The sequence below is a fragment of the Brevibacillus brevis NBRC 100599 genome (assembly GCF_000010165.1).
Taxonomy (GTDB): domain Bacteria; phylum Bacillota; class Bacilli; order Brevibacillales; family Brevibacillaceae; genus Brevibacillus; species Brevibacillus brevis_D.
The window spans coordinates 5,750,613-5,808,283 of sequence record NC_012491.1; the positions used below are offsets into that span (position 1 = coordinate 5,750,613).

Here is a 57,671-nt window from a genome sequence, read left to right on the forward strand (position 1 = left end):
CTTCGGAAATTCGTGAAACGTATTTATCAAGATAGGGCTGGTTTTTGGAAGGCGCTTTCGGCGCTTCCTCTGCCGGGGTCTCATCCCCAGTTGCTTGCGTTGCTTTTGCCTTCGCTGCTGCTGCGGCGGCGGCTTTGGCTTTTGCGGCGGCCTTCGCCTTGGCATCGTCATCACCGGATTCATCCCCGCCTGCTTCACGAGTGGCTTTTGCCTTAGCAGCTGCTGCGGCGGCAGCCTTGGCTTTTGCGGCAGCGGCGGCCTTCGCCTTGGCATCCACATCTGGAGCGGAATCAGCTGTATCTGCTCCATTTTCCACGGCTTCTTTTGCTTCCTTCGCTGCTTTTGCCTTGGCTAGTGCTTCTGCGGCAGCCGCTTTCTTGGCTGCGGCTTTTTCTTCCGGCGTCATTTCCGACACTGGCTTTGCTGGCGATGGAGTAGCTTCCGCCTGTTCCTTCGCTGCTTTTGCCTTGGCTAGTGCTTCTGCGGCAGCCGCTTTCTTGGCTGCGGCTTTTTCTTCCGGCGTCATTTCCGACACTGGCTTTGCTGGCGGTGGAGTAGCTTCCACCTGTTCCTTCGCCGCTTTTGCCTTGGCAATGGCTTCAGCCGCTGCTGCTTTCTTAGCTGCGGCTTTTTCCTCAGGCGTCATTTCCGACACTGGTTTTGGTTTCTGTTCCGGAGCAGAGACTTCCTCTTGTGGCTCTTGCGATGCCTCCACTGGGCTCGCCTCTTGGGAAGCCTGCGCTTCCTGTTCTCTTAATTTTCGCAAAGCTTCCGCCTTGGCACGGGCTTCAGCGGCTGCCGCTGCCTTTTCCTCCGGCGTCGGCTTGCGTTTCTCGTCGCTCATAGATTGGTCACCTGCTTCCCAGTCTTCGCTTCGTAACGGATTTTTTCTTGGAGCTTATTGATTCCGTAGATCAAAGCGGCAGGGTTAGGCGGACAACCCGGAATATATACGTCGACAGGCACAATCTGGTCTACACCTTTTACAACGCTGTACGAGCGCACGTACGGACCTCCCGCTGTCGCACAGGAGCCCATGGCAATCACCCACTTTGGTTCAGGCATTTGATCATACAGCCTGCGTAGTAGTGGTGCCATCTTTTTCGTGACGGTTCCGGCTACGATCATGACATCAGATTGTCTTGGGGATGCTCGAAAAATAACGCCAAACCGGTCGAGGTCATAACGCGCCCCACCCGTTCCCATCATCTCGATTGCGCAACAGGCCAAGCCAAAAGTTAATGGCCACAACGAGTTACTGCGAACCCATCCCTTCACTGTTTCCAATGTCGTGAACATGACGTTGCGATTCAATTCCTCTTGCAATTCAGGCGCAATGCTTGTCAGATCTAGTTCCATTCCAGCACCTTCTTTCTCCACGCGTAAATCAATCCTACGACGAGCAAGGATATAAAGATGACCATCTCAACTAAGGCAAAGAGCCCCAGTTCTTTGTAAGCGACGGCCCACGGATACAGAAAGAGTGTTTCTACATCAAAGATGACAAACATGAGGGCAAAGATGTAATACTTCACGTTGAAACGCACCCAACTGTCACCAACAGGAATGTTACCGCTTTCATAAGTAGTTTGCTTCTCCCGTGTCGGTTTCTTTGGACGAAGTAATGGACCAACAAAACTGACTGTAGCCACGGGCAACAGCACACCAAGAATCAAAAAGATCGCGACAATCACATAATTGTTGGTATAGATGTCACTCACCCACGTTCCCTCCGCTCTTGAGAAAGGTATGAATCGTCTTGCGCTGTCCTCCAGAAGAAGTCGAGACTCCCTCAAAAGGGTACTGCTCGCAGCATCAAAGGTGTAGGTATGAACGCTGTCGCTAAATGATACTGCTAAGGGTTGTTCAATAGTCGTCTTTTGAACCAGTGTTGCTAGAAAAAAATACCTTTATCATTATAGCAAATTGCCAATAGGGTGTCTAACGAAAGCCTTCCTTTTGTGCCATATAAAGGGAAAAAACTCAGAGATTTCTCCCTGAGTTTTTCCAGCATAGTATGATGACCAAACGAATATGCTCGTCTGGCCCTGCTATTCTCTTAATTATTGAACATTGTTAGAAAATTGCTGTCCGAGGAAATCCTCGTAAATGCGCTCCCATACAATCGTAAAGTTCATCTTCTCGTCTTCTGGGATTTCCAGCATATTTTCAATCGCTTCTTCCATATATGGAGTCAGCTTGATCAGAACCTCTGCCAGCATTTGGTCATTGGTGTTCAGCAATTGCTTCATTTCTGCTTTGGACATGCTGAACGTATTTTCTTCTTGCTCGTGCAGCTTCATCACAAGGCGGCTAAACATCGGATGAACCAATGCTTCCAGTTTAATATGAGCCAATGCAAGAGATTCTGCTTCACTCAGCTTGAACAACTCAGATGCATCTGGGAATGGATAAACCGGTACATCCCAAGCATCTCCATTATCGATTACCAGACCCCACTTCACGAAAAGCTCAATCGCTTCGTCAAGAGATGTCGGATATGCATATTCGGAACGACTCATGAACGATTTGAATCTGTTCAAGAGGTTTACATAGCCTTTAAAATCCTCTTCAGACTTAAAGCCTTCTTGAACAGGTTTGGTGAATGTGCCTTTCAATGCATCGAACTCGTCCAGAGCTTTTCTCATCTCTTCTTTAGACTCATGCTTCGTTACCACATAGCACATTGCTTGGAAAAGAACATTCATTTCATGAGATAGCACGCTTGTCCAGCCATTAGCCGCAAAGCTGCTAGGAATCACTACGCCATCTTGATTGTGGCGGATATCGCGAACGGTTTGCATCAATTACACTCTCCTTTAATCCCAATAGCCAATGCCGCTTTTTCCCGCTGTTTATCATGATAACGTAGCTCGTCGGCAGGGCATTAGGTCTATTATACACAGAAACATTAGGCAATTACCAACTGGAAATATCATGCCCGATTTCCATGGCTCGTCATTCATTACCCTATAACCGAAAAATCCCCGCAGCCACATGGGCGCGGGGATATCAAGCTTACGCTTTACTTCGATACGTCGAGACGTGCCATCGCACGTTGCAGCGCGCGTTCTGCACGCTTGACGTCGAGCTCGGCATATTTCTCAGTCAAACGCTTTTCAGCACGCTCTCTCGCTGCCTTCGCGCGTTCAACATCGATGTCTCCCGGCAATTCAGCCGTTTCAGCAAGGATGGTCACTTTATCGCCGCGCACTTCCATGAAGCCGCCACTTACAGCCATCTTTACTTCTTTATCGCCTTCTGTCTTAATCCGAACTGGCGCTGTTTTCAGCGGGGTTACCAACGGCATGTGGTTCGGCATAATACCAATTTCCCCTTGCAAGCCGCGAGCAATCACCATTTCAGCCTGACCGCTGTAGACAACCCGTTCAGGAGTTACGACTTCAACTGTCATCTTACTCACTTACTCGTCTCCCCTTTCCAGGGTGTCTTACGCCATTTTCTTCGCTTTTTCTACCGCTTCTTCAATTGTACCTACGTACAGGAACGCGCCCTCTGGCAGGTGGTCATGCTTACCTTCGAGGATTTCCTTGAAGCTGCGAACAGTTTCCTTCAATGGCACGTATTGGCCTGGGTTACCAGTGAACTGCTCGGCAACGTGGAAGGACTGGGACAAGAAACGTTGAATGCGGCGTGCGCGTCCAACTACTTGCTTGTCGTCGTCGCTCAACTCGTCCATACCGAGAATCGCGATGATATCTTGCAGTTCTTTGTAACGTTGCAGGATTTTTTGAACGCTACGAGCCACATCATAGTGTTCTTGTCCTACAATATCAGGAGCCAGAGCACGGGAAGTGGATGCGAGTGGGTCTACCGCAGGGAAGATACCCAGCTCAGCGATGGAACGCTCCAAGTTCGTTGTAGCGTCCAAGTGAGCAAACGTAGTAGCAGGAGCCGGGTCAGTGTAGTCATCCGCTGGTACGTAGATCGCTTGAATGGACGTTACGGAACCTTTTTTCGTGGAAGTAATACGCTCTTGCAGCTGACCCATTTCGGTAGCCAATGTTGGTTGGTAACCTACCGCAGATGGCATACGGCCCAAGAGAGCAGAAACTTCGGAACCCGCTTGTGTAAAGCGGAAGATGTTATCAACAAAGAGAAGAACGTCGCGGCCTTCTTCATCACGGAAGTATTCCGCCATAGTCAGACCAGTCAACGCTACACGAAGACGTGCACCAGGCGGTTCGTTCATCTGACCGAATACCATCGCGGTTTTCGGCAGTACGCCTGCGTCTTTCATCTCGTGGTACAGGTCGTTACCTTCACGGGTACGCTCACCTACACCAGCGAATACGGAAATACCACCGTGCTCTTGCGCGATGTTGTTGATCAGCTCTTGAATAGTAACGGTTTTACCTACACCCGCACCACCAAATAGACCGATCTTACCACCCTTGATGTACGGAGCCAAGAGGTCAATAACTTTGATACCTGTTTCCAGGATCTCAACAGTCGTTGCTTGGTCTACGAACTCAGGAGCTTTACGGTGAATTGGGTCACGACGATCTACTTGACCGAGTTCTTGCAGGTCGATCGGCTCACCCAATACGTTAAATACGCGTCCGAGGGTGATTGCACCCACTGGAACGGAGATAGCTGCACCGGTATCAACTGCTTCCATACCACGAACCAAACCGTCAGTGGAAGACATTGCAACGGTACGAACCAAGTTATCGCCCAAATGAGTAGCAACCTCAACAGTCAAGTCGATGTCGCGCTCACCGGCACTTTGTGCTTTATGTTGAATCTTGATCGCATTGTAAATGGCAGGCAGGTGTCCGCGGTCGAACTCGACGTCAACAACCGGACCCATTACCTGAACCACACGTCCATTCGCCATCTTACTTCTTCCCTCCTGTAAAGCTAAATTGGGAGCTATTCGCTGCCACTAAGCCTGTGCGTTTGCACCTGCAACGATCTCGGAAATCTCTTGTGTAATGGCTGCCTGACGAGCACGGTTGTAGCTCAACGTTAAACGGTTGATCATATCCGTAGCATTGTCTGTCGCGTTGCCCATTGCAGTCATACGGGAACCTTCTTCAGAAGCTTTTGCTTCGAGAAGTGCACTGTAAACCAGTGTTTCCGCATATTTCGGCAACAGGTCCGCCAATACTTCTTCCGAGGACGGCTCATACTCGTAATTGATTGCGCGCGCATTGTTGCTCTCGGGAGCTTCCAATGGCAGCAATTGTTTTACGGTAGGTATTTGCGAAATTGCACTTTGGAACTTGTTGTAGCACAGGTACAGTTCGTCAATCTGCTCGTTCTCGAACATTTGGACTGCTGCACCGGCAATTTTCTTGATATCAGCAAAGGCTGGGCTGGTTGGCAGACCTGTCACTTCATCCAAAAGCGGGTAGTTCCGTTTGCTGAAGAAGTCACGACCTTTGCGGCCAATCACAAAAATACCGTATTCATCCTTGGACTTGTGCTTCTCGTTAATGGTATTTACCACTTTACGGAGAATGTTGGCATTGTAACCCCCAGCAAGTCCACGGTCGGAAGTGATGACAATATAACCAGTCTTTTTCACAGGACGATTTTGCAACATTGGATGTTTGGAACCAGAAGTCCCACTCGCGATACTTGCGATCACTTCTTGGATCTTGTCAGCATACGGGCGTGCCGCCTCAGCTTTATCCTGGTTACGGCGAAGCTTTGCAGCCGCCACCATTTTCATCGCTTTCGTGATTTGGCGCATATCTTTCTTGCTTTTGATACTGCGTCGAATCTCACGTATTCCTTTAGCCACTCGTTTTCACCACCTTGAGGACGCATGCACGGGCAAATCGCCCGGCATGCATCTGATGTCTATCAGGTTAACGATTAGCGAGTTACCGAAAAGCCTTTTTTGAACTCTTCGATCGCTGCGTTGAATTCTTTTTCATCTGGAAGGTCTTTCGTTGTGCGGATGTGCTCCAACAGTTGCGGTTTGTTGGAATCCAAGAAAGACAACATCTCTTTCTCAAAACGGCGCACTTCTGCTACTGGAATGTCATCCAGGAAACCTCTTGTAGCGCTATAGATAGAAGCAACTTGCTTCTCAACAGGCATTGGATCGAATTGACCTTGTTTCATGATTTCCATCAAGCGCTCACCACGGGTCAGACGAGCTTGGGTCGCTTTGTCCAGATCGGAACCGAACTGAGCAAACGCAGCCAACTCACGGTATTGAGCCAACTCGAGCTTGAGTGGACCTGCTACCTTTTTCATCGCCTTGATTTGCGCGGAACCACCTACACGGGATACGGAAAGACCGGTGTTAACCGCTGGACGTTGACCCGCGTTGAACAAGTCTGTCTCCAGGAAGATCTGACCGTCCGTGATGGAGATCACGTTCGTTGGAATGTATGCGGAAATGTCACCCGCTTGGGTTTCGATGAATGGCAGAGCCGTAATGGAACCAGCGCCCAGATCATCAGACAGTTTCGCAGCGCGCTCCAGCAAGCGGGAGTGCAAGTAGAATACGTCACCAGGATATGCTTCGCGACCTGGAGGACGGCGGAGCAAGAGGGACATTTCGCGGTATGCAGCAGCCTGTTTGGACAGGTCATCGTATACGCACAGAACGTGTCCGCCTTTGTACATGAAGTACTCAGCCATTGTTACACCTGTATATGGAGCCAGGTACAACATTGGAGCTGGGTCAGACGCAGTAGCAGAAACGATGATTGTGTATTCCAGAGCCCCTGCTTTACGCAGAGTTTCTACGATGTTTGCAACGGTAGATTGCTTTTGACCAATTGCAACGTAGATACAAATCATGTCTTTACCTTTTTGGTTGATGATCGTGTCGAGCGCCACTGCTGTTTTACCAGTTTGGCGGTCACCAATGATCAACTCACGCTGTCCACGACCAACTGGGATCATCGCGTCAATCGCTTTGATACCTGTTTGGAGTGGTTCGTGTACGGATTTACGTGCCATAACACCAGGAGCTGGGCTCTCGATTGGACGGAAACCGTTATTTGCAATAGGGCCTTGACCATCGATTGGTTGACCCAGTGGGTTTACAACGCGGCCGAGCAGCGCTTCCCCTACTGGAACTTCCATAACGCGGCCGGTACGTTTTACAGTATCGCCTTCCTTAATGTCGCGGAAAGGTCCCATAATAACGACACCCACGTTATCTTCTTCCAAGTTGAGTACCATACCCATTACGCCATTTTGGAACTCGAGAAGCTCCCCTTGCATGGCCTTTTCCAAACCGTGAACACGAGCAATACCGTCACCTACTTGGATGACTGTGCCTACATCCACAACTTCGATTTCAGATTTAAAATTAGCGATCCGCTCTTTAATGAGGGAGCTAATCTCTTCTGGTCTGATTGCACTCACTTAATTCACCCCATTCATCCAACTTCTAAAAGCCATCGAACTTTACGCTTTTTGCGCAAAGGTTTCCAACTTCGTTTTCAAGCTACCATCGTACAGACGGTCGCCAATTTTGATAATAACGCCACCGAGAATCGCTGGATCTACGACTGCTGTCATACGCAGCTTTTTATTCAGCGTTTGTCCGAACTTCTCAGCGAGCTCATTTTGCTCTTCAGTAGAAAGCGGTTTTGCACTTGTCACAATCGCATCTGCAAATCCACGAGCTTCGTTCGCCAATTGTACAAAAGAACGGTAGATATCAACCAGATCAACTTCGCGTCCGTTCTCAATCAGGACGTTCAGAAAATTAAAGGCTTCTTCCCCTACATGGCTTTTGAACAATTCGTCAGCGAGCGTAGCTTTCGCATCTGCTGCGATGTGAGGGTGCAGCATGATCTTTTTCAGATCTTCATTGCCTTCAACCGCTTCCACGATTGCACCCAGGTCTGCTTCTACCTGATCAATCTTGCTACGTTCACTCGCTACTTCAAAGAGCGCACGAGCATAACGTTTTCCTACTGCGCTACTCATAGGCGATCTCCCACTTGTGCGAGAAATTTATCAACAGTAGACTTTTGAGCTGCTTCGTCCAGTTCTTTCTCGATGATCTTGGAAGCCAAGAGCACGGACAGGCTGGTCATTTGCTCACGCAGTTCGAGTTTTGCTTTTTCCACTTCACGTGCCAGTTCAGCGCTTGCTTCCGCTTTCATACGCTCGGATGCAGCTTGTGCTTCTGTCACGATTTTGGTTGCTTCATCAGACGCTTGCTTTGCAGCGCGGTCAATGATTGCTTTTGATTCTGCACGCGCTTCATCCAGCACGCGACGTTGCTCAGCTAGAAGAGCTTCCGCTTCAGTGCGGTTCTTCTCAGCCGAGGAGATTTGACTTTCGATATGCTGACGACGTTTTTCCATGATCCCTACGATCGGGCCCATAGCCAATTTACGAACAAGCAGCAACAACAACAAGAACACAATTGCTTGGGTTAACAGCGTTCCCCATTCCAGGGATACCGCTCCAAAGTCGAGCATTCGTTTCACTCCTTCCTGCGAAAAGAAAGATGTATATCAAGGTTATTAATTGTCTTTGTCAAAAATATAGGCGGGTATCAAGTGCCCGCCTATTGTTACTAAATGCTCGCTGATTACAGGCGACCGAAGAGAATGAAACCGATCGCTACAGCGATGATCGGAACTGCCTCTACCAGACCAAGACCCAGGAACATGAGACCCATCAGGCTACCACGTGCTTCTGGTTGACGAGCTACACCTTCAATTGTACGAGAGATTACCAAAGAGTTACCAATCGCTGCGCCAAGAGCAGCCAGACCAAATACGATACCAATTGCAAGAGCCAAACCTTCCATTGTTTAAAAACCTCCTTAGTGTTTAAAAAGCGAAGATAAAATCGGGTAAGCGCAAAATTAGTGATCTTCATTCACTTGCTGTGACAGGTAAACCATCGCCAGCGTTGTGAAAATGAATGCCTGTACGGAACCGACGAACACCGAGTAGCCCAACCACAGGAACAGCGGAATGCTTCCGAAGATCCCTACACCCAGCAGGAAGGCAATCAAAACCTCACCCGCAAAGATGTTACCGAATAGACGCAAAGGCAGCGTCAACGGCTTGATGATGAACTCCTCCAGAATGTGAATCGGGTTCAGGAATGTATGTTTCAACCATCCCGTGAAGCTCTTCTTGATGCCCAGATAGTGAGCGTAGAGAAGAACGATGAACGCCAGAGCGAAAGTTACGCTAGGAGTCGCTGTTGGTGATTTCCACCACCCAATGACAACGCCATGCGAGGACGGATCGGTAGAGTTCAGCTCTTCTTCAAGCTTGGCCACCTTTTGTTGCTTCATTTGTTCATTCGTGGAAGCCGTCAACATGTCTTTAACCTTTTCACTTACTTGATGGTCAGGACCGTTGTGGTGAGCCGTGTTTACGTTAAATACGAGACCCAGTTGGTTTCCAAGGAAAATGTAAAGGAACAAAGTGAGTGCCAGCGAGACAAAGCCCGCAGCCTTCTTCGGTGTGATGTAGCTTTTTGTAATGCCGGTAACGAAGTCCACAATCCATTCCATCACGTTTTGCGCGCCGCTTGGAGTTGCGGAGGTCAGGTTGCGGGTCATCCCGATACACAGCAAAAGCACCACCAGAGAGGTAACCAAAATCATAAGAATAGTGGAGATGTCAAATACCATGCCCAACCATTCAAACCGCAGAGAATAATGCATGTATTTCACCCCTTTCTTCCGCGCGAATCTATTGCTTACGTACGTTGCAAAGAAAAAATATCTACTATCTATTTAAAGGAGCGATACACAAAAAGGAAACTGAGAATCTGAAAGAGGAATAAACCTATCAATACGCCAGCGATTCCAAACAAATGGGGAAAACGCATTGTCAAAAAGACTGCAAAGCCTGCCACAGCCAGTCGCTGCAGCATACCAGTCCCTTTTGGCCGGACGTTTGGATCAACAGCCATCTGACTAATGCGCCAGGTTTTGCTGAAGAGAACCGTGCCATTTACCAAGCTGCAAACCATCCCAAGCAGTAGACTTTGCAAAAAGAAACGATACGATGGCAACACCGCCCAGAGTATCGAGGCAATTGCCATACAGAAAAAGGCATAGCGAAAAGTGGATCGCATTGCCGAAGAAAACGTTTGCATGTTCCATCTCCTAGAGGTAACCGCGAACGATGCGGTAGACGCTATACACGCCTATTCCTAATCCCGCGAGCAGCCCAACCATCAAAAAAAGCGGATTGGTAGAGAAAAGACTATCCAAGTATTTTCCCAGAAGGACTCCCGAAATCACGCAAACGGCCATATCGACACCGATCAGGGTGACCAATGTGATCGCTCGCCACGGATTATCCAATTTCGACACAGAGTAACATTCTCCTTTCATACATAAGGAGAGGGCTGGTGTCAAGTGCCCCTTTGCCCTCATTCATATTAACGAAGAATTATTCCCTTTGTCAACGTTAGGCTCAGTCTGTACACAAAGCGTTCACAATTTGAAATTTAAATTTTCTCGACAATTGTAGAGACGCCTTGTCCACCGCCGATGCAAAGTGTTGCTAACCCATATTTTGCCCCTTCGCGTTTTTGCAATTCATGCACTAGCGTGACCAATATTCTCGCTCCACTCGCACCAATTGGATGTCCCAAGGCGATGGCTCCGCCGTTGACATTCAGCTTCTCGCGATCAAAGCCTAGTGCTTTGCCAACAGACAGCGATTGAACAGCAAAAGCTTCATTTGCTTCGATCAAGTCAATGTCAGCAATCGACAGACCCGCTTTTTCCAGTACGCGTTTGGTCGCAGGAACTGGACCGTACCCCATGATGCTCGGATCAACACCTGCACTCGCATTGGCTACGATACGGGCAAGAGGCTTCACACCCAGCTCTTCTGCCTTCTCGCGTGTCATAATCAAAAGAGCTGCTGCTCCATCGTTGATACCAGATGCATTCCCGGCTGTCACAGTTCCATCCTTTTTAAATGCAGGCTTTAGTTTGCCTAGGGCTTCGGCTGTCACGCCAGCACGCGGGAATTCGTCTATGGCAAACAGCACCGGGTCACCCTTGCGCTGCGGGATCGGAACCGGCACGATTTCTTCTTGAAAACGACCACTAGTGAGCGCTTGCTGAGCCTTTTCCTGGCTCCACGCTGAAAATTCATCCTGCTCTTCGCGTCCGATTTCGTATTTGGTGCAAAGGTTCTCTGCTGTAATGCCCATGTGGTAGTCGTTGAAAGCACACCACAGCCCGTCGCGAATCATGGAGTCTACCACTTTCTGATCTCCCATGCGGTAGCCTGAACGCGCACCTTCCATTAAGTATGGTGCTTGACTCATATTCTCCATCCCACCAGCCAAGACAACCTCTGCCTCACCAGCAAGGATGGACTGAACGGCCAGATGAACGGCTTTTAGACCTGAACCACAAACTTTGTTAATTGTCAGGGAGGGAACTTCATGAGCAAGGCCCGCGTGAATAGAAGCCTGACGCGCCGGGTTTTGACCCAAGCCTGCTGACAGTACGTTCCCCATAATCACTTCATCGACCGCATCCTTGGAAACACCTGCACGCTCTAGCGCTGCTTCCAGTACAATTCCGCCCAGCTTTGTCGCGCTGACACCTGCAAGCGTTCCTTGAAAGCTACCTATAGCAGTGCGCACAGCACTCGCAATGACGATTTCTCTTTGACTCATCTTCCACACACCCCTCAAATACACAGGATAGGCAACCTTCTTAAGATTCCATCTCTTCATGATAATTCCTGCTAGGAAATCGCTTTCTTTTCCAGTTTATTTAAAAAACGTCACGGCTCTTGATGAAACAGCACGAACGTAAATAACTTCGTAGGTGACAGGGATGCCCGTTTCTCTTTTATACGTCTGCTCATAGTAACGAATCATTTCTGCAAGGAGTTTTCTGCGTCCAAGACCGCTCCCTTGCTCCATACTTACGCTGGCGCCCACGGCTTTCACAGCATGCAGAAAATCCCGTACACCCGGGTAAGTTAGCCGTTCATATTTCCTACTGATCTCTATATCCGTAAACCCTGCTTGCTCCAATTGCTCATGCCAATCACGTGCAGAGAGAAACTCCAGGCCATGGCGTACTCCCTTTTCTCCCAAAATCGCATGAGCATTCGTAAACGAATCATGCAGCTCCCAAAAAGTATCAGGTCCAAATGTCGAAAAAACCAAAGGTGCTCCCGGCTTCAGGATTCTTGCCAATCCTCTTAGCGTATGCGCTGGCCTGGCAAACCACTGAAAACACGCTCCTGAAACGATCAAATCCTTTGACTTCGCCTGTTGTTCCCAAACCCATTCTTCGGCATCAGCTTGAGAAAATGAACAAATCAGGCCGTGCTGCTCCAGGTTGTTCTTCGCCTGCTCCAGCATACCTTGCGCAATCTCTACCGCCTCGTAGTGGGCAGCAGAAAAATAGCTGCGAATGACGCGGGTTAACCCCCCTGTTCCACAGCCAATCTCTAGGATGCTTCGCACATCATTCTCGTTCGTTATCTCTGTAACCATTTGACTCAAATGATCGGCCATCTTCTTTTGCACAAGTGCGTATTTTTCATATGAGACAGCCTTCTCACTAAATCGGCTGCTGATTGCCCTCTTCTGCAAGCTGCTCCACCATCCTCTTTAGCGAATCTCCTACAACCTCCGGAACAAATACATGCGGGGCATGACCACAGTCAGGAATTTGAACGAAATTGGCACCTGAAAGGCTACCCGCCAGTTCTTCTCCGGCTGCGAGCGAACAGATTGCATCCTCCGTGCCTTGAATGACGAGAGTCGGAGTAGTCAGCGAAGACAAGAACGGGCGGCAATCCTCTTCTTCTAAGTAGGTCAAGCCCGCAATCAACGCCGTCGTACTCCACTTCTGGCTGTCCAGTCTCACATACAGACCTGTTTGTTCACGCTCACCCGGTGTGAGCATCTGTTCGACAAATGCGTCCATCACCCGCTCGCGTGCTACAGAAAGCTGCCTTTTCATCCTCTGTAAAACAACAGGATGCCACCCAGCGCGAAGGTCATGCCGTTCGCAGATAAAGCGAGCTGTTGTGCCGATCAAAACAAGTCCTGAGACCGGGTACTGGGCAGCAAGGCGTATTCCGAGCATCCCTCCCATAGACCACCCCACTACAATCAGCTCCTGCGCTGCTAGAGAGCGGACTTCCTCTACTACTCTCTCGTAAAATTGCGAGGAATCAGTGACGTCCGAATAAGTAGGAATGATGTGCTGATAGGAAGGAAACTGTGAGCGAACTGCATCCCAGCTGCAATCTGGCATTCCCCACCCGGTTAGCCACAGCATCACTTTTCTCACGATATCGTTCCTCCTTTTTGAAGCTCGTCCCTGATTACGCTCACTTGCTCGCAAGCCCACTCCAGCTCTTCGCGCGTATGAGCAGCCATCACGGTAAAGCGGATACGTGCGGTTCCTGCTGGCACAGTAGGAGGTCGAATCGCCACTGCTGCAATCCCTCGCTGCCTAAGCCTTTTGCTGAACTGCAAAGTCCACTCATTCTCTCCTAACGTGAGCGGGATGATTGGCGTATCTTCTTCGTCTACAGTAAACCCGCGTGAGCGAAGCAACTGGCGAAACATGAGCGCATTCTGCCTCACTGCTTTTCTGCGCCAAGAGTCTGTTTGTACCAAAGACAACGCCGCCAGGTTCGAGCCAATCACAGCAGGAGGCAGAGCTGTGGAATAGACCAGCGAGCGCGCTTTTGTCATCAAATAACGAATGATGATCTCATCTGCGCATACGTATGCCCCATAAACACCAAATGCCTTGCTGAAGGTTCCCATCAACACATCGACTTTTCCGGCGATGCCGAGCTCGTGGCACAAGCCCTGCCCTTCTTCACCACGCACTCCCCCTGCATGGGCTTCGTCAACCATCAGCATGGTATCGTAACGATCACGCAGTTTTACCAATTCAAGTAGGGGAGCTTTATCACCGTCCATGGAGAATATGCTGTCCGTGACGATCCACTTCCGTCTTGCATCCTGGTGCTTTTTCAGTAAAAACTCCAGATGCTCCATGTCGTTATGTCTGTACCGAAAATGCTCCGCCCGACTGAGCACGATCCCATCTACAATGCTGGCGTGATTCAACCGATCACTAAAAACAGCGTCGCCTCTTCCAGCAAGCGCTGCAATTACCCCTGTATTTGCCTGATAGCCGTTTGCAAAAACAAGCGCCGCTTCTCTCTCTTTCCACGCCGCCAATCGTTGTTCCAGCTCGTCATATAACGCGTAGTTTCCATGGACGAGACGAGAGGCAGTTCCTCCTGCCCCCCACTCCTCTGCCGCCAATTTGCCAGCTTCCACGATTCGTTGATCGTGGGCCAAGCCCAAATAGTTGTTCGATGACAGATTTAATAATGGTTTCCCTTCGACTTGAATCCACGTGCCTGTACGATCACTGGCTGACTCTACGGTGTTCCACTCTCTTGCCAACGATTGTTTCCGCAATGAATCGTATTCTTCTTCCAGCCATGTGTAGCGTTTATTCATAACTGACCTACAGCGCACACAGCTCGATTTCAAACCCGAGGTCTTCAATCATCTGATGGTCTGTCGTGATTTCTTGCCCGGGTGTCGTCAAATAATCGCCCACAAACAACGAGTTAGCCGCATACAAGGAAAGAGGCTGCAAGGTGCGCAAATTCACTTCGCGACCACCCGCAACACGAATTTCTTTATCCGGGCAAATAAATCGGAACAAAGCGAGAACACGCAGAGCCTTCATTGCCGGGGTGCGTCCTTTATCCTCCAACGGGGTTCCTGGAATCGCATTTAAAAAATTGATAGGGATGGAATCTGCGTCGAGATTGCGCAGGGCAAATGCCATTTCGACGATCTCCTCATCGCTCTCCCCCATGCCAATGATCACGCCTGCGCAGGGCGACATCCCTGCTCTTTTCACGGTATCGACTGTCTGTATACGCTGGTCGTACGTGTGCGTTGTCGTAATCGCTTCGTAATGGTTGCGACTCGTGTTGAGATTATGGTTGTAACGGTGAACACCTGAATCTTTTAGACGCGTTGCTTGTTCGTCGCTTAGAATCCCTAAACACGCGCAAATTTTCAGCGGCATCGTCTCACGGATTTCTTTGACGGCCTCGATGACTTGGCCCAGCTCTTTTTCCGTGGGACCGCGTCCTGAGGCGACAATACAGTATGTACCTGCTTTTCGATTCATGGCTTCTCGGGCACCTGCGAGCAATGTCTCCTTGTCCAGCATCGTGTACTTGGATACGGGAGCATTCGAAACAATCGACTGTGAGCAGTAACCGCAATCCTCCGGACATAGGCCGCTCTTGGCGTTGATGATCATGTTCAGTTTGACCTTTTTTCCGAAAAAGTGCTTTCTGACGCGAAACGCTTCGTTCATGACCAGCAGCAGCTCATCATCCGGCGCTTGCAACACCTTCATTGCCTCTTCGTGCGTAAGCACTTCCTTGCTAATTGCTTTACGAGAGTATCCCTTCCAATCCAAACAGGTGCTTTGCTCCATTTTCTCGTCTCCCCCTCTTATTATTTATGGCTCCACTGACACAGCTGTCCGATGTCTACACATTCTTGGATCAGCTGCGTCAAGTGCTGGCGCTCTAACGGTTTGTTTATCCATGGAAGCACGCCCCATACGGGAACTCCCCCATAGCTCTCAATCATGCTCGCGTTTGTTTTGACACTCTCATCAATGACACCAGCTGAGTTGTTTTGATTCAGGATGACACCCACAACCTCGATCCCGAGTTCCCGTGCATACCAAACGGACAAGAGCGTATGGTTAATTGTGCCGAGCCCAGCCCGAGCCACGATGAGCATGGGCAGGTTCAGCCGAGCAGCAAGATCCGCTATCGTTTCGGTTGGAGTCAATGGAACAAGCAGACCACCCGCTCCTTCGACAAGGAGTGCCGGATAACGTTCCATCAAGGGTCGCCCGCAAGCGATTACTTCCTCCATAGTCAAGCTCTTCCCCTCTGCTTCCGCAGCCAGATAAGGGGTAAGCGGTGCTTCAAAACAAAGTGGGGCTATCTCCTCACACGCGTCAGGCACTCCGCTCCACGATCTCAAGTGCATAGCGTCACTGCCCTCATCATGTGCTCGTGCTCCTGACTGGACTGGCTTCCAAACTCCGATGTCCACTCCTGTCTCACGCAACACGGATGCGATTCCGGCAGTCACAATCGTTTTGCCTACCCCAGTATCTGTTCCTGTGATGAACAATCCGGAAAAGGGGCGATCAGCCATATCAATCACTCCTCTACTTCACCTGTCGTTACATCCTGAATCGATTCCGCCAAAATCCGAACCATGTCAGCCAATTCTTCCGTTGTAGATACAAGCGGTGGGATAAAAACGATGACGTTGCCCAACGGTCGTGTCAAAAGCCCTTTTTCTCTCGCTACCTGACAGACACGCACACCGATCCGCTCATTCCAGTGATAAGGCTCCTTGGTCTCTTTATCCCGAACCAGCTCGATTCCCGCCATCAAGCCTTTTTGCCGGATATCTCCTACATGAGGTAGGTCGTACAGCGGCCCTAGCAATTGCTCCAAAACGATTGCCTTTTGTGCTACTTGTTGAACAACTCCGCGCTCCTCCATCAGCCGCAGGTTGGCGAGAGCAACTGCACAGCCGAGTGGATTTCCTGTAAACGAATGTCCGTGGAAAAAGGTTTTCTGTTCCTCATAGTCAGCGAAAAAGGCATCATAAATCTGCTCGGTTACTAAGGTAGCCGCTACAGGCAAATACCCTCCTGTAAGCCCTTTTGCAACTGCCATGATGTCTGGCACGACCCCATCATGCTCACAAGCGAACATTTTGCCCGTACGTCCAAATCCTGTCGCTACTTCGTCTGCGATCAGCAATACATCATGGGCGCGCAACATCTCCGCGATTTTTTTCAAGCAACCATCCGGCATGATAATCATTCCGCTTGCTCCCTGCACGACAGGCTCTACGATCATCGCCGCAATCTCATGAGCTCTATCCCTAAGCAAACTTTCCAGGCTGCTCAATGTGGCCTGAACGGCTGCTTCTTCACCGCCTTGCCTGTACGGATAAGGGTATGGAATGACATGTGGAGAAAAGAGCAGCGGTTTATAGACCTGATGGTAGAGGGGAATAGCTCCCACACTTGTGGCTCCAATCGTATCCCCGTGATAGGCATTGTTCATCGTGATAAACGAATGCTTTCCGGTATGTCCGCGATTTTGCCAGTATTGGAACGCCATTTTCAGTGAGATTTCGACCGCAGTTGCCCCGTTGTCAGAGTAAAAAACTTTACTCAATCCTTTTGGAGCGAGATTGATCAGCTTTTCCGCTAATAAAATGGATGGGACGTTTGCCATGCCGAGCAAAGTAGAATGGGCAATCTGGTCAAGCTGCTCCGTGATCGCCTGATTCAGCTCGGGAACGTTGTGGCCATGGACGTTCAACCACACAGAGGAAAAACCGTCGTAGTAAGCTTTGCCGTTCACATCGAATAGCTTGATCCCTTCTCCTCTCGCAATAATGAGTGGCTCCTGTGCGACGTAGTCTTTCATTTGGGTGAAGGGATGCCAAACATATTGCTTGTTTTTGGCAGATAGTTCTTCATAGTTATTTAACAACCAAATCACAACCTCGGTTAACATATATTTGTTAACCGTTATTTTAAAATGGTTAACCTATTTTGGCAAAGCTTTTTTCTCGACTTTGAAAAATCAGTAACATCTAACCTCTAAGAAGGGCCTTCTAGTTTGAGTCAACATAGTGGAGGAGAAGAAAAAGCGCAGTTCTCTTCGACTCTGACACGCTCGCAAGGGGGACTTACTGTCCGTCTCCACTTCCAAAAGGGGACCGTCGAGCCAAAGCCACCCTACGGGCGGAAGGTTCTCGGGGAAGAAGTGTTCGACAAGCGTGGTCCCCTTTTGGAAGTTCCGACTGGGTAAGCGTTGTCAAGGTCTACGAGCCCTGCGCTTTTTCTTCTCATCAGCTTTGTCCGTTCATCGATTCCTTCTAAAACTCAAAAAGGTCAAGCTCCTCTTTGTTAGAGGAGCTTGACCTTTTATATTCCGATTCTATTTAACTTGATGCAGAATGCGATAAAGCGCTACGACACACACTGCTCTCGTCGTCGGTTTATTCGGCTGATAATTTCCTCCAACTGGATCAATCAGACCAAGTCCGACCATGTTGTTGATGGATGTCGATGCCCAGGAAGGCCAGGTTCCTTTATCGGAGACCTTTTTCGTCGCTCCCTTTTTATTCACGAGACGATCGAGAATGACTGCGGCCTCTGCGCGAGTCACCGGCTGATCCGGACGGAAGGTATTATCGTTATACCCCTTCACCAGACCTTTGGAAACGGCAACCTGTACGGCACCTTGCGCATAGGAAGGCACCTTATCCTTGAATTTCAGCTTTGGTGAGGAAGGGAGCTCCCATTCAAAAGAGCGCGCGAGCAGGGTGACGAACTGTGCTCTTGTCAGGGAAACCTCTGGTCCAAACGTCGTCTCTGTCAAACCCTTCACGTAACCCTTTTCCGCCATGTAGGTGATTTCTGCCTTGGCTGGATGCTTCGTGATATCTGTAAATCCAGCGTTGCTCGTGCCTGCATTGTCCAGGTAGTACGGAATGTACTTGCCGTAGCTATTGACTTCATATACCCACTGACCTTGAGCATTCATGGTTCCCAGAAGCGGATCCAACGTATTGTTTACTTGGTTTACGTACAAGAGTCCAACGCCTTTTCCAGCGAGCCATTGCTTCGGTGCCAAGGTCAATCGAATCGACGAGGTTGATATCGCGTCCTCTTGCCCTGCTTTTAGTTCGCCCGGCTTAATCGTAAACGAGTAATCAGCAGGTACATATCCTGGCATTGGCTGGGTCACGATCGACTCCACATCAATCAGTGCACTATCCAGATAAGATGCGGTATTTTCAAAGGAGTAATGGAGATCAAGCTCCGCTCCGAGTGACATGCTGCCTGGCAGTTCAGGGACAACGGCCACATCGCTCGGTTGACCTGTCTTGTTGCCTAAGAGGAGCGAGAATTCGTCGAAGTACAGTGTTCCTTTGTCGTGTGTAATGCCATCATTGGCTTGGTCAACGACATACACACTCTTCAGATGCAATGGATAGGCAACATTGCTCGGGAAGTAGCCTTTCACTTGCTTCCAGCCTGTCCAATTGATCTCTTTTGCCAGATCGACGTAGACCGACTTGCCGTTTGCATCAATTGCTTCTGCACGGAGCCAATGTCCGCTGTTGTCCCCATTGACCCATAAGCCCAATCCGAGCGGCTTGCCAGGAATCGTCACAGGGTTTGCCCCCAGCATACCGTACGAAATCCGCATGTTGTTCGCTGGTGCTCCTGAGAAGTTGTACACTAGCTTCGCTGCTTTTTTCGTGCGGAACGTCTGATCGGAGACGAGCGCGAACGAACCAGCCGAACTGATGCTAGACGGATTTGCCGCATGGTACATGCCTGCCTGATTATCGAAGGTGAGCCATGGCTGCTCAAATTGTCCAACGGCAAATGGTACGGTTGTCGCCACGCCATCATACGTAATCGTCAGGTTTCCGTTGCCCGGCTCATTGCCTGCTACCAATTGCAGATTGTCGTTAATTGTCGCTACAGAAGAATCGACACTCGCTTTTACGCTAAGTGGCGTCGCTTGTACGGTAGAGCCCTTTTTCGTTTTGATTTTGACATCGAGAGTAATGGATTGTCCCGGTGCAATGGTAATCGGATTCGGGGAAACGATGATTTGCTGCACATCGATGCCGGAAATGACTTGAATGTCTTTATTTTGCGTCACATTGCCCAATCGCGCAGTCAATGTGATTTTGCCGGAGCGAGCTGGTGTGAAGTGTTTGCCATTTACGGAGCCCGCTTCGGACTGACTAGCATCCCAGCTCACATCGCCGGCATTGATCGCATACGGTTGGAAATGCACATCATAACCTTTGGATGCGCTGAGCGGGATAGATTGTCCGATAAGCACATCTGCCGGTACATCGATTTGGAAGCCTCTCAATTCTCCAGCAGGTGCTGTATTGTATACGGCCAGTCCAGTAGGCACTCGACGCTCAGCACCGCCGCTCGGCTTATTCGCCAGATTCGCGTGTGTCTCACCCAGCATGCGAGTTGCCATGGTCGTAGAGCCACCACCGTCAAAGTTTACAGCCCGATAAGAGCCGAGCTCCGCCATGATTTTTGCCAGCTCGTCCAAATAAACGCCTTGGCTCGCATCGATCGTGACCATGTACAAGGTCTTCCCATCCTGCGAAACTCCGACCGATGTGCGTGCCGTCTTGCTGGTGATGGACTTGTCCGCTTGAAAGGAAGTGAGCGCTTTCCCTTGATCAACCAAAATCACATTGCCGCCTACCGCTTGCTTTAGGTTGAGTGTCTGTGGTGTCGTTTGGTACTCAACCGCTGCAGTAGCGCCGACAGGGAAGTTTTGCTTGAGGAATGCTCCCGCTGCTCCATGTCCCCAAAGGACATAGCCGTTGTAAGGTATGTATACGCCAGGTTGATTCACACGAACTTCTTTGGCTACGTTGTCTACAAACAGAATCTCGACGACATCTTTGTAGCCCGGTATCGTCCCCAAGCTGGTTTTGCCAAAGGAAGGGGTATAGACGTTCAGTTGGTTCTGGTGACTTTTTCGTCCGTCACTTGGGTTGTACTCTTCCTTGTTGACACCCTGAATCGAATAGGTAGCACCATTAGGGGCAGTAACCTTTCCGCCAAAGCCAAACTTGTCGACAATGGCCATCTTGTCTCCGGTCAAGCCCAGCGCGTACCAGTAGGAGACCAAGCCCATGGAAGAAATGAGTTCATCGTCTTTCATGACAATGCCAAACGGCGCTCCCCGCTTCGTCATGTGAAAAAAGTCGGCATTGATCGCTGCTATAGCTCCGGTTTCACGCGCCATTTGTGTAACCGTCTGCTTATCTGTCAGCTTGCCTTTCGTTCCGTATACCGGTTTTACCTCAACATAAGGATTGTTCAAATCAACCTTTGTTACCATGATCGTGACTACTTGATTGGCAAATGATTTCGTATATTTCTGCAAAGTGGTCCCCTCACCAATTGGGGTTTGCCACATCATATTCAATGCACTTGTCTCCGCTCTGGCGTGTGCGACATTGGTCGCAAACGGCACAAACGGAACAAAAGCTCCCCAGGCCATGGTCGTAGCCGTGAGCAGCGTCACTATCCTTTGCGCTCTCATGTTGATAACTCCTCTCCGTATTCCAAACTCTGTCTTTCTACCATCTAAGCTAAGCAACTAAATATTAGACGCAATAGGTCATGGATAGTTTCGCCAATTCTCTCGATTCTCTCTTAGAAAAACATACCAAATCGTCAGTCATAGAAAACAACAATATCCCTCTACAACAAGAAACCCGCCCGGTTTTGACGAACGGAACCTGGCGGGTTTTCCTAGCTGTATGTTACTGACCTGGTTGGAACGGCTCTGGTTGTTCAGCCCGCAAACCAAAATGATAGAGGATTGCTTCTACAATACGGCGTGAAGCCTCGCCATCCCCATATGGGTTGACAGCATGCGCCATTGCATCGTAAGCCGCTTGGTTGGTCAGCAATTCTTTTGCCATTGCATACACTTGCTCTTCGTCGGTTCCCACGAGCTTCAACGTGCCTGCTTCAATCCCCTCAGGACGTTCTGTCGTATCGCGCAGAACCAGGACTGGTACGCCAAGAGACGGCGCTTCCTCCTGTACCCCGCCGGAATCGGTCAGGATGAGATGGGAACGACGAGCGAAGTTGTGGAAATCAAGGGCATCCAATGGTTCGATCAATGAAATGCGATCATGGTTTCCGAGAATCTCCTGCGCCACTTCTTGTACAGCAGGATTCAAGTGAACCGGATACACAACAGAAATCTCGGGATGCTCATCCACCAGTCTTCGAACTGCACGGAAAATACGGCGCATTGGCTCGCCCAAATTTTCGCGGCGGTGTGCCGTCATCAGCACCAGCTTCTGACCAGCTACGCGATCAAGCACCGGATGCGTGTAATCCTCGCGAACCGTTGTTTTCAACGCGTCAATCGCTGTGTTTCCTGTCACGTAGATGCTCTTTTCCGGCTTTGCTTCGCGACGAAGATTGTCAGCCGATCCATTGGTCGGAGAGAAATGAAGGTCAGCCATTACACCTGTCAACTGACGGTTCATCTCTTCCGGGAACGGCGAGTACTTGTCCCATGTGCGCAAGCCCGCTTCCACGTGGCCAATCGCGACTTGATTATAAAAAGCAGCCAGACTCGCCACAAAAGTGGTTGTCGTATCCCCGTGTACGAGGACGATGTCCGGTTTTACTTCCTTCATTGTTTCATCCAGGCTCTCCAATGCGCGCGTGGTCACGCCCACCAGCGTTTGGCGATCCTTCATAATGTTCAAATCAATGTCTGGTTGAATATCAAAAATGTCCAAAACCTGATCGAGCATTTGACGATGCTGGGCCGTCACGCAAACGACAGATTCGATCTGCTCGCTGTACTTGTTCAATTCATGGACAAGCGGTGCCATTTTGATCGCTTCTGGACGTGTGCCGAATACCGTCATTACTTTTACAGTTTTCATCCGTTTTTCCCTCTCCGACTACTTCGTGCCGTACAAGCGGTCACCCGCATCGCCCAAGCCTGGCACGATGTATCCATGGTCGTTTAAATATTCATCAACAGCCGCTACGTAAATATCTACATCAGGATGCTCGTCCTGAACTAGCTTGATACCTTCTGGAGCAGCGATGAGGCACATCAGTTTCAAGTTTTTCGCTCCACGTTTTTTCAAAGCAGTAAGAGCGGCAACAGCAGAGCCACCAGTCGCCAGCATCGGGTCAGTTACGATCAACTCACGCTCAGCAACATCGGATGGCAGCTTCACATAATACTCAATAGGCTGTAGGGTTTCCGGATCACGGTAAAGACCTACGTGTCCTACTTTGGCAGCAGGGATCAGCCTCATCAGGCCATCCACCATACCAAGACCAGCACGCAGAATCGGTACCAACCCTACTTTTTTACCAGCGATTACATTCGACTGACAGGTAGCCACTGGCGTTTCGATAGTGATTTCCTCCAAAGGCATATCACGGGTAATTTCATAGCCCATCAGAGTAGTCACTTCATCTACCAGTTCGCGAAATTCCTTGGTCCCTGTATTCTTGTCACGAATATACGTAACTTTATGCTGAATCAGCGGATGGTCAAACACATATACACGGCTCATGTCATTTCCTCCGTTTCCCTATCAATACATCCTTTCTATAATAGCTGGTGAGAGTGACTCAGTCAATTTGCCTAATCTTCGTACTTTTTCTCATCCTCGATCCCTACCTACAGCCGCGAAGTAAAGAAAAAAGCAGACCCGTATAGAAAAATTTCCACTGGGTCTGCTTCACGTAGCCTTAACTTAGATATTCAAGCCTTCATACATCGGGAAACGTTGGCACAAAGCTGCCACACGTTGGCGTGCTTCCTCATGTTTCGCAGCATCCTCTGGATTTTTCAATGTCAGAGCGATAATCGCTGCTACTTCTTTCATTGCTTCCTCATCAAAACCGCGGCTTGTCACTGCTGGCGTACCCATGCGCACACCGCTTGTAACAAACGGGCTTTGTGTATCGTAAGGAATCGTATTTTTATTCGTAGTAATGCTTACTTCGTCCAACAGATGTTCAGCTACTTTACCTGTCAGGCCGATTTTGCTTACATCAATCAATACGAGGTGGTTATCCGTTCCGCCGGAGACAAGCGTCAGACCTTCAGCAGTTAAGCTTTCCGCAAATGCACGTGCATTCTTGATGATGCGTGCTGCGTAATCCTTGAATTCTGGTTGCAGGTTTTCACCGAAGGCAACCGCTTTTGCTGCGATGACGTGCATCAACGGACCACCTTGAACGCCTGGGAACACGGATTTGTCGATGCCTTTCGCGAACTCTTCCTTGCACAAAATCAAACCGCCACGTGGTCCACGCAGAGTCTTGTGCGTCGTAGAAGTAACGAAATGCGCGTGCGGTACTGGGTTTGGATGCAGACCTGCCGCAACCAGACCAGCGATGTGCGCCATGTCCACCATAAAGTACGCGCCCACTTCATCCGCAATCTCACGGAACTTGGCAAAATCAATCGTACGCGGATAGGCACTCGCACCAGCAACGATCAGCTTTGGCTTGTGCTCCAATGCTTTTGCACGAACATCTTCATAGTTGATCAGGTGAGTATCTTCGTCTACACCGTAGTCAACGAAATTGTACAGAGTACCGGAGAAGTTTACTGCACTACCATGCGTCAAGTGACCACCGTGGGACAGGTTCATTCCCAGTACGGTGTCGCCAGGCTGAAGAATCGTGAAGTATACAGCCATGTTCGCCTGAGCACCAGAGTGTGGTTGTACGTTTGCATGCTCAGCGCCAAAAATTTCTTTTACGCGGTCACGAGCGATGTTTTCCACGATATCCACATACTCGCAACCACCGTAATAGCGGCGACCTGGGTATCCTTCTGCGTATTTGTTCGTCAAAACGGTGCCCATTGCTTCCATAACTGCGCGGCTTACGAAGTTTTCAGAAGCAATCAGCTCAATTTTGTCGCGCTGTCTTCCGAGCTCCAGTTGAACGGCTTCCATTACTTGCGGGTCTTGTTTACGCAAAAAATCTAGCATAGTAGTTTCTCCTCCTCTTTTACGTGCAGCTTTCATTTGGTGGTGTCTTCTCATACACAGCACGCGGTCCGCCAATCAGCTTGGGACGTGTGCGCGCTGCCGTAACATGTGCTTGTCCAACGAGACGCTGTGTCGGACGCACCGGTACTGCCACATGCTTCAGATGCATGCCGATAAGCGTATGGCCGATATCTATGCCTGCATGCGCGCGAATTTCCTCTACAACAGCTGCATCCGTGAACTGTGTAAACGCATGCGCAGCCATAGAGCCTCCAGCGGTCGGAACGGGAACAACCGAGACCTCTTCCAGTCCGTATCGCAATGCAACCTCGCGCTCGACGACCAAAGCCCTGTTCAAATGTTCACAACATTGAAAGGCAACAGCAAAGCCACGCTTCCCTACAGCAGATTGAATCCCACGATATAGAGCTTTCGCTACATCTTGGCTGCCAGCCTTTCCAATATGCTCCCCGAGCACCTCGCTGGTACTGCACCCAATCACCATAAGTTGTCCGGCTGCAAGCTCTGCCATATCAGCTACTTCTTCGACAATGTCACTGATTTGTTTTTCGATAGCGGATAAATCCACTTACTTCACTCCCGCATGCTTCGCTTCGATTTGGGAAATCTTTTCCACGCGACGCTCGTGACGACCACCTTGAAACTCTGTTTCCAACCAAATTTTCACGATATCAAGCGCAAGACCCGGTCCAATGACCCGCTCACCCATCGCCAACACATTCGTGTTGTTATGCTCACGAGTAGCGCGCGCGGAAAACGTATCATGCACAAGTGCACAACGGATGCCCGGAACCTTGTTGGCCGCGATCGACATGCCAATACCTGTTCCGCAAACGAGAATGCCTCGATCAAACTCCCCCGCTGCTACCTTTTCCGCCACTGGCAAAGCATAATCGGGATAATCAACCGATTCCTCGCAGGTGCAGCCGAAATCTTCCGTCTGGATGTTCATGGAGGCCAGCAGAGTCTTGATCTCCTCTTTTAGCTTGTATCCACCGTGATCAGCAGCAAGTGCTACTTTCATCTGTCATCCCTCGCTTGTCTCATAATCTTCGTCTAGTATACATCAAAACACAATAAGTAAAAAGTGAACATTTTTATCAGGCAACTAAAAAATTGTTCGTACTCTCACAAAAAACAAGGTCCTGGCTATACACCAGCACCCTATTCATCCACTGATTTACGAAGACCTGGGTCCTTAAGCATCAATGAGAGCCTTTCCAGTGACTCTTCGATTTCTTCGGCACACCTGCGATAATCCATCAGTGATCCCCCATACGGATCAGCAATATCACTAAAGCCTTCTATCCCAACGAACTCTTGTAGGGTATGCACCTTTTCAGTGGCTGAGGGGAAATACGTCAAGATCGCGCGCTTGTGACCATGCGTCATCGTCAAAATGACATCAGACCATTCGATCAACCCTTCGTCTACCTTGCTGGCCTTATGATCGTGAGCAATTCCTCGCTCTTCTAATACTTGTTTAGCGTGCAAGGAAGCATCCTGACCAGCAGATGCCGCCACGCCAGCTGAGCGTATTTCAAGCCCCTGTCCGTCTGACTTCGCACGGAAAATCGCTTCTGCCATGGGGCTTCGGCACGTATTTCCCGTACAGACGAAAAGTATCCGTTTCACGTATAGTTCCTCCTCACCTATTAATTAGTCCGGTTATATCATAAATTTTAACCCAAAACCAAACAAAATAAGTCCACCTATTAATTCGCTATAATCCCCAAGCCACCCTCCTACACTCCTGCCTAACAATAAACCGAAGTAGGACATCGTGGCACCCATTATTCCAAAAAGAGAGATGGCCAAAATTCTATTGACCTCGATCAAGCCGAACGAGAAACCGACGGTGAAAGCATCCAGGCTAACACTAAATGCGAAGAGAAGGAGTCCGAACCCTTTTGTCTTCCATACACTTTTTTGTTCCCCTTGAACGAAGCCATTCCATAGCATATGCAAGCCGATGATCATCAGGACCCCGCCACCAATAAACACGGCAATATCTCCAACCAAATCGGACAAGTACGCTCCAACGACAATCCCGATGATCGGCATCATAATATGAAACAGTCCGATGGTAATACTCACCTTGATAATCTCTCGTAACCGAATCCCAACCATTCCTACGCCAATTCCTAACGAAAAGGCATCCATACTTAAGGCGAAAGCAATAATGAGCAAGGTCAAAAATTGCCCCCATTGGAATAACACCTGGTCCAAGCAGCTCCCCTCCCGTCTCTTCACCTTATGCGGACGAGGGGGAGTTTAGGACAGGTTTACACGGACAAGACACGGCCACCAGCAGCCTTTTCCAAGCGATTCATCACGGCCATACCCAACCCGTTTCGCGGGAAAGTCTCACCGACAATATACTGCACTTCTTGATCGTCGAATTCTCGCAGTACTGCATACAACTGTTGGGCAACCCCTTCCAGATCTGATTGTGATCCGACCACGAGAACAACATCTACCGATGCGTGGCTTTGCCAAAAGGGAGCTGTTTCTTCCGTTGCCAGCACGCCCGTTTTTTGACCGTGCTGCTTCGCCTGTTGCAGCATGTCTTCCATTTTTCCCCGGACTTTTTCACACTCTCCTGATACTAGCCACATTTCCCCTTCAGGAGCGTAATGCGTATATTTCATCCCTGGAGAGCGCGGTGCCTCGGCTGCTCCCACTTGAAAGGAAGGGTCCAGCTCCACATAGCCAATTACTGGTTCCATTTGCTCCCGTGTGATGCCGCCTGGGCGCAGAATCATGGGCGGGTCCTGTGTCACATCAATAACAGTAGACTCTACCCCAACACCTGTTGCCCCTCCATCGACCACACCCGCTACACGTCCATCCAGGTCAGCCAATACATGCGCCGCGGTCGTTGGACTCGGACGTCCTGAGCGATTGGCGCTCGGAGCCGCAATCGGTACCCCCGCTTCCTTGATCAAAGCCAAGGCAATCGGATGATCAGGCATGCGAACGCCGACTGAATCCAACCCTGCCGTTACTAGCGACGCTACCTGATCTGTTTTTGGCAAAATCACCGTCAAGGGTCCAGGCCAAAACGCCTCCATCAGCTTTTTCCCTTTCTCCGGAACCTCACTTGCTACTGTGGATAACTGGTCCCACGCTCCAATATGTACAATCAGCGGATTATCGCTGGGTCTGCCTTTTGCTGTAAATATCTTTTCCACTGCTTCATTCGATAATGCATTCGCTCCCAAGCCGTAAACGGTCTCCGTGGGAAACGCGACAACTGCCCCTTCTCGAAGAAAACGGGCTGCATCCACAATCTGTGCACAACTAGGCTGATTTTCCACATCGTTATCCACAGACCAGACTTTTGTCACACCATTCATTTCCATCGTTAAAAAATCCTTTCTCTAGCTCGTTTCTTTGTAAGGAGTGCCTTAAGTATAGATGTGCACCAAAAAGTTTTCAACAGGCTGTGGGTAACTTGTGAATAACTTTTCAGAACAGCGTGGAAAAGAGAACATTGTTACCTTTTTTTAACTTCCTGCGTCTTTCCCTTGTAGTAGAATGAACACGAAAACAACACAATAACTTTCCCTTTATCGAAAGGACCGTGAATGAAATGTCATCTTTTAAATCCTTAGCTTCCAGCCTGCTTGGCACAGCTGTATTGTTAACAGCCGTCGCTGCTCCAGTATTTGCAGCACCTGCTTCACCTGCAACCTCCACAAAGCCTGCTGTACAAGCGCCAAAGCCACAAGCTAACGGTGTCGTGTTCACACCAAAAACCATTACGGTCGATACGAAAGAATTTCAAGGTAAAGTATCCATCCCAGTGATTAGCGGGATGAAGGATAAAGCTTTTGAAGCAAAACTGAACGCTACTCTGCTGAAAGAAGCACAAACAGGCTTGGCAGAAGGACAAAAAGCCGGCAAAGAAGATGCGGCAGAAGCGAAAAAGAACGGCTGGGAGCTACGCCCTCATGCACTCGACATCTCCTATGAGGTACACAATGCCGGCAAGCTCGTTTCTTTCTCCGTACAGACATACATTTATACAGGCGGAGCACATGGCATGACGGATGTTACGTATTACACCATCGATAATCAGGCCAAGGCAAAACAACTGAAGCTGGCTGACCTGTTCCATCCTGGCTATGACTACCGTACCATTCTCAATCAAATCATTGCACAGCAAATCAAAGCAGAGACTCAGGCGGATGGCTTTAACCCTTACGATGCATTCGAGGGCATCAGAGAGGATCAAGGCTTCTCCTTTAAAGACGGCAACCTGATGATCCATTTTGGTCAATACGAAATTGCCGCTTATGCAGCTGGAATGCCTGAGTTTGCGATCCCAGCTCATCGTTACCAAAGCCTGTTGAAGCCTGAGATTCGTGAGGCTTTGCTCAAAAAGTAATGGTGGCAATTCAAAACGACACCTGCACATGCGGCGGGTGTCGTTTTTTATGTCCGGCTTAGGAGAGCCAGCCCTCGATTTTTTCCCATAAGTAAAATCGCACTTCTACTTCAGGAGCAGAGGCAGTTACTTCTTCTGCTTCTTCTGCTTTTTCTACCTCTGAGGACTCTTCTTCCTCTGCTTTTGTTTGCTCAACGTCCACTCTATTTGTTTCGGAATGATTCCCTACTTCGTTCTCTTCCAGGGGTAAGACTGCTACTTCCTCGGATGCAGCTTCTGCCGTTGGCTCAGATTCTTCCGGCTTTGGAGTTGGCTCGGCTTTTACAGCGTCGCCATTGGACATGTCAATAAAGCAGAGCGGCGGGAACAGGACACACCACCAGTTTTGACCTTTTGCCTCTCCAATTTGTACACGGACCGCTCGGTAATTACCCGCAGGATACACATAGGAGCCGTACAGCTTCGTTGGAAAAGGAACTTCACCGAAATCGACTACCGCTTTGTATGAAAAACCTCGTTCCTTGACCGTCTTGTCCACGACTTGTTGAAGGACAGGCAATTGTGTGTGAATCATTTGCTCTGCTTCCTCCAAAGTCTCGATATCGTCCGCCCACGTATTCATTTGAGCGACAATCGCATCTCTGACTTCGCGCTTTAACCATTGATCTTGGACAGAATCGCTGTTCGCAATAATGCGCAAGCGAACGGATTCCTGAGGGATCGGCCCATTATCCAACACATTGGCCGAAGTAAGCTGCCCCTCCCAGCTCATCATAAGCATAAACAGGCTAAATGCCATTAACAACATCCGTTTCATCGTTATCCGTCTCCCTCTATACTGATCTTCTCTCTTTAGCAATCAGTATGGACGGATTCACACGATTTCAAACATTCATTCCCTATGTAAAAAAGGCGAGACGAGCTCTTGCTATCGTCTCACTCCGATAACAACCCGCTCGATCCCCGCCAAATCTGGAACAATCTCTACCTCATCCATGACACCGGATGCCCTCATCAATGCCGCTACATCCCTAGCCTGATAAATGCCTACTTCAAACGCTACGACCGCTCTATCTTTCAATAGATTCGGCAGCGCCTCACACAGGCGACGATAGCAATCCAGCCCATCTTCACCGCCATCCAGAGCCAAGCGAGGTTCATGTACACGCACCTCATCGTCCAGCTCCTCGACATCACGACTCGGGATATATGGTGGATTGGATACGAGGACGTCTACCTTTTCGCCTGCTTCCAAAAGCGGCTGCACCAAATCCCCTTGTAGAAAGCGGACATCTGCCCCAAGACGACTTGCATTTTCCCGTGCAATTGCCGTTGCCTCAAGAGACAGGTCCACCGTAGTCACGCGCCATTGCGGTTTTTCTAGCGCGAGCGTAATGCAGATGGCTCCGCTCCCTGTGCCGATATCCACCACCGCTAGCTCTTCGCTCTCAGGCCAGAGCATTGTAGCGGCAGCCATCACTTGCTCTACCAGTATTTCCGTTTCCGGTCTGGGGATCAGCACGCCTGGTCGCACCGTAAAAGGACGCCCGTAAAACTCCTGTTCGCCAAACATGTATTGCAATGGCTCGTTATTCGCCCTACGCACGCACAGTCCGTCCAGCTTCACCAATGTTTCTGCATCGATTGAATCCGGCATCGCCATTAAGAAGCGCGTCCGATCCCAGTCGAGACAATGACGAATCATTAGCTCCGCTTCGAACAAAGGATCCTTTGTCCCTTTTTCCCGCAAAAAGGAAGAAGCCCGTAATAGGGCTTCTCGAATCGTCGTGACATCAGACCAATCAAGCTGAGTGTGCATGGCTTTTCAAAAGCTCCGTTTGTTCATGCATGATCAGGTTGTCGATCACTTCATCCATTTCGCCTTCCAATACCGATTCCAGTCGGTGCAGGGTCAGACCGATGCGGTGGTCAGTCACGCGGCTTTGTGGATAGTTGTACGTGCGGATGCGCTCGCTTCGGTCACCAGTACCCACCAAGCTTTTGCGCGTAGCATCTGCTTCCGCATTTTGTTGTTGCATGTAGAAATCATACAGACGAGCGCGCAATACACGCAACGCTTTGTCTTTGTTGGAATGCTGGGATTTCTCGTCCTGACAAGAAACCATGATCCCTGTAGGAATATGCGTTACGCGAACCGCAGACTTGGTCGTGTTAACGCTCTGACCGCCCGCACCACTGGAGCAGAACGTATCGATGCGGATATCTTTTTCGTGTACTTCCACTTCCACGTCTTCTGCTTCTGGCAGAACCAGTACAGTCGCAGTAGAAGTATGGATGCGTCCACCGGACTCAGTAGCCGGGATACGTTGCACACGATGCGCGCCGCTTTCGAATTTCATTTTGCTGTAAGCACCGCGACCAGACAGCGAGAAGACAATTTCCTTGTATCCGCCGATATCGGTTGGGCTTGCCTCCAGCACTTCAATTTTAAAAGCGTTACGCTCCGCAAAACGTGTGTACATACGGAAAAGCACGGCTGCAAACAGTGCGGCTTCATCGCCACCCGCAGCACCGCGGATTTCCACAATCACGTTTTTCTCATCGTTCGGGTCTTTTGGAAGCAACAGGATCTTCAAGCGATCTTCTAGTTGTTCCTTGCGTGCTGACAATTCATTGAGCTCGAGCTTGACCATTTCACGCATCTCGTCATCCAGCTTCTCTTCCAGCATCGCTTTGGCGTCATCGATTTGACTCACCACTGATTTATATTCACGGTATGTCGTTACCGTCTCTTCCAACGAAGATTGTTCCTTAGACAGTTCTCGCAAGCGTTTTGTATCACTAATGACGTCGGGGTCACATAGGAGGTTGGTTACTTCTTCAAAACGCTCTTCGACTGCAGATAAGCGTGTAAACATTTTTATTTCACCCCATCGCAAAGAATAATTGCCTTTTGGCGCAGGCGAAGCCTTGGTAGCATGTATGTTAGATATGAATTGCGATAAATATGCTATCTACCATAAAAACGGTTATAACAGATAAATTATAGGAGGAAAGGCGCAAGAAGTCAAAGTGCATTATAACTGGAAATGTTTTACCGATGCCAAACAGGCCCGGCAATGCCGAGCCTTGCTACATACGTCCTGCTCACCTGTCAGCGATGGTAACCGTCATGCGAGGTTAAATGAAAATCGTAACGCGGGAGTCTTTCCTGAAGAAGCGAAATCACCTGCTGCTCGATGGTTCGCGCCTGATTCGCAGTGATGTTATGCACAAGGTCAAGAGTAACATATGCATTGGCATCGCTGAGTGTGATGCGAGCGTTTTCCACACCTTTTACAGACATGGCCATTCTCTCCATATTAGTCACGTCGACTGGGGTATTACGTGAGTTCCAATGGCCGATAATCATGTTCGGATTTTGGTTGCGTCCCATTAACGAGTCACGATCCGCTGCAACAGGCGCACGGCCTTGAAGTGTATGGCCGCTTTGATCTCCTCTGATCTTCATATTGTGCTGCGTATTCCTCACATCCGTACTATAGCTCTGTTGCTTAGCCGTATTTCCCCCGCATCCGACAGTTAGGACAGTTGTAAGTACAACCAAGCCCAGAACGACACGTGATCTGCTCAAAAGCCAATTAGGCTGTGTCCGCATGAAAAAGCCACCTCCTGTTTTGCTTAGTCTGTGCATCGCCTCTAGGGCTCATGCACGGGACAAACAGGGGGTGGCTTATGCTTGCTTTCTTTATTTATTCGACAACTGGAGGGGTGTAGTAATGCTTGCGACAGACGCTGCTGTATGTATCATTCCCAGCAATTTCAATCGTTTCCCCAGAGTAGACGGGCTGTCCATTTTTGAACTTGAGAATATGCGTCGCCTTTTTATTGCAATACACACAAACTGTTTTAATTTCTTCTACTTTATCAGCCTCGCACAAAAGGGCGGCGCTGCCAGGGAAGAGCTCATTCTTGAAGTTTTTCAACAAGCCATAGACGATGACGGGGATTCCCAGCTTGTCCACGATCCTGACGAGCTGATCCACATGATGGCGGCTGATGAACTGAGCCTCGTCAACCAACACGCAATGCGGCTTGACTGATTCTGCCTCTACGATTTGGTACAAATCGGTCTCTTCGCTAATCGGAATCGCTTCTCGGCTAATCCCCACACGTGAAGCAACTTTTCCCACGCCATAGCGATCATCAACTGCTGGAGTAAACACTACTACTTTTTTCCCCGATTGCTCGTAGTTGTGGGCAACGGTCAATAATTGAATGGATTTGGAAGCATTCATCGCTCCATACCGAAAATATAGTTGTGCCACGTCTCTATCTCCCTTTGCCTAAAAGTTGTTACTCAGTCTTTGCATGGCGATCTTTTGCCTCCTGGAACAAGGCCATGGCCAGCTTTCTTCTTTGTGCATGGTCCACACAAGGAAGCGGGTAGTCGAAGCCAATCTTGCAGCCTGCTTGCTCTTGGATATGCTCCGGCATGTCCCATGGTTTATGAATATATTGTAGAGGTACTTCACGCAGTACGGGAAGATATTTTTTGACGAAAACACCATCTCGATCAAACTTTTCCCCTTGTGTGACAGGATTAAAAATCCGGAAATACGGTTGCGCATCGGTACCAGTCGAAGCACTCCACTGCCAGCCCCCGATGTTTGCCGCTTCATCGAAATCAATCAACTGCTGTGCAAAATAGGCCATTCCCCAACGCCAATCCACAAGCAAATCCTTTGTCAAAAAAGAAGCAGTAATCATCCGCAGCCGATTGTGCATCCATCCTGTCTCATTCAACTGCTTCATAGCAGCATCCACAATCGGATAGCCCGTCTCCCCTTGACACCAACGGACAAACAAATCCTTCTTGTTTTCCCAAGCGACCTCTTCAAATTGTGGCAGGTAGGCATGGTTAGTCGTGTGCGGATGGAAATAAAGCACCTGCTGATAAAATTCTCTCCAAATGAGCTCTGTAAGAAAAGCTTCAATTGAGGTAACCTGCTCACCCCGCGCGGAAGCAAGCACTTCCTGTACGCGATGATACACCGTTCGTATAGACAGCGTACCAGCGTTTAAGGCAAAAGACAGCCGAGATGTCGCATTCACCCCTGGCATGTCGCGTTTTTCTTTGTACGTATAAATGTCTCTATCTAAAAATTGCTGCAATCGTTTACGTGCGGCTCTCTCCCCGAACTGCTCCATTTCCCACTCGGTGCCCATCGGTCGGTTTCGTCCAAACGCTTCCACAGTAGGAACTGGCTCACTCGGCAACTCCTTCAACCGATCAAATAGAATCCATTCTGTCGGCTGAGGGAATGGCCGGTCTTTGGGAAGCGTCTGCCAAACACGGCGATACGGGGTAAAAACCGCATACGGCGTTCGCTGCTTCGTCATTATTTCCCCAGGCTCATGCAAAACCAAATCCTTGCATGCATGGACAAACACGCCGTGCCTGCTCAACACTTCTGATACGAGCTCGTCTCGCTTGCGAGCGTCTGGCGTATAATCCCGATTGAAAAACAGCTTTTCTGCACCCGTCTCTTGCGCTAATTGACAGAGCACTTGCTGTGGTTCACCGCGGCGAATCAATAGACGACCTCCCAGTTGAACCAAAGCGTCGTCGAGTGCAGCTATTGCGGAAAAATGCGCATGGAGTCGCTTATCCCCTACAGCCGCAGAAAGACAAAGCGAATCCTCCACTATATAAACAGGAATAATCGGATCACCTGTGAGCATGGCTGCGTGCAGAGCAGCATGGTCGTGCAAGCGCAGATCCCGACGGAACCAGACTATGGCAGTCATCGTTTGTCCTCCCGAAAAAATCAGTGCCAGAAAAAGACAAAACCAGGCAGATTGCTCTACCTGGTTGCTCCCATACATTCTGATTATTACAGATTGTATTTGCGTTTGAAACGGTCTACACGGCCGCCTGCATCAACGAATTTTTGTTTTCCTGTGAAGAAAGGATGGCAGTTGGAGCAGATCTCCACTTTCAACGCTTGTTTCACGGAACCGGATTCAAATTCGTTACCGCATGCGCAGCTAACTGTTACTACGTTGTACTTAGGATGAATGTCTTGTTTCATCTCTTCTACACCTCTTTCCGCCCTGAATCGTTTGCCGAAACAGAGTTATATAAACACATATCAGATAGTAGCATGAAACACTGTCGAAATGCAACTGGTTGACCGATTACGCCATGTTTTTCCTACGCTGGAGTTGATCTGGTGGAATATGTGTAAACGAACCGATCACGACATCTGGCAGTTCCTGCTGATAAATTTCAATAGCTTGCTTCATGCCGAATACTTCGCCTTGCGCTTTTGGAATCATCGCCAAGTAGCTCTCTGGATCGATATTCAGATTTCGCAACTGAATCAACTTAATGCCTGTTCTGCGGATGAACTCGATCATTGCTTCCATTTCCTCTTCGCGGTCAAACACGCCAGGGAAGCACAAGTAGTTAATGGACGTATACACACCTTTGGATGCAGCGTACTCAGCAGAACGCGCTACATTTTCCAACGTGTAGTTGCGTGGGCGGTAGTAGGCATTATAGTGTTCGTCAATCGCACTGATAATACTCACGCGCATCAGATCAAGTCCGGCATCGACAATGCCCTTGATATGATCCGTCAAGCCCGCATTCGTATTGATGTTGATAAAGCCCATATCTGTCGTTTCCCTTACTCGACGCATAGCAGGAACAATGATGGAGGCCATCGTAGAAGGCTCACCCTCACAGCCCTGTCCGAAGCTGATGATGCTCTCCGGTGTCTTCAGGTGGTGCAGCATGACTTCCACCAGCTCGTCCTCTGTCGGCTTGAAGTTCATCCGCGTCTGTGGAGAAGGGAATCCACTGTCATCTGGTTGCTCGGAAATACAGCCGTAGCAACCGGCGTTACAGGTATAGGAAACAGGTAAGCTGCCTTCCCAGCGGTTGAAAAAGTTATTGGAGGCCGTCAAGCATTCGTACTCCAACGCACAGTGGGACAAGTGGTTCAAAATGCGGTTTTGCGGAAACGTCTCCAACGTCTTTGCCACTCGCTGGCGCAGCTCATCCATCGGGAAGTTCAATGGGTCCCATTTGTAAATATCGTCACTGGCACGTCCCGTTACCCAGAAACGGTTATCCTTCCAGACGACTGCGGAGTAACCAAACAAAGGCAGCTTGCTTTCCTTGTTCGTTTTCACGTAGCCTGGCAGCAAGAGCCTTGTAATTCCTTGTGGCACAAGTGCACCTACTGCTGTACAACCATCCAACTTGACCATTTCACCTGTGTCAGGGTCCATTCCGATCGGCTCGGTGTCCGGCAAACTGACCAACGTCGATCCTTCCGGGAGCGGGATCAGTTCTTCTTCCAGAATTTCTGTCAATATATCTCCGTTACGAGCCACTGCAAAAAGACCTGGGTGGTCGTATACATTACCTTTTTCATCTGCGTAAACTAAATACATGGGAAAATCGCCTCGCTTCTTTGCTTTGCCCATTGTATCGCATTGAAAAAGTAATGTAAATTGTATAGGGTTACCTGCCAAGATAGGGAAGTGGATTGATTGGCACATCATCCTGTCGTACTTCAAAGTGCAAATGGTAGCCCGTAGAGTTCCCCGTTTGCCCCATGTATCCCAATACCTCACCCGCTTCTACGGTTTGACCTGGTGACACCAGCAGTAGACGCATATGCGCATAAAAGGTTTGCAAACCATCTCCGTGATCTATCACAATCATCCGCCCGTACCCTGACCGATTGGCGCCAGCCTCCACAACAACTCCTGCCCTCGCTGCCAAAATTGGGGTCTTTGATTCCTGTTCATTCCACAAATCCACACCCTTATGTGTTTTTCCCCAACGCGCTCCAAATCCACTTGTAATCGTAGCTTCTCTGACAGGCCAACTTAGACCGCCGCGAATCCTCGTGATAACTTGCCGACTTGCTGCTTGAACCGCACTTCGCTTCTGCTCCGGATCATTGCCCAACATCGGATTGCCTTTAGCGATAGGAACATACACGACCTGTCCTACATACAGGTTGTCCGACAGCCATTTTAGCAGCGGATTTCGTTCGATTAACGATTCCCGACTCACACCGTACCGCCTTGCTATGTAATCCAGCGTTTCTCCCTGTTTCACCATATGTCCGACTTCATCACGCTTGATGATTAGCTTCATGCCTACGCTTAACAGATGGGGATTCGTAATGCTATTAGCTTCTACCAGATTTTTCAAAGAAAGGCCGTAGCGCTGGGCGATACTGGATAGCGTATCTCCTTGCCGAACAGCGTACACCACTGAATTTCCTTTCGTTGCTGGTGCAGGTGAAGCCAGACTGGCATAGGGATTAAACGCTTGAAATAGCGCTTGCTCCACGACCGCTTGTTTCGCTTCCATCTGTGACTCCACCGGAGCGCTAACTTGCACGTACTCCATGAAGCATCTCCTCCTTCTTTTCCAGCTCCCTTCCTAACGGTATGCCAACACCACAAAAAAAATGACGGTGAGTCATCATGAACTCACCGTCGTGCTAGCTGCTTTCCCTCTGCCTTGTTGCTTAGACTCTAGGGTTTGCAAAAATTCTTCGTTTGTTTTTGTATCTGCCAACTTTTTAATAAAGGAGTCTACAAACTCATTTGTTTCATTCATGTTTTTCCGGATCATCCACAGCTTATCCAGCTCTTCTTTGGTGAGCAGAAGCTCTTCGCGGCGCGTACCCGAACGGCGGATATCGATCGCCGGGAAAATCCTGCGCTCCGCCAGTTTGCGATCCAAATGAAGCTCCATGTTTCCGGTTCCTTTGAACTCCTCGTAAATCACATCGTCCATACGGGAGCCGGTCTCAACCAAAGCAGTCGCCAAAATGGTCAAGCTGCCGCCTTCTTCAATATTGCGCGCTGAACCAAAAAAGCGCTTCGGACGATGGAAGGCTGCCGGATCAATACCACCGGACAACGTTCGACCACTTGGAGGAATTACCAAGTTGTAGGCACGAGCGAGACGTGTAATAGAATCCAGCAGGATCACCACGTCTTTTTTGTGCTCAACCAATCGCTTTGCACGCTCCAAGACAAGCTCAGCAACTTTGATGTGATTCTCAGGCAACTCGTCAAAAGTCGAGGCCACTACCTCTCCTTTGACAGATCGCTGCATATCCGTTACCTCTTCCGGGCGTTCATCAATGAGCAAGACAAACAAGTGGATATCCGGGCGGCTTTCGGTAATGCTGTTGGCAATTTCTTTGATCAGCATGGTTTTCCCCGCTTTTGGCGGAGCCACAATCAATCCACGCTGACCCAGTCCAACAGGAGAGAGAAGATCCATCAGGCGAGTGGAAACACGTTCAGGGGCTGTCTCCAGTACGAGCTTGGTTTGAGGATACAACGGTGTCAATGCGGGGAAATGAAGACGCTCTGCGGCTGTCTCAGGGTCTTCTCCGTTCACTGCCTCTACTTGAAGGAGTCCAAAATAACGTTCATTCTCCTTCGGTGGTCTTGCTTTTCCTGATACCACATCCCCCATCCGCAGATCAAAACGGCGAATCTGCGACTGGGAGATGTAGATATCTTCTGAGCTGGGTAGATAGTTAATGGGGCGGAGGAAGCCGTATCCCTCCGGCAATATTTCGAGAACCCCCTCCATAAACATAAGACCATCCCGCTCCGCTCTTGCCCGAAGAATCGCGAAAATCAATTCCTTCTTCTTCAGCTGGGAGTAGTACGGAATATGGTATTCCTTAGCCAGCTTATAGAGGTCGGTCAGCTTCTTTTCTTCTAGTTCAGAAAGTAACATACATCCACCACTCTTTATTTACTCTTGAAAAAACCTAGCTCAACTAATACATGCAAAAATGATTTTCTTACAAACCGTTGCGTTCTAAGCGGTGGTTCCCTTCAATGAAACGTACCGTTCCGGTTTTCGCACGCATAACAACGGAATTGGTTGTCGCACGAGTTCCCTGGAAGCGAACCCCTTTGAGCAATTCACCATCCGTTACACCTGTCGCTGCAAAAATGGCGTCATCACCTTTTACCAAATCATCCATGAACAGTACTTGATGAGGATTCGTCAATCCCATTTTGACACAGCGTTTAATCTCATCTTCATTTTGTGGCAGGAGCTTGCCCTGAATTTCTCCCCCGAGACATTTCAAGGCAACTGCAGCCAGAACACCTTCAGGAGCTCCTCCAGAACCGAACAAAATGTCTACACCTGTATCAGGGAAAGCGGTATTGATCGCAGCGGCTACGTCTCCGTCAGAGATGAGTCGAATACGCGCACCTGCCTCACGAATTTCGTGGATCACCTTAGAATGACGATCACGGTCAAGTACAATAGCAACCAAATCGCTGATATCTTTCCCTTGTGCCTGCGCTACCGCCTTCAGGTTATCGCGAATCGGTGCGTTGATATCGACCTTGCCGACTGCTTTAGGCCCTACTGCCATTTTCTCCATATACATGTCTGGAGCATGCAACAAATTTCCCCGGTCTGCGATTGCAATGACCGAAATCGCTCCCCACGTACCTTTTGCGAGGATATTTGTTCCCTCCAAAGGGTCTACAGCCACATCGACTGCCGGAGCCACTCCCTGGCCCAGACGTTCACCGATGTACAGCATTGGCGCTTCGTCCATTTCGCCCTCACCAATTACTACGACGCCATCCATCGGCACTTTCATAAATTCATTGCGCATTGCGGTCGTTGCCGCATCGTCAGCCTCATCTTTTTTTCCGAGACCCATCCAACTGGCAGAAGCCAAAGCAGCAGCTTCAGTCACACGTACCAGTTCAAGTGTTAAACTGCGTTCCATTCTGGAAGACTCCTCTCCTGGTGATTGGTTAACGCTGGTGGTTTTCCATGCTCTGCAGGCCTACCCGAGTAATATCGGCTCCCAAGGCTTGCAGCTTGCCCACCAAGTTTTCGTAGCCACGATCTATATGTTCGAGTCCTTCTAATTCTGTCGTGCCGTTCGTTGCCAAGCCGGCAATGAACAAAGCTGCTCCCGCACGCAAATCTGAAGCTATCACCTTGGCACCATTCAGTTTGCTGCCGCCTTCGATGACAGCGGATCTTCCTTCAATCTTCAAGGAAGCTCCCATGCGGCGCAGTTCATCTACATGTCGAAAACGCGAGCTGTAAATATTGTCCGTCACGATGCTTGAGCCTTTGGCAAGAGTCAGCAAGGTCGTGATCGGCTGCTGGAGATCCGTTGGAAAACCCGGATACGGACTCGTTTTCACATCGATTGATCGATAAGAATCATGTCCGATGACTTGAATACTGTCATCCTGCTCTACCACTTGCGCACCGATTTCGCGTAGCTTGGCCGTTACAGACTCCAAATGTTTCGGAATAACATTCTCCACCAACACATTGCCGTTCGTAGCCGCTGCCGCAATCATGTACGTCCCCGCTTCGATCCGATCAGGGATAATCGTATGACGGCATCCGCGCAAACGTTCTACGCCTTGAATGCGGATCATGTCCGTTCCGGCACCTTTGATGTTTGCTCCCATATTGTTGAGCAAGGTTGCGACATCGACGATCTCAGGCTCACGGGCAGCGTTTTCAATAATGGTCACACCGTCTGCTTTGGCAGCAGCCAGCATGATGTTAATGGTCGCACCCACACTGACCAGATCGAGATAAATTCTTGCACCCTGCAAACGTCCATTTTGAGCACGGATAGTCATGACGCCGTTTTTGTTCTCCACTTCGGCGCCCATCGCTTCAAAGCCTTTGATATGCAAATCTACTGGACGCGGGCCCAAATCACAGCCACCTGGCAAGCCAACCTGGGCTTCGCCGAACTTGGCGAGCAAGGCTCCCCACAAATAGTACGAGGCACGAAGCTTTTTGATGCGACCATTTGGCATGAGCATGAGCCTCATACTGCGTCCGTCTACTTCCATCCAGTCTTCTTCGAACAGCACGTCAGCTCCCATTTCCTGCAAGAGCTCGTGATAAATACCTACATCCTGAATACGGGGGAGATTCTCAATAACAACGGGTCCATCTGCCAGCAACGCTGCTGGTATGAGTGCGACTGCGCTGTTTTTTGCTCCGCTGATGGTCACCGTCCCCGCGAGCGGTTTTCCACCGTTGATGATCAGCTTATCCATGCTTTGCTCTCCTCAGGCGTAATCGGGAAAGAAGCACCTTCCCCAATGGAAAAGGTGCTTGGACTTTCAACACGTGTCCTTATTTTTGCATGCTTGCCCAGTCAGCTAGGAATTTCTCCAAGCCACTGTCTGTCAGTGGATGGGCAATGAGTTGTTTGAAAACTTTCGCTGGAATGGTAGCGAAATGAGAACCACGGCGGGCTGCCTCCGTTACGTGAACAGGGTGGCGCACAGATGCCGCAATGATTTCGGTATCGATACCGTGAACGGAAAAGATTTCTGCAATATCTTCGATCAATTGCATACCATCTTGACCAATATCATCCAAGCGTCCCAAGAACGGAGACACGAAGCTCGCACCTGCGCGCGCAGCCAAAAGTGCCTGGTTCGCGGAGAACACCAATGTTACGTTTGTTCTGATTTTGCGTTTGGCAAAATACTTGGTTGCCTTCAAACCTTCTGCGGTCATTGGCAGCTTGATGACGATGTTTTTCGAGAGAGCAGCGAGCTTCTCTCCCTCTTCGATCATGCCTTTTGCATCTGTACTGATGACTTCGGCACTGATCGGACCGTCAACAATATCGAGAATTTCTTTCAGGGTTTCTACAAAATCGCGTCCTTCTTTGGCAACCAGAGACGGATTTGTCGTTACGCCCGCTAGAACTCCCCATTCGTGAATTTCGCGGATTTCTTCAACGTTTGCTGTATCAATCAAAAAACGCATGATTATCCTCCCAGTTACGCGCGGTTGCTGCTTCCGAACAAGCGCATTTTTCCTTTGACTACTTCCTTGATCGCATCGCGAGCAGGGCCTAGGTATTTGCGTGGGTCGATCTCATTCGGCTTGGCAGCCAGCACTTTGCGAACTGTTTCCGTGCATGCGACTTGGCTTTCTGTATTTACATTGATTTTTCCTACGCCCAAACGAATGGATTCGATAATCGCTTCGTCTGGTACGCCGGAACCACCATGAAGAACGATCGGCGCTCCAATGTTGCTCGCTACTTTTTCGATAATGTCGTAGCGGATTTTTGGAACCCCTTTGTACATACCGTGTGCTGTACCTACAGCAATCGCTACGTAGTCTACTTTTGTTTCTTCCCAGAAGCGGATTGCTTCCTCAGGATTTGCCAGAGTGGCATCTTCCTCGTCAACAGACAAGTCGTCTTCCACTCCGCCGATGGTACCGAGTTCACCTTCTACCGATACGCCAACAGCGTGAGCAGCCTCTACAACCTGTTTGGTCAGGCGAAGGTTATCTTCAAACGAATGATGGGAACCATCGAACATAACAGAAGAGAACCCTGCACGAATGCACTTCATAACCATGTCGAAATTGCTACCATGGTCAAGATGCAAAGCAACAGGAACTCCTGCGCGTTCAGCAGCCACTCTTGCAATCGCTACTGTATAATCGATCCCCATGTATTTCAATGCACCCTCAGAAACACCAAAGATCACAGGCGATTTTTCTTCCATCGCAGCTTCCGTAATCGCTTGAGTAAACTCCAGATTGTTCAGGTTAAATTGTCCGACGGCGTATTTATGCTTTTTGACGTCTTCGGTAAAAGCGGTCATAGGTACCAGTGGCATTTTGTAAATCCTCCTCTAGCAGACTTCAGTCATGTGGCTTATTATACCACAGACAAGCATTTGTTAACAGGGACGCTTGTACCCTGACCTTTGCAGTCTGTTCCTAACAAGCTAATTGCTGATGTACTGCCATTCGTAGTTCATCAATATCAAACGGCTTTGTAAAATGAGTCAATGCTCCCAGTTGTGTTGCTTCTTTGATCATGTCCAGCTCTCCGTAAGCTGTCATCATGATGACTTTGATTTCTTGATTGATCTTCTTGATGTGTTTCAAGATCTCAATACCATCCATCCCAGGGATCTTCATGTCGAGGATAACCAAATCTGGTGATTCTTTTTCCACGATTTCCAATGCCATTTTCCCGTTTGCTGCCTGAAAGGTCTTGTACCCTTCTTTTCCCAGCACCTCATACAGTAAAATGCGAATCCCATACTGGTCATCCACAACCAGTACCTTTTTATCTTGTTTGTCGAACATTCTGATTCCCCCCTGACGAATGCGTTTTCTTAATTATTATGGGTTCGCCTAAAATCAGGAAACTCCTTCACGTTTTTTGCTGAACGTCAACTTAAAATTTCCTATAGGCTTCTTTTCGAGTATAATGGGAAAAACCAATTTCCCCTACACACAAGGAGCCAGATACTCACTATGGATGCTCTGTGGCTGATTTGCTTGTTAACTTTTATTATCCATACGACAGAGACACTTACCTTCGGAATCCGTTTTGCAGGGGTACAAACGGGCAGGATCGCTGTAGCGTTGTCTCTGGTCGGGATTGTATTGCTCCTCTCCCGTACTTCCAACCTGATTCAAGGACCATTCACTGGGGGATTTATGGACCAAGCTGCAATCCAACACTTTGATCCTAGCATGTATTTGCACGTGATTATTGCAGCGTCCTCGCTCGGAACCTTAGCAGCTATCGTACTGTTTCCCACTTTTGTCCAAATATCGAAACGAATGATCTCGCACTTGGAGACAGCGGGCTCGATTCCGCAAATGATTCGGACGGCAGTTACGGTAGAAACTATCCGACGCGTCCACCATCATGTCCGGATTCCTAGCTGGCAAGCCATCTCACGCTTTCGAATCAAAGGCGTTCCCAAACGATTGCTGTTATTAAATGCATTGGGGACAGCGATCTACACAAGCAGCGTACTGTCTGTGTTGTACGCGACATTGCTAGCCCCTGATTACAAAGCAACCGTTCTAATGTCTTCCGGATTAATCAACGGTTTTGCCACGATTTTCATGACGATTCTGGTAGACCCGCAAATCGCCCTTTTGACAGAAAAAGCGATGCAAGGGAAAACCACGCAGGAATCGATTCGCGACATGTACCTGTGGCTGATGATCTCACGTTTTATCGGAACGATTTTGGCTCAATTCCTGCTCATTCCTGCGGCCTACTGGGTTGCTTGGCTATCTCCCTTGTTCCATTGATCTGCTTTTAAAAACACAAGACGCACCTGCGACCATACATCGCGGGTGCGTCTTTCTATTTATCGACCTATGTTATTTGTTCAGGGAAGCCTTCACGAAGTCACGGAACAGTGGCTGCGGACGGTTCGGACGGGATGTGAACTCTGGATGGAACTGTGTCGCTACATACCATGGATGTTCTGGAACTTCCACGATTTCAACCAGACGACCATCTGGCGTTGTACCCGCAAAACGCAAGCCCATTTGCGCCAATTGATCACGATATTCGTTGTTCACTTCATAGCGATGACGATGACGTTCATAAACCAAGGTGCTTCCGTATGCAGCCTCAGTCAGCGTGCCTTCTTCCACTTTGGTTGGACCGAGACCCAGACGCATGGTACCGCCCTTGTCCTCGATATCTTTTTGCTCTGGCAAGAGGTCAATCACCGGATACGCTGTATTCGGGTTGATCTCGGAGCTGTTTGCGCCATCCATACCCGCTACGTGGCGAGCGAACTCGATCACAGCGATTTGCATACCCAGGCAAATTCCGAGGAATGGTACTTTATTTTCACGAGCATAGCGCGTAGCGATGATTTTACCTTCGATACCACGATCGCCAAAGCCGCCTGGTACGAGGATACCATTTACATCACCGAGCAGTTCGCCTACATTCTCTGGCGTAACTTCTTCCGCGTGCACCCATTTGATTTCTACTTTGGAGTCGTTCGCATAGCCACCATGGTACAGCGCTTCTGCTACGGACAAGTAAGCATCATGCAGTTCTACATATTTACCAACGATTGCAATGGTAGTCGTTTTGGACAGGTTTTTGATTTTCGTTACGAGCGATTTCCACTCTGTCATATCCGCATCCTGGCAAGTCAGACCCAAGTGGCGGCATACGTAATCGTCCAATCCCTGTGCTTGCAATTGCAGTGGTACATCGTAAAGGCTATCAGCATCTACACATTCCACTACCGCGTTTTTATCGATATCACAGAACAGAGCCAGTTTGTCTTTCATTTCTTGCGTCATTGGTTGCTCGGTACGTGTCACGATCACATTTGGTTGAATACCCAAGCTGCGCAGTTCTTTCACGCTGTGTTGCGTAGGCTTGGTTTTCATTTCACCTGCTGCCTTGATGTATGGTACCAGGGTTACGTGAATGTACATGACGTTTTCACGACCGATGTCACTTTTGATCTGGCGGATGGATTCAAGGAATGGCAAGCTCTCGATATCCCCAACAGTTCCACCGATCTCGGTAATCACTACATCTGCCCCGGTTTCGCGACCTGCACGGAAAATGCGATCTTTGATTTCGTTCGTGATGTGTGGAATAACTTGAACGGTTCCTCCCAAATAGTCGCCACGGCGTTCTTTGGCGATGACAGTCGAATAAATTCTACCAGTCGTCATATTGGAGTTAGCGCTCAGGTTGATATCGATAAAGCGCTCATAGTGGCCCAAGTCCAGGTCTGTTTCCGCACCATCGTCTGTTACGAAAACTTCTCCGTGTTGATACGGACTCATCGTTCCCGGGTCAACGTTGATGTATGGGTCACACTTCTGGATGGTTACCTTCAGACCCCTATTTTTTAAGAGTCGGCCCAGAGAAGCCGCTGTAATTCCTTTTCCCAACGAGGATACAACCCCGCCTGTCACAAAAATATACTTCGTCATCGTTACGTCCCCTCTTTCCCTCACCCTTAAGTTGTTATAAAAATCGAATGAAGACGGCTCCAAAAAAAAAGAAAAACAAAAGTGAGTCCTATCCCGTAAAGAAATGGGGTAGGGGCACTTTTGTTTTATAGTTTCCCATATTTGATCCTTCTTCATGTGAAGCCCAAGGAGTATTTTATCTGTCCCTCAAGCGGAAGTCAAGGACCTATTTCTCGTCTTCGGCGTCGAGCTCTTCGTCGGATTCCTCTTCCTCAAGCTCTTCGTCCTCTTCGAACATCTCATCCTCTTCGTCTTCGAGTTCTTCCTCGTCGATTTCTCCATCGATTTCTTCTTCTTCGATTTCAGAATCTTCGTCGACGAATTCCTCTTCGTCCTCAAAGATGACAACATCGTCGTCTTCGTATTCTTCGACAGCTTCGTCTTCGGAATCGTAATCGTCGAAGTCGTCTTCCGTGACGATTTTCTTCTTCTTCGTTCCGCCACCCTCTTGAGTTTCCTCCACGGTGTCAGTTGGGTACCAACGTTTCAATCCCCATACATTGTCACCAAGGCACACGAAACGGCCATCAATGTTAATTTCTGTGTATACTTGCGCGATGATTGCCATGAGTTGTTCATCTGTCAGCTTGCGTACTGCAACCAGTTCATTCATCAGCTCGCGGAAGTTGTAAGTGCGGTTAGTTTTACGCAAAATTTCATACGCAATGTCAACTAACGCCATCTCACTCAGTTTCTCGGAATCAATATGAGCAAACAATTGACTCACTCAGGGCACGTCCTTTCCATATGAAAACGATTGATTTGAATACTGACCCGGTGCCCTGTTCGGGGGACGCAGGCTTGTATAAGTCATTCATAAATGATATCGATTTCTTTGATTGTACATCGTACAACATAAGAAGGCTATCATACAGTATTCCTTATTTTAGACGAAAATGCAAGGCTTTCAAACGGGGGCCGCCTAATTCTTGTCGACATCAAAACCAAAGACATCCCTCGGCAATCGCTACCGAGGGATTTGTCTTACATATTTCTGCGGTATTGGCCGCCCACTTCATACAAGGCAGCACTGATTTGTCCAAGCGATGCTACTTTTACCGTCTCCATCAGCTCGGCAAAGATGTTCTCTCCCGCCATAGCCACTTCCTGCAAGCGCCGCAATGCAGCCGCAGACACATCCTTGTGGCGCTCCTGGAATGCACGGAGATTTATGATTTGCTGTTCTTTTTCCTCTTCGGTCGCACGAGCCAATTCAATCTCGTAATCGTCCTCAGACGCATTCGGATTAATAAACGTGTTCACCCCAATAATTGGCAGCTCACCCGTATGCTTTTTCATTTCGTAATACATGGACTCGTCTTGAATTTTGCCGCGCTGGTATTGAGTCTCCATCGCCCCCAGCACGCCTCCGCGAGAACTGATCCGCTCAAACTCTTGCATAACTGCCTCTTCTACCAGATCAGTCAACTCGTCGATGATGAATGCCCCTTGAAGCGGGTTCTCATTTTTCGCGAGGCCCATTTCCTTGTTGATGATCATCTGAATTGCCATTGCACGCCGCACAGAGTTCTCTGTTGGGGTCGTAATCGCTTCGTCGTATGCATTCGTATGGAGAGAATTACAGTTGTCATAAATAGCAACCAAGGCTTGCAAGGTCGTTCTGATGTCGTTGAAATCCATCTCCTGCGCGTGCAAGGAACGGCCAGATGTCTGGATGTGGTACTTCAGCTTTTGGCTGCGGTCATTTGCACCATACCGATTTTTCATCACCGTTGCCCAAATCCGGCGAGCCACACGTCCAATCACGGTGTATTCCGGATCGAGACCGTTGGAGAAGAAGAAGGACAGGTTCGGCGCAAAGTCATCGATGTTCATGCCGCGGCTCAAATAGTACTCGACATAGGTAAATCCGTTAGACAGCGTAAACGCAAGCTGCGTAATCGGATTCGCCCCCGCTTCCGCAATATGGTAGCCGGAAATGGACACGGAGTAGTAGTTCCGCACTTTCTGGTCGATAAAATACTGCTGGATATCCCCCATCATCCGCAAGGCAAATTCTGTCGAGAAGATGCACGTGTTTTGCCCCTGATCTTCTTTCAAAATATCTGCCTGAACGGTTCCACGAACAGTCGACAGCGTGTACGCTCTGATCTGCTTTGCTTCGTCCTCGGTAGGCTGACGCCCTTCTTTTTGAACAAAAGCATCCAGCTGCTGCTCAATCGCCGTATTCATGAACATGGCCAAAATCATGGGCGCAGGACCGTTGATCGTCATGGACACAGAGGTGCTAGGTGCACAAAGGTCAAAGCCGGCGTACAGCTTTTTCATGTCATCCAAGGTGCAAATGCTGACCCCACTCGTACCGATTTTTCCGTAAATATCCGGGCGGTAGTCAGGGTCTTCACCATACAGCGTTACCGAGTCAAAAGCCGTACTGAGTCGCTTCGCTTCATCATTTTGAGACAGGAAGTGAAAGCGTCTGTTCGTCCGCTCTGGAGTACCTTCGCCTGCAAATTGTCGCTTGGGATCTTCTCCCTCGCGTTTAAACGGAAATACTCCTGCGGTGTACGGGAATTCCCCTGGGACATTTTCTTTTAACGACCACTTTAAAATTTCGCCCCAATCCTCGTAATCAGGGACAGCTACTTTTGAAATGCGTGTACCGGACAAAGATACGCTGAACAGCTGGGTAACCAATTCCTTGTCACGAATTTTCGTGACGAATTGATCCTTCCGATACGCTTCCTTCAGCTTCGGCCAATTTTCGAGAATACGTCGGCACTCTGGATGCAGCTTTTCTTCAAAGAGAACGATTTGTTTATCGAGTACCGCTACCAGCTCGGCAGCGGCAGAATCTCCAGAGGCAAGTACGGTCTCCTTTGCACCCTGCAATTGGAACAGCTTGCGGGCAATCAACGACTGCTCTTCGGCATAGGCACGGTATTGGCGGACGGTGTTGGCAATGTCCTGCAAATAATTGATTCTCTCTGTCGGAATCAACGAAGTTTTATGAATCTTTACAGGAGTCGTATCCAAATGCTCTACAGACCAGTCAACGCCAGTTTTTTCTACAATTCGATGCATCAGGGCAGCAAACAACACATTCGTTCCCGGATCGTTGAATTGGCTCGCAATCGTACCATACACAGGAACCTTCTCATCCGGCAGCTCAAAAAGCTGATGATTGCGTCGATATTGCTTGCGAACCTCGCGGAGAGCGTCCTCTGAGCCTTTGCGCTCAAATTTGTTGATCGCGATCACATCAGCGAAGTCGAGCATATCAATCTTTTCCAGCTGAGATGGTGCCCCGAATTCACTGGTCATGACGTACATGGAGACGTCGCACACTTCTGTGACCTGCGCATCCCCCTGACCAATCCCGCTCGTTTCCACAATAATCAGATCAAAATGGGCAGAACGCGTTACTTGAATTGCGTCTTTTAATGCAGCAGACAGCTCCATGCCTGATTTGCGAGTAGCGAGACTGCGCATGTAAACACGCGGTGTCGAATTGGCATTCATGCGGATGCGGTCGCCAAGTAAAGCTCCACCTGATTTTTGCTTGGATGGATCGACGGACAAGATCGCAACCGTCTTCTCGGGATAAACGCGAATAAATCGACGAACAAGCTCATCGGTTAATGAGCTTTTTCCTGCTCCACCCGTACCTGTAATCCCTAATACCGGTATGGTTGAATCAGCTTCCACTAAGCTTTCTCGGAGAGGTTCTGTCCATACAGGCTGGTCCACTGCATACTCCGCAACGGAAATAAGCCGGGCAATCGCCTGATGGTTTTGCTCGCGCAAGCCTGCTACTTCTTCCTCCAGCTGCTTAACGGTTGGGAAGTCGCTACGTCTGATCATGTCGTTGATCATGCCCTGCAAGCCCAATCGTCTGCCGTCATCTGGCGAGTAAATTTTACAGACTCCGTACTCTTCCAATTCCCTTATCTCGCGTGGAACGATAACGCCGCCACCGCCACCAAAAACACGGATATGCTCTGCTCCCCGCTCGCGTAATAGATCAATTACGTATTTGAAATACTCCACATGACCGCCTTGGTAGGAACTGATGGCAATCCCTTGCACATCCTCCTGGACAGCGGCTGTTACAATATCGTCAACAGAGCGGTTGTGTCCGAGATGGATAACCTCTACTCCCGACGATTGTAAAATACGGCGCATGATATTAATCGAGGCATCGTGACCATCATACAGACTGGCTGCGGTCACAAAGCGAACCTTGTTTTGCGGACGATACACTTCCGTTTCCATCGTTCCACTCTCCTTTTTATAAGTTTAAAAAGGAGGAAAAACAGGGCCAAGCAGATCAAGGCGCAGTAGACGCGAAGTATGCTTGGCACCCTATGTTTTCCAGACTTTTCAAACTCTCTTCTTAATCGGAGACACTGATTTCGCGAAGCAACAGGGCAATTTGCTTCTCTGTGTACTCCTCAATGGTATAGTGTTTTTTCAATGCCCAGCGGCGGAAGACCCACATTTCGCCCAGCACCATGATATTGTCCGCCATCAGCTTGACATTCTTTTCGTCAATGCGCAACGAACCATCAGCAATCCCTTTTTCCAGGATTTCGACGAAAATATGCGAAATGGCTTCTTCACGCCCTAATACGTAGCGGAGTGTTTCTTTTGGCAATGATTTGGCTTCCTGATAAATAAGCAAAACGCGGTCGCTCATCTGATCCATCACGCGGATCAGACTTTTAAGTGCTACCTTTAATGTTTTCAAGCCAGTTCCGTTGAAATTGATTGCTTCACGCAAGCGCGTCTCCATCTCCGCATGAATGGCATCGCAAACAAGATAGAGAACGTCTTCTTTTGACTCGATATACTCGTACAACGTACCAATACTAAATCCAGACGCCCGGGCAATCTCCCTTGTCGTCGTTTTATGAAAACCTTTATTAACGAAGAGATGAACGGCAGCCTCAATAATCTGCTCTCGTCTTCTTTCGATCAGCTTTGGGTCCTTTACCAGGGACGGTATCGTTTTTCTCTTGTCAGACACTCCAAATCCACCTTTCCAACCGACTGAGCGTTTGGTCAGACGCCTCATAGAAAAGAAGGCGCAAACACTCTACTTTTGTATCATCGCAGATCATTATACGCGAGTAAGAGCACAAAGCCAAACTTTTCTTTTCTATGTGTGTAATCGTGTTGGAAGACGGGATAGCTTCCTACTCTTTTAGCAGGAAATTGCTGATCACGACACGTTGGATTTCATTTGTTCCTTCATAGATTTGTGTAATTTTAGCATCACGCATAAAGCGCTCCACAGGATACTCTCGGGTGTAGCCGTAACCTCCGAAAACTTGAACAGCCTCGGTTGTCACTTCCATTGCTGTATCTCCTGCAAATACTTTGGACATCGCAGATGCTTTGCCATATGGTAGACCTTGATCCTCCAGCCACGCTGCTTGGTAAGTGAGCAAACGGGATGCCTCAATCTTGGTTGCCATGTCTGCCAGCTTGAACTGGATTGCCTGCAAGGAAGCGATTGGTTTGCCGAACTGACTGCGTTCTTTGGCATAATTCCGTGCATGCTCGTACGCCCCTTGTGCAATTCCCAATGCTTGAGCGGCGATACCGTTTCTTCCACCGTCCAATGTCATCATCGCGATCTTGAAGCCTTGGCCTTCTTCGCCCAGTCTATTTTCTACCGGTACGCGCACATCTTCAAAGTTGACCGCAAGTGTTGGCGAGGAACGGATACCCAGTTTTTTCTCCTTTTTCCCCATCGTGAAGCCATCCATGCCCTTTTCAACGATAAAAGCCGTGATGCCCTTATGATTCAATTCTGGTTGAGTGACCGCAAATACGATGTAGATTTCTGCTTCACCTGCATTGGTAATGAAGATTTTGGTGCCATTTAAAATGTAGTGATCGCCATCGCGTACGGCTGTCGTGCGCATTCCAGCAGAATCAGAGCCAGACCCCGCTTCGGTCAAACAGTACGCGCCCATCTTCTTGCCTTCTGCTAATGGACGCAAAAACGTTTGCTTTTGCTCCTCTGTCCCGAATTTGTAAATCGGCCAGCTCGCCAAGGAAACATGTGCAGACAGTGTTACACCGATGGAGGCATCCACACGGGAGAGTTCTTCCACTGCAATGACGTAGCTCAGGTAATCTGCACCTGCTCCGCCGTATTGCTCCGGCCAAGGAATCCCTGTCAGTCCAAGCTCAGCCATTTGCTCAAAAATGGAACGATCAAAGCACTCTTCTTCATCGCGCTCGGCTGCTGTCGGAGCTACTTGATTCTCTGCAAAGTCGCGAATCATTTTGCGCATCATGTCATGTTCTTCCGTCAGTTGGAAATTCATATGGCTCACTCCCCCATGTGCTTTTCATTTTTCTATTAATCAGCAAGCAAATGCTTGGCGATAACGATTCGCTGAATTTCGTTGGTGCCCTCATAGATTTGCGTTACTTTCGCATCCCGGAATAGACGCTCAACCGGATATTCTCTGGTGTAGCCGTAGCCACCGAAGATTTGTACGGCTTCTGTGGCGAGCTCCATCGCGGAGTCAGTGGCAAAGCGTTTTGCCATCGAGGCTTCCATTCCACAAGCAATTCCTTGACTGCGCAACCACGCAGCTCGGTATACCAGCAATCGGGCTACTTCTGCTTTCGTCGCCATGTCAGCCAGCTTGAAAGCGATGGCTTGCTGCTTGGCAATCGATTGTCCGAACTGCTTGCGTTCCTGCGCGTACTCTGTCGCGTATTGGACTGCGGCTTCGCAAATACCAAGCGCTTGTGCAGCAATCCCGATGCGACCGGAATCCAGATTCGCCATCGCGATACAGAAGCCTTCCCCTTCCTGTCCAAGCAGGTTGGCAGCCGGTACACGGGCATTGTCGAATACGAGCTCTGTTGTATAGGAACCATGAAGTCCCATCTTCTTTTCCTTTTTCCCAACCGTGAAGCCCGGTGTATCCTTGTCTACGATAAAGGCCGATATTCCCTTGGGTCCTTTTGTCGAGTCAGTAACGGCAAAGGCGATATACGTATCTGCCTCCCCGCCGTTCGTGATGAACACCTTGTTTCCGTTCAGGATGTATTCATCGCCTTTTTTCACGGCTGTGGTTCGGATACTGCTCGCATCAGAACCTGCATGCGGCTCAGTCAAGGCAAAAGCCCCGAGGTATTCCCCACTCGCAAGCTTGGTCACGTATTTGCGTTTTTGCTCCTCGGTACCGAAGTAGAGAATCGGGTTCGTCCCGACGGAGGTATGCACGGACAAAATGACACCTACTGTCGCACTCACTTTGGAAATCTCGTGAATGGCCAAAATGTAGGAAATAAAGTCCGCTCCAGCTCCTCCCCACTCTTCGGCAATCGGAATGCCCATGAGCCCCATTTCGCCCATCTTTTTGAGGATCTGACGTGGGAACTGGTCCGTCTCCTCCATCACCGGGACGAATGGTGCGATCTCTTTCTGGGCAAAGTCTCGCACCATGCGGCGCATCATCTCTTGCTCTTCGTTCAATCGAAAATCCATGTCCGTCCTACCTTTCTGCGAAATCTTCGGTTAGCTGTACACGTAGAAACCACGACCGGATTTTTTGCCTAGCCATCCTGCTTTGACGTACTTGCGCAGCAATGGGCATGGGCGGTATTTCGAATCACCGAACCCTTCGTGCAGTACTTCCATAATGTAGAGGCAAGTGTCCAGCCCGATGAAGTCAGCCAACTGAAGCGGCCCCATCGGATGGTTCATGCCCAGCTTCATCACTTCATCGATTGCTTCCGGTGTTGCAACTCCTTCGTACACGCAATAAATCGCTTCATTTAACATGGGCATCAGTACCCGATTGGACACAAACCCGGGGAAATCGTTGACGCTCACGGGTACCTTGCTCATTTGTTTGGACAAATCTTCTGTCAGCTGATAGACCTCATCGGATGTTTGCAGCCCGCGGATGATCTCAACCAACTTCATCACTGGAACGGGGTTCATGAAATGCATCCCGATTACTTTTTCCGGCCGCTTTGTAACTGCCGCAATCTCAGTAATCGGCAGCGAGGATGTATTGCTCGCGAGCACCGTATGCGGCGGACATACTTCATCCAGCTTGGAAAAGATTTGCGTTTTGACCGCCATGTTTTCTGTCACCGCTTCTACCACAAAATCTGCTTCAGACGCATCTGCCAGATCAGTAGACAGTGTCAAACGGCCGAGAATCGCTTCCTTTTCTGCTTCGCTGAGCTTGCCTTTTTCCACGTTGCGCGACAAGTTTTTCGTAATCGTGGCCAGACCGCGCTCTACAAATGCTTGCTGGACGTCGTTCAGAAAAACGCGAAAGCCAGCCTGCGCCGCTACTTGGGCAATCCCGCTGCCCATTTGTCCTGCCCCGATGACCATAATCGTTTGTACGTTCATGCAAAAAGGCCTCCCTTAGTCTACTTTAATCAAGATGGCGTCACCCTGTGCGGCACCGCTGCAAATTGCCGCGATCCCTAAGCCGCCGCCTCGTCTTTTCAATTCATAGGCGAGGTGCATAATGATCCGAGCGCCACTCGCGCCAATCGGGTGTCCGAACGCAATCGCTCCCCCGTTTACATTCACTTTCTCTGCGTCCCAGCCAACAATTTTGCCACTGGTCAAAATTACCGCGGCAAATGCTTCGTTTACCTCAAATAGATCGATCTCCGAAAGCGAGACACCTGTCTTTTCCAAGAGCTTGTTGATCGCAAGCCCCGGAGTTGTCGCGATATAAGGAGCCTCTGCGCCGACCGCGGCGTGTCCCAGTATCGTCGCAAGCGGCTTGATGCCCAGCTGTTGTGCTTTCGCTTCTGACATCAGCACCATTGCTGCCGCCCCGTCGTTGATTCCCGGTGCATTGCCTGCCGTGATTGTTCCGTCCTTTTTGTACACGGGTGGCAGCTTCGCCAATCCTTCCTCGGTGGTATCCGGACGTGGTCCTTCATCGACGGTTACTTGCAGCGGCTCCCCTTTTCTTTGCGGAATGGAAACCGAGACAAGCTCGTCGGCAAAAAGTCCTTTTTCCATCGCTTGTGCGGCTCTCTGCTGGCTGCGCAGCGCCCACGCATCCTGCTCTTCTCGCGTAATCCCGTTCTCTTCCGCCACATTGCTGCCGTGAACAGCCATCGCCACTTGATGAAACGGGCAAGTGAGGCCGTCGTACATCATGAGATCACGTACGGTCGAATCTCCCATCCGCATTCCGTTACGTGCATCTGGCAGTGCATACGGTGCGTTGCTCATGCTCTCCATGCCGCCAGCGACGATGATTTCTCCGTCCCCGGCCCGAATGATCTGGTCCCCCATCGTCACTGCACGCATCCCGGACGCGCATACTTTGTTGATCGTCTCACTCGCTACATTCCACGGCAAACCAGCTTTGCGAGCTGCCTGGCGTGAGGGCACCTGACCCGCACCTGCCTGCAAGACCATACCCATGATCACTTCGTCCACCTGATCGCCGGAAATACCAGCGCGCTCTACCGCTTCCTTGATCACGATAGAGCCGAGCTCTACTGCCGATAGCGCTTTCAAAGAGCCACCAAACTTACCAAAAGGGGTACGCGCTGCCCCTACAATGACCGTTTTCATCGAATGCCCTCCATTCGGATGATGTTTTACATTAATAAAAACTAAATTGATCGAGCGTTCGTTCATTTTGCATACTTTTATTTTGCCGTCTTCCGTACGAATAGTCAATCAATATTGAAAAAAAGAACAGCCTGACTTTTGTGAGAGCCAGGCTGTTCTTTCTATTGTCGTGCCATCCAGCTTAGTTTCCAGATGCCTTGCTTGTTTTTCTGCATTTTATAGGCAACCTTATCCCTGTTGTCCTTGAAAGTCACCCAGACAACCGCTTCCTTGTCAGACGTTTGCTCAAGCGTTATGTCACTTGCCCATTCTTGCATCGATTTCAGCTGCTTCCAGCTATTTCGTGCTCCAACCGGATCTTTCTTCCTATCTTCCAAGTATTGCTCCTGTGTTGGCTTCTCAAATCCATCGTCCTCGATATGCAAAGCGTACTGCATTTCGAGCTGACCCTCTTGCTGTGCTTTCACATACAGCTTCAACACATCGATTGGAGATAATCCACGCAAAAGCCCATCTTTTTTCTCATACATGTAATTGTAAAAACGATCCTCTTCCTCTGACTTTAAATCGAATATAGACGTAGCCGGAGGTGTTTGTATGCCATCCTGGGGAACATCTACGATATCCTCAGTAACGGTACCGTTACTATTCAGTTTGAAAAGATAGACCTCTTTGCCTTGGACATAGCTTATCGTATACCAATAAAGCTTTTTATCCTTCCATCCAACTAACATCGCCAAGCCCACGTCTCTTTTTAGCAGAGCCTCCGTATCGATCATTGTCCAGTCTTTTCGCTGATATCCTTCTTTTGCGAGAATCGAATAGCCCCAGTACTCTTCTGTGCCATCGTCCCCGCTTCCGCCATAATCGTCTACAACTGTGTAAGGGAACGAAATCTTTGCTTTGATTTGGTCTTGTGTCATCCCAACACGCAAGACATCGATGATCTCATCTACCGTTCCCATAATCACCTGATCATCAGAAGCTGGGTGAGCCTTTGGATCAGGCTTTTGATGGGTCCCTGGCTCGGCAGACGTTCCCTTCGGCGTATGTGTACTCGTCGTGCTTTCCTTTTGCAGTATATAAGGGGTAAACCCGATGACAAGCGCAACCGCAACAAGTGCTGCGCTTACAGGGTAGATGAAACGAAACCTTTTCTTGCCTTTCTTCTCGATATTCATGCGAATCCGCTCCTCCAAGCCAGTCGTATCGTCCATTCCGCGCAACAGTGTCCGGTCAGCCGTTTCCTTGAATTCCACGAGCCATTTGTCCAGGTTCATTCGATCCCCTCCTTTTCCAGGAGCGCTTTGAGCTTCTGGCGTGCGCGGTGCATTTTCGTATAAATCGCTCTTGCGGACGTGTCTAAAATGACCGCGATCTCCTCTACGGACAACTCCTCGTAGTAGTGAAGGATAATCAATTGACGATAGCTATGCGGCAGCTTCATGACCAGATGGGCAAAACGGGCGCGAAGGTCATTTTGCAAAACAGCCGACTCTGCCCCCTCGACTACCTCTATGTCCACTTCCGATTTGAAAAACAAGTGACGGAACGACCACGAGCGTAGATGCTTTTTCGCTTCGTTGACGGCGATTCGGTACACCCATGTTTGCATCGAGCTCTCTTGGCGGAATTTGCCCAAGTTTTTGTAAGCTAACAGGAACACTTCCTGGGTAATATCCTCAGCAAGACTGCGGTCCTTGACCATCAAATACACGAGGCGCAGCACCTTTTTCAAGTAGTGCCGGATCAATTCATCAAATAATGCTTCCTTTGTTTTGGTTAAGCTTTTCTCTGTAAGCTCCAGCTTCCTCACTCCCTTCCCACTCTTTTTGATTCAGCTGGCTCCATTATCTTACAGTTTTTTTGCAAAAAAATAATGCGCAAGCCTCGTCGCTTGATTAGCACCGAGACTTGCGCATGGTATAAACCTAGATGGCGTCTGCGAGAATTTCCGCGACGTCGCGTGTTTTGACGTGATCTTCCTGCTCTTTGGTCTTGATTCCGTCGTTCATCATCGTCAGGCAGTATGGGCATGCACTCGCGATTTCCGTGGGGTTAACCTCCAGAGCTTGCTCCGTACGTGTGACATTGATACGAGAGCCCTCATGTTCCTCCATCCACATCAAGCCACCGCCTGCGCCGCAGCACATACTGTCGCAGCCGCTGCGCTTCATTTCGACCACCTCTACGCCAGGGATGGCTTCGAGGATCACGCGTGGCTTGTCGTAAAT

Annotated in this window: 58 protein-coding genes (2 of these 58 cut by a window edge); 2 read left to right on the forward strand and 56 right to left on the reverse strand. The window is 49.3% G+C overall.

The annotated features are described in order from the left end of the window. The 30 genes from BBR47_RS27220 to BBR47_RS27370 form a co-directional block, all read right to left on the reverse strand. Positions 1 to 844: the 5' portion of an NADH-quinone oxidoreductase subunit C gene (locus BBR47_RS27220; RefSeq protein WP_015893614.1), read on the reverse strand. 431 nt of this gene lie to the left of the window's left edge; the window shows 844 of its 1,275 coding nt (coding positions 1-844); the start codon lies at positions 842 to 844; its stop codon lies off the left edge, out of view. Next, entirely contained in the window at positions 841 to 1,359 is a 519-nt protein-coding gene (locus BBR47_RS27225) for a NuoB/complex I 20 kDa subunit family protein (protein WP_007725455.1), read from the reverse strand. The genes BBR47_RS27220 and BBR47_RS27225 overlap by 4 nt, the downstream gene beginning before the upstream one ends. After that, positions 1,350 to 1,721: an NADH-quinone oxidoreductase subunit A gene (locus tag BBR47_RS27230; protein WP_015893615.1), complete on the reverse strand. Its 372-nt coding sequence runs from the start codon at positions 1,719 to 1,721 to the stop codon at positions 1,350 to 1,352. The genes BBR47_RS27225 and BBR47_RS27230 overlap by 10 nt, the downstream gene beginning before the upstream one ends. Positions 1,722 to 2,063: 342 nt before the next feature. Then, positions 2,064 to 2,804, reverse strand: coding sequence for a DUF6042 family protein (locus BBR47_RS27235; protein WP_015893616.1), 741 nt, complete (start codon positions 2,802 to 2,804; stop codon positions 2,064 to 2,066). A gap of 221 nt (positions 2,805 to 3,025) precedes the next feature. Beyond that, complete coding sequence (locus BBR47_RS27240) at positions 3,026 to 3,424, reverse strand: F0F1 ATP synthase subunit epsilon (RefSeq protein ID WP_015893617.1); 399 nt, start codon at positions 3,422 to 3,424, stop codon at positions 3,026 to 3,028. 27 nt (positions 3,425 to 3,451) lie between these two features. Next, positions 3,452 to 4,861, reverse strand: a complete 1,410-nt coding sequence (atpD, locus tag BBR47_RS27245) for a F0F1 ATP synthase subunit beta (protein WP_015893618.1) — start codon at positions 4,859 to 4,861, stop codon at positions 3,452 to 3,454. A 48-nt stretch (positions 4,862 to 4,909) separates the two neighbouring features. Beyond that, positions 4,910 to 5,773: an ATP synthase F1 subunit gamma gene (atpG, locus tag BBR47_RS27250; protein ID WP_015893619.1), complete on the reverse strand. Its 864-nt coding sequence runs from the start codon at positions 5,771 to 5,773 to the stop codon at positions 4,910 to 4,912. A gap of 74 nt (positions 5,774 to 5,847) precedes the next feature. Beyond that, positions 5,848 to 7,359, reverse strand: a complete 1,512-nt coding sequence (atpA, locus tag BBR47_RS27255) for a F0F1 ATP synthase subunit alpha (protein WP_015893620.1) — start codon at positions 7,357 to 7,359, stop codon at positions 5,848 to 5,850. A 42-nt stretch (positions 7,360 to 7,401) separates the two neighbouring features. Then, positions 7,402 to 7,929 carry a F0F1 ATP synthase subunit delta gene (locus tag BBR47_RS27260; RefSeq protein WP_015893621.1) on the reverse strand — a complete coding sequence of 176 codons (528 nt, stop codon included), beginning with the start codon at positions 7,927 to 7,929 and terminating at the stop codon, positions 7,402 to 7,404. Then, positions 7,926 to 8,429, reverse strand: coding sequence for a F0F1 ATP synthase subunit B (gene atpF / locus BBR47_RS27265; protein ID WP_015893622.1), 504 nt, complete (start codon positions 8,427 to 8,429; stop codon positions 7,926 to 7,928). Before atpF ends, BBR47_RS27260 begins: the two co-directional genes overlap by 4 nt. A 113-nt stretch (positions 8,430 to 8,542) precedes the next feature. After that, positions 8,543 to 8,764, reverse strand: a complete 222-nt coding sequence (gene atpE, locus BBR47_RS27270; protein ID WP_015893623.1) for a F0F1 ATP synthase subunit C — start codon at positions 8,762 to 8,764, stop codon at positions 8,543 to 8,545. 57 nt (positions 8,765 to 8,821) lie between these two features. Continuing rightward, positions 8,822 to 9,637, reverse strand: a complete 816-nt coding sequence (atpB, locus tag BBR47_RS27275; protein WP_015893624.1) for a F0F1 ATP synthase subunit A — start codon at positions 9,635 to 9,637, stop codon at positions 8,822 to 8,824. Positions 9,638 to 9,705: 68 nt separating this feature from the next. Beyond that, the gene (locus BBR47_RS27280) at positions 9,706 to 10,074 is read right to left on the reverse strand and encodes an ATP synthase subunit I (RefSeq protein WP_041749692.1); all 369 of its coding nucleotides are present in this window, start codon (positions 10,072 to 10,074) and stop codon (positions 9,706 to 9,708) included. A 10-nt stretch (positions 10,075 to 10,084) separates the two neighbouring features. After that, entirely contained in the window at positions 10,085 to 10,294 is a 210-nt protein-coding gene (locus BBR47_RS27285; RefSeq protein WP_081437281.1) for an AtpZ/AtpI family protein, read from the reverse strand. Between the two features lie 137 nt (positions 10,295 to 10,431). Beyond that, positions 10,432 to 11,622 carry an acetyl-CoA C-acetyltransferase gene (locus tag BBR47_RS27290; protein ID WP_015893628.1) on the reverse strand — a complete coding sequence of 397 codons (1,191 nt, stop codon included), beginning with the start codon at positions 11,620 to 11,622 and terminating at the stop codon, positions 10,432 to 10,434. Between the two features lie 96 nt (positions 11,623 to 11,718). Beyond that, on the reverse strand, positions 11,719 to 12,555 hold the full coding sequence (bioC, locus tag BBR47_RS27295) for a malonyl-ACP O-methyltransferase BioC (protein WP_015893629.1): 837 nt from the start codon (positions 12,553 to 12,555) through the stop codon (positions 11,719 to 11,721). Then, positions 12,524 to 13,261: an alpha/beta fold hydrolase gene (locus BBR47_RS27300; RefSeq protein WP_015893630.1), complete on the reverse strand. Its 738-nt coding sequence runs from the start codon at positions 13,259 to 13,261 to the stop codon at positions 12,524 to 12,526. The genes bioC and BBR47_RS27300 overlap by 32 nt, the downstream gene beginning before the upstream one ends. Then, positions 13,258 to 14,457: an 8-amino-7-oxononanoate synthase gene (bioF, locus tag BBR47_RS27305; RefSeq protein ID WP_041749694.1), complete on the reverse strand. Its 1,200-nt coding sequence runs from the start codon at positions 14,455 to 14,457 to the stop codon at positions 13,258 to 13,260. The genes BBR47_RS27300 and bioF overlap by 4 nt, the downstream gene beginning before the upstream one ends. A gap of 7 nt (positions 14,458 to 14,464) precedes the next feature. Then, a complete protein-coding gene (gene bioB, locus BBR47_RS27310; protein ID WP_015893632.1) occupies positions 14,465 to 15,460 on the reverse strand; it encodes a biotin synthase BioB in 996 nt (331 codons plus the stop codon). A 20-nt stretch (positions 15,461 to 15,480) separates the two neighbouring features. Further along, positions 15,481 to 16,200, reverse strand: coding sequence for a dethiobiotin synthase (bioD, locus tag BBR47_RS27315; protein WP_015893633.1), 720 nt, complete (start codon positions 16,198 to 16,200; stop codon positions 15,481 to 15,483). A 5-nt stretch (positions 16,201 to 16,205) separates the two neighbouring features. After that, on the reverse strand, positions 16,206 to 17,588 hold the full coding sequence (gene bioA, locus BBR47_RS27320; RefSeq protein WP_015893634.1) for an adenosylmethionine--8-amino-7-oxononanoate transaminase: 1,383 nt from the start codon (positions 17,586 to 17,588) through the stop codon (positions 16,206 to 16,208). Between the two features lie 426 nt (positions 17,589 to 18,014). After that, positions 18,015 to 21,179 (reverse strand): phosphodiester glycosidase family protein, encoded by a 3,165-nt coding sequence (locus BBR47_RS27330; RefSeq protein WP_015893636.1) that lies wholly within the window; start codon positions 21,177 to 21,179, stop codon positions 18,015 to 18,017. Between the two features lie 223 nt (positions 21,180 to 21,402). Next, a complete protein-coding gene (gene wecB, locus BBR47_RS27335; protein WP_015893637.1) occupies positions 21,403 to 22,551 on the reverse strand; it encodes a non-hydrolyzing UDP-N-acetylglucosamine 2-epimerase in 1,149 nt (382 codons plus the stop codon). 18 nt (positions 22,552 to 22,569) lie between these two features. After that, positions 22,570 to 23,199 (reverse strand): uracil phosphoribosyltransferase, encoded by a 630-nt coding sequence (gene upp, locus BBR47_RS27340; RefSeq protein WP_015893638.1) that lies wholly within the window; start codon positions 23,197 to 23,199, stop codon positions 22,570 to 22,572. 183 nt (positions 23,200 to 23,382) lie between these two features. Then, positions 23,383 to 24,633, reverse strand: coding sequence for a serine hydroxymethyltransferase (gene glyA, locus BBR47_RS27345; RefSeq protein WP_015893639.1), 1,251 nt, complete (start codon positions 24,631 to 24,633; stop codon positions 23,383 to 23,385). A 19-nt stretch (positions 24,634 to 24,652) separates the two neighbouring features. Then, positions 24,653 to 25,222, reverse strand: coding sequence for a TIGR01440 family protein (locus BBR47_RS27350; RefSeq protein WP_015893640.1), 570 nt, complete (start codon positions 25,220 to 25,222; stop codon positions 24,653 to 24,655). Continuing rightward, the gene (gene rpiB / locus BBR47_RS27355; RefSeq protein ID WP_007725502.1) at positions 25,223 to 25,678 is read right to left on the reverse strand and encodes a ribose 5-phosphate isomerase B; all 456 of its coding nucleotides are present in this window, start codon (positions 25,676 to 25,678) and stop codon (positions 25,223 to 25,225) included. It lies immediately after the preceding gene. A gap of 140 nt (positions 25,679 to 25,818) precedes the next feature. Then, entirely contained in the window at positions 25,819 to 26,289 is a 471-nt protein-coding gene (locus tag BBR47_RS27360; RefSeq protein ID WP_015893641.1) for a low molecular weight protein arginine phosphatase, read from the reverse strand. A 33-nt stretch (positions 26,290 to 26,322) separates the two neighbouring features. After that, entirely contained in the window at positions 26,323 to 26,883 is a 561-nt protein-coding gene (locus BBR47_RS27365; RefSeq protein ID WP_041749695.1) for a manganese efflux pump MntP, read from the reverse strand. Positions 26,884 to 26,939: 56 nt separating this feature from the next. Beyond that, on the reverse strand, positions 26,940 to 28,019 hold the full coding sequence (locus BBR47_RS27370) for an L-threonylcarbamoyladenylate synthase (RefSeq protein WP_015893643.1): 1,080 nt from the start codon (positions 28,017 to 28,019) through the stop codon (positions 26,940 to 26,942). A gap of 230 nt (positions 28,020 to 28,249) precedes the next feature. Between BBR47_RS27370 and BBR47_RS27375 the strand changes: the two genes are divergently transcribed. Then, positions 28,250 to 29,047, forward strand: a complete 798-nt coding sequence (locus BBR47_RS27375) for a DUF3298 and DUF4163 domain-containing protein (protein WP_015893644.1) — start codon at positions 28,250 to 28,252, stop codon at positions 29,045 to 29,047. A gap of 58 nt (positions 29,048 to 29,105) precedes the next feature. On the opposite strand, the gene spoIIR is transcribed toward BBR47_RS27375, so the two are convergent. From spoIIR to BBR47_RS27450, 15 genes are all read right to left on the reverse strand, one after another. After that, complete coding sequence (spoIIR, locus tag BBR47_RS27380) at positions 29,106 to 29,864, reverse strand: stage II sporulation protein R (RefSeq protein WP_041749696.1); 759 nt, start codon at positions 29,862 to 29,864, stop codon at positions 29,106 to 29,108. A 111-nt stretch (positions 29,865 to 29,975) separates the two neighbouring features. After that, positions 29,976 to 30,866, reverse strand: coding sequence for a peptide chain release factor N(5)-glutamine methyltransferase (gene prmC / locus BBR47_RS27385; RefSeq protein WP_015893646.1), 891 nt, complete (start codon positions 30,864 to 30,866; stop codon positions 29,976 to 29,978). Then, on the reverse strand, positions 30,850 to 31,926 hold the full coding sequence (prfA, locus tag BBR47_RS27390) for a peptide chain release factor 1 (protein WP_015893647.1): 1,077 nt from the start codon (positions 31,924 to 31,926) through the stop codon (positions 30,850 to 30,852). The genes prmC and prfA overlap by 17 nt, the downstream gene beginning before the upstream one ends. A 236-nt stretch (positions 31,927 to 32,162) precedes the next feature. After that, positions 32,163 to 32,666 (reverse strand): hypothetical protein, encoded by a 504-nt coding sequence (locus BBR47_RS27395; RefSeq protein WP_015893648.1) that lies wholly within the window; start codon positions 32,664 to 32,666, stop codon positions 32,163 to 32,165. Between the two features lie 94 nt (positions 32,667 to 32,760). Next, complete coding sequence (locus BBR47_RS27400) at positions 32,761 to 33,336, reverse strand: thymidine kinase (protein WP_015893649.1); 576 nt, start codon at positions 33,334 to 33,336, stop codon at positions 32,761 to 32,763. 28 nt (positions 33,337 to 33,364) lie between these two features. Further along, complete coding sequence (locus tag BBR47_RS27405) at positions 33,365 to 34,819, reverse strand: cryptochrome/photolyase family protein (RefSeq protein WP_015893650.1); 1,455 nt, start codon at positions 34,817 to 34,819, stop codon at positions 33,365 to 33,367. Positions 34,820 to 34,905: 86 nt separating this feature from the next. After that, positions 34,906 to 35,103, reverse strand: a complete 198-nt coding sequence (rpmE, locus tag BBR47_RS27410; RefSeq protein ID WP_015893651.1) for a 50S ribosomal protein L31 — start codon at positions 35,101 to 35,103, stop codon at positions 34,906 to 34,908. A 106-nt stretch (positions 35,104 to 35,209) separates the two neighbouring features. Continuing rightward, positions 35,210 to 36,475: a radical SAM protein gene (locus BBR47_RS27415; protein ID WP_026043394.1), complete on the reverse strand. Its 1,266-nt coding sequence runs from the start codon at positions 36,473 to 36,475 to the stop codon at positions 35,210 to 35,212. Between the two features lie 70 nt (positions 36,476 to 36,545). Beyond that, entirely contained in the window at positions 36,546 to 37,448 is a 903-nt protein-coding gene (locus BBR47_RS27420) for a M23 family metallopeptidase (protein WP_015893653.1), read from the reverse strand. 75 nt (positions 37,449 to 37,523) lie between these two features. After that, positions 37,524 to 38,804, reverse strand: a complete 1,281-nt coding sequence (gene rho / locus BBR47_RS27425; protein WP_015893654.1) for a transcription termination factor Rho — start codon at positions 38,802 to 38,804, stop codon at positions 37,524 to 37,526. 67 nt (positions 38,805 to 38,871) lie between these two features. Continuing rightward, positions 38,872 to 39,825, reverse strand: coding sequence for a class II fructose-bisphosphatase (gene glpX, locus BBR47_RS27430; protein ID WP_015893655.1), 954 nt, complete (start codon positions 39,823 to 39,825; stop codon positions 38,872 to 38,874). Positions 39,826 to 39,853: 28 nt separating this feature from the next. After that, entirely contained in the window at positions 39,854 to 41,137 is a 1,284-nt protein-coding gene (locus tag BBR47_RS27435; RefSeq protein ID WP_015893656.1) for a UDP-N-acetylglucosamine 1-carboxyvinyltransferase, read from the reverse strand. Between the two features lie 79 nt (positions 41,138 to 41,216). Then, positions 41,217 to 41,861, reverse strand: a complete 645-nt coding sequence (fsa, locus tag BBR47_RS27440; RefSeq protein WP_015893657.1) for a fructose-6-phosphate aldolase — start codon at positions 41,859 to 41,861, stop codon at positions 41,217 to 41,219. A gap of 14 nt (positions 41,862 to 41,875) precedes the next feature. Then, positions 41,876 to 42,730: a class II fructose-1,6-bisphosphate aldolase gene (gene fba / locus BBR47_RS27445; RefSeq protein ID WP_015893658.1), complete on the reverse strand. Its 855-nt coding sequence runs from the start codon at positions 42,728 to 42,730 to the stop codon at positions 41,876 to 41,878. Positions 42,731 to 42,833: 103 nt separating this feature from the next. Beyond that, positions 42,834 to 43,208, reverse strand: coding sequence for a response regulator (locus tag BBR47_RS27450; protein WP_007725537.1), 375 nt, complete (start codon positions 43,206 to 43,208; stop codon positions 42,834 to 42,836). A gap of 171 nt (positions 43,209 to 43,379) precedes the next feature. Between BBR47_RS27450 and BBR47_RS27455 the strand changes: the two genes are divergently transcribed. Beyond that, complete coding sequence (locus BBR47_RS27455; protein ID WP_015893659.1) at positions 43,380 to 44,174, forward strand: lipid II flippase Amj family protein; 795 nt, start codon at positions 43,380 to 43,382, stop codon at positions 44,172 to 44,174. A 72-nt stretch (positions 44,175 to 44,246) separates the two neighbouring features. On the opposite strand, the gene BBR47_RS27460 is transcribed toward BBR47_RS27455, so the two are convergent. The 11 genes from BBR47_RS27460 to BBR47_RS27510 all read right to left on the reverse strand — a co-directional run. After that, positions 44,247 to 45,842: a CTP synthase gene (locus tag BBR47_RS27460; protein WP_015893660.1), complete on the reverse strand. Its 1,596-nt coding sequence runs from the start codon at positions 45,840 to 45,842 to the stop codon at positions 44,247 to 44,249. Positions 45,843 to 46,047: 205 nt separating this feature from the next. After that, positions 46,048 to 46,608, reverse strand: coding sequence for a DNA-directed RNA polymerase subunit delta (gene rpoE / locus BBR47_RS27465; RefSeq protein WP_015893661.1), 561 nt, complete (start codon positions 46,606 to 46,608; stop codon positions 46,048 to 46,050). 257 nt (positions 46,609 to 46,865) lie between these two features. Continuing rightward, on the reverse strand, positions 46,866 to 50,117 hold the full coding sequence (gene icmF, locus BBR47_RS27470; protein ID WP_015893662.1) for a fused isobutyryl-CoA mutase/GTPase IcmF: 3,252 nt from the start codon (positions 50,115 to 50,117) through the stop codon (positions 46,866 to 46,868). Positions 50,118 to 50,238: 121 nt separating this feature from the next. Then, on the reverse strand, positions 50,239 to 50,871 hold the full coding sequence (locus BBR47_RS27475; RefSeq protein ID WP_015893663.1) for a TetR/AcrR family transcriptional regulator: 633 nt from the start codon (positions 50,869 to 50,871) through the stop codon (positions 50,239 to 50,241). Positions 50,872 to 51,040: 169 nt separating this feature from the next. Continuing rightward, entirely contained in the window at positions 51,041 to 52,183 is a 1,143-nt protein-coding gene (locus BBR47_RS27480) for an acyl-CoA dehydrogenase (protein WP_015893664.1), read from the reverse strand. 35 nt (positions 52,184 to 52,218) lie between these two features. Then, entirely contained in the window at positions 52,219 to 53,361 is a 1,143-nt protein-coding gene (locus BBR47_RS27485; protein ID WP_015893665.1) for an acyl-CoA dehydrogenase, read from the reverse strand. A gap of 30 nt (positions 53,362 to 53,391) precedes the next feature. Further along, on the reverse strand, positions 53,392 to 54,243 hold the full coding sequence (locus BBR47_RS27490; protein ID WP_015893666.1) for a 3-hydroxybutyryl-CoA dehydrogenase: 852 nt from the start codon (positions 54,241 to 54,243) through the stop codon (positions 53,392 to 53,394). 15 nt (positions 54,244 to 54,258) lie between these two features. After that, positions 54,259 to 55,437 carry an acetyl-CoA C-acetyltransferase gene (locus BBR47_RS27495; protein ID WP_015893667.1) on the reverse strand — a complete coding sequence of 393 codons (1,179 nt, stop codon included), beginning with the start codon at positions 55,435 to 55,437 and terminating at the stop codon, positions 54,259 to 54,261. Between the two features lie 161 nt (positions 55,438 to 55,598). Continuing rightward, positions 55,599 to 56,717: a hypothetical protein gene (locus tag BBR47_RS27500; RefSeq protein ID WP_041749697.1), complete on the reverse strand. Its 1,119-nt coding sequence runs from the start codon at positions 56,715 to 56,717 to the stop codon at positions 55,599 to 55,601. After that, positions 56,714 to 57,253, reverse strand: coding sequence for a sigma-70 family RNA polymerase sigma factor (locus tag BBR47_RS27505; protein WP_015893668.1), 540 nt, complete (start codon positions 57,251 to 57,253; stop codon positions 56,714 to 56,716). Before BBR47_RS27505 ends, BBR47_RS27500 begins: the two co-directional genes overlap by 4 nt. Before the next feature lie 115 nt (positions 57,254 to 57,368). Beyond that, positions 57,369 to 57,671, reverse strand: the final stretch of a protein-coding gene (locus BBR47_RS27510) for a heterodisulfide reductase-related iron-sulfur binding cluster (RefSeq protein WP_015893669.1). 1,773 nt of this gene lie beyond the right edge of the window; 303 of the gene's 2,076 nt are visible here — the last part of the coding sequence; its start codon lies off the right edge, out of view — the gene reads right to left on this strand; the stop codon is at positions 57,369 to 57,371.

Excerpts from the sequence above, each read along its gene's own strand:
- BBR47_RS27225 (WP_007725455.1), bottom strand. The coding sequence starts at position 1,359 with ATGGAACTAGATCTGACAAGCATTGCGCCTGAATTGCAAGAGGAATTG.
- BBR47_RS27235 (WP_015893616.1), bottom strand. The coding sequence starts at position 2,804 with ATGCAAACCGTTCGCGATATCCGCCACAATCAAGATGGCGTAGTGATT.
- atpD (WP_015893618.1), bottom strand. The coding sequence starts at position 4,861 with ATGGCGAATGGACGTGTGGTTCAGGTAATGGGTCCGGTTGTTGACGTC.
- BBR47_RS27260 (WP_015893621.1), bottom strand. The coding sequence starts at position 7,929 with ATGAGTAGCGCAGTAGGAAAACGTTATGCTCGTGCGCTCTTTGAAGTA.
- atpF (WP_015893622.1), bottom strand. The coding sequence starts at position 8,429 with ATGCTCGACTTTGGAGCGGTATCCCTGGAATGGGGAACGCTGTTAACC.
- atpE (WP_015893623.1), bottom strand. The coding sequence starts at position 8,764 with ATGGAAGGTTTGGCTCTTGCAATTGGTATCGTATTTGGTCTGGCTGCT.
- atpB (WP_015893624.1), bottom strand. The coding sequence starts at position 9,637 with ATGCATTATTCTCTGCGGTTTGAATGGTTGGGCATGGTATTTGACATC.
- BBR47_RS27280 (WP_041749692.1), bottom strand. The coding sequence starts at position 10,074 with ATGCAAACGTTTTCTTCGGCAATGCGATCCACTTTTCGCTATGCCTTT.
- BBR47_RS27290 (WP_015893628.1), bottom strand. The coding sequence starts at position 11,622 with ATGAGTCAAAGAGAAATCGTCATTGCGAGTGCTGTGCGCACTGCTATA.
- bioF (WP_041749694.1), bottom strand. The coding sequence starts at position 14,457 with ATGAATAAACGCTACACATGGCTGGAAGAAGAATACGATTCATTGCGG.
- bioB (WP_015893632.1), bottom strand. The coding sequence starts at position 15,460 with ATGGAGCAAAGCACCTGTTTGGATTGGAAGGGATACTCTCGTAAAGCA.
- bioD (WP_015893633.1), bottom strand. The coding sequence starts at position 16,200 with ATGGCTGATCGCCCCTTTTCCGGATTGTTCATCACAGGAACAGATACT.
- bioA (WP_015893634.1), bottom strand. The coding sequence starts at position 17,588 with ATGTTAACCGAGGTTGTGATTTGGTTGTTAAATAACTATGAAGAACTA.
- BBR47_RS27330 (WP_015893636.1), bottom strand. The coding sequence starts at position 21,179 with ATGAGAGCGCAAAGGATAGTGACGCTGCTCACGGCTACGACCATGGCC.
- wecB (WP_015893637.1), bottom strand. The coding sequence starts at position 22,551 with ATGAAAACTGTAAAAGTAATGACGGTATTCGGCACACGTCCAGAAGCG.
- upp (WP_015893638.1), bottom strand. The coding sequence starts at position 23,199 with ATGAGCCGTGTATATGTGTTTGACCATCCGCTGATTCAGCATAAAGTT.
- glyA (WP_015893639.1), bottom strand. The coding sequence starts at position 24,633 with ATGCTAGATTTTTTGCGTAAACAAGACCCGCAAGTAATGGAAGCCGTT.
- rpiB (WP_007725502.1), bottom strand. The coding sequence starts at position 25,678 with ATGAAAGTAGCACTTGCTGCTGATCACGGTGGATACAAGCTAAAAGAG.
- BBR47_RS27370 (WP_015893643.1), bottom strand. The coding sequence starts at position 28,019 with ATGGAAATGAATGGTGTGACAAAAGTCTGGTCTGTGGATAACGATGTG.
- BBR47_RS27375 (WP_015893644.1), top strand. The coding sequence starts at position 28,250 with ATGTCATCTTTTAAATCCTTAGCTTCCAGCCTGCTTGGCACAGCTGTA.
- spoIIR (WP_041749696.1), bottom strand. The coding sequence starts at position 29,864 with ATGAAACGGATGTTGTTAATGGCATTTAGCCTGTTTATGCTTATGATG.
- prmC (WP_015893646.1), bottom strand. The coding sequence starts at position 30,866 with ATGCACACTCAGCTTGATTGGTCTGATGTCACGACGATTCGAGAAGCC.
- prfA (WP_015893647.1), bottom strand. The coding sequence starts at position 31,926 with ATGTTTACACGCTTATCTGCAGTCGAAGAGCGTTTTGAAGAAGTAACC.
- BBR47_RS27395 (WP_015893648.1), bottom strand. The coding sequence starts at position 32,666 with ATGCGGACACAGCCTAATTGGCTTTTGAGCAGATCACGTGTCGTTCTG.
- BBR47_RS27405 (WP_015893650.1), bottom strand. The coding sequence starts at position 34,819 with ATGACTGCCATAGTCTGGTTCCGTCGGGATCTGCGCTTGCACGACCAT.
- rpmE (WP_015893651.1), bottom strand. The coding sequence starts at position 35,103 with ATGAAACAAGACATTCATCCTAAGTACAACGTAGTAACAGTTAGCTGC.
- BBR47_RS27415 (WP_026043394.1), bottom strand. The coding sequence starts at position 36,475 with ATGTATTTAGTTTACGCAGATGAAAAAGGTAATGTATACGACCACCCA.
- BBR47_RS27420 (WP_015893653.1), bottom strand. The coding sequence starts at position 37,448 with ATGGAGTACGTGCAAGTTAGCGCTCCGGTGGAGTCACAGATGGAAGCG.
- rho (WP_015893654.1), bottom strand. The coding sequence starts at position 38,804 with ATGTTACTTTCTGAACTAGAAGAAAAGAAGCTGACCGACCTCTATAAG.
- glpX (WP_015893655.1), bottom strand. The coding sequence starts at position 39,825 with ATGGAACGCAGTTTAACACTTGAACTGGTACGTGTGACTGAAGCTGCT.
- BBR47_RS27435 (WP_015893656.1), bottom strand. The coding sequence starts at position 41,137 with ATGGATAAGCTGATCATCAACGGTGGAAAACCGCTCGCGGGGACGGTG.
- fsa (WP_015893657.1), bottom strand. The coding sequence starts at position 41,861 with ATGCGTTTTTTGATTGATACAGCAAACGTTGAAGAAATCCGCGAAATT.
- fba (WP_015893658.1), bottom strand. The coding sequence starts at position 42,730 with ATGCCACTGGTACCTATGACCGCTTTTACCGAAGACGTCAAAAAGCAT.
- BBR47_RS27450 (WP_007725537.1), bottom strand. The coding sequence starts at position 43,208 with ATGTTCGACAAACAAGATAAAAAGGTACTGGTTGTGGATGACCAGTAT.
- BBR47_RS27455 (WP_015893659.1), top strand. The coding sequence starts at position 43,380 with ATGGATGCTCTGTGGCTGATTTGCTTGTTAACTTTTATTATCCATACG.
- BBR47_RS27460 (WP_015893660.1), bottom strand. The coding sequence starts at position 45,842 with ATGACGAAGTATATTTTTGTGACAGGCGGGGTTGTATCCTCGTTGGGA.
- icmF (WP_015893662.1), bottom strand. The coding sequence starts at position 50,117 with ATGGAAACGGAAGTGTATCGTCCGCAAAACAAGGTTCGCTTTGTGACC.
- BBR47_RS27480 (WP_015893664.1), bottom strand. The coding sequence starts at position 52,183 with ATGAATTTCCAACTGACGGAAGAACATGACATGATGCGCAAAATGATT.
- BBR47_RS27485 (WP_015893665.1), bottom strand. The coding sequence starts at position 53,361 with ATGGATTTTCGATTGAACGAAGAGCAAGAGATGATGCGCCGCATGGTG.
- BBR47_RS27490 (WP_015893666.1), bottom strand. The coding sequence starts at position 54,243 with ATGAACGTACAAACGATTATGGTCATCGGGGCAGGACAAATGGGCAGC.
- BBR47_RS27495 (WP_015893667.1), bottom strand. The coding sequence starts at position 55,437 with ATGAAAACGGTCATTGTAGGGGCAGCGCGTACCCCTTTTGGTAAGTTT.
- BBR47_RS27500 (WP_041749697.1), bottom strand. The coding sequence starts at position 56,717 with ATGAACCTGGACAAATGGCTCGTGGAATTCAAGGAAACGGCTGACCGG.